53 protein-coding genes, 1 tRNA gene and 1 pseudogene (1 of these 55 cut by a window edge) are annotated in these 57,671 nt (G+C 52.1%); 15 read left to right on the top strand and 40 right to left on the bottom strand.

The genetic code is table 11. The annotated features are described in order from the left end of the window. The 9 genes from recC to rppH all read right to left on the bottom strand — a co-directional run. Nucleotides 1–677: the 5' portion of an exodeoxyribonuclease V subunit gamma gene (gene recC, locus ACLJXE_RS18915; protein WP_410751688.1), read on the bottom strand. Its footprint begins 2,692 nt before the window's first position; the window shows 677 of its 3,369 coding nt (coding positions 1–677); its start codon is at nucleotides 675–677; its stop codon lies off the left edge, out of view. Between the two features lie 12 nt (nucleotides 678–689). Next, nucleotides 690–1,013 carry a prepilin-type N-terminal cleavage/methylation domain-containing protein gene (locus ACLJXE_RS18910; protein WP_410751687.1) on the bottom strand — a complete coding sequence of 108 codons (324 nt, stop codon included), beginning with the start codon at nucleotides 1,011–1,013 and terminating at the stop codon, nucleotides 690–692. Next, on the bottom strand, nucleotides 998–1,405 hold the full coding sequence (locus ACLJXE_RS18905) for a DUF2509 family protein (protein WP_410751686.1): 408 nt from the start codon (nucleotides 1,403–1,405) through the stop codon (nucleotides 998–1,000). Before ACLJXE_RS18905 ends, ACLJXE_RS18910 begins: the two co-directional genes overlap by 16 nt. Beyond that, complete coding sequence (locus tag ACLJXE_RS18900; RefSeq protein ID WP_410751685.1) at nucleotides 1,402–1,965, bottom strand: prepilin peptidase-dependent protein; 564 nt, start codon at nucleotides 1,963–1,965, stop codon at nucleotides 1,402–1,404. Before ACLJXE_RS18900 ends, ACLJXE_RS18905 begins: the two co-directional genes overlap by 4 nt. After that, nucleotides 1,956–2,426: a prepilin peptidase-dependent protein gene (locus ACLJXE_RS18895; protein WP_410751684.1), complete on the bottom strand. Its 471-nt coding sequence runs from the start codon at nucleotides 2,424–2,426 to the stop codon at nucleotides 1,956–1,958. Before ACLJXE_RS18895 ends, ACLJXE_RS18900 begins: the two co-directional genes overlap by 10 nt. A gap of 184 nt (nucleotides 2,427–2,610) precedes the next feature. Continuing rightward, complete coding sequence (gene thyA, locus ACLJXE_RS18890; protein WP_005123418.1) at nucleotides 2,611–3,405, bottom strand: thymidylate synthase; 795 nt, start codon at nucleotides 3,403–3,405, stop codon at nucleotides 2,611–2,613. A 6-nt stretch (nucleotides 3,406–3,411) separates the two neighbouring features. Further along, complete coding sequence (gene lgt, locus ACLJXE_RS18885) at nucleotides 3,412–4,287, bottom strand: prolipoprotein diacylglyceryl transferase (protein WP_048213109.1); 876 nt, start codon at nucleotides 4,285–4,287, stop codon at nucleotides 3,412–3,414. A gap of 190 nt (nucleotides 4,288–4,477) precedes the next feature. Then, nucleotides 4,478–6,724, bottom strand: coding sequence for a phosphoenolpyruvate--protein phosphotransferase (ptsP, locus tag ACLJXE_RS18880; RefSeq protein ID WP_410751683.1), 2,247 nt, complete (start codon nucleotides 6,722–6,724; stop codon nucleotides 4,478–4,480). Between the two features lie 12 nt (nucleotides 6,725–6,736). Continuing rightward, a complete protein-coding gene (gene rppH / locus ACLJXE_RS18875; RefSeq protein ID WP_003825602.1) occupies nucleotides 6,737–7,267 on the bottom strand; it encodes an RNA pyrophosphohydrolase in 531 nt (176 codons plus the stop codon). 684 nt (nucleotides 7,268–7,951) lie between these two features. Here rppH and mutH point away from each other — a divergent pair. From mutH to ACLJXE_RS18855, 4 genes are all read left to right on the top strand, one after another. After that, complete coding sequence (gene mutH / locus ACLJXE_RS18870; protein WP_410751682.1) at nucleotides 7,952–8,647, top strand: DNA mismatch repair endonuclease MutH; 696 nt, start codon at nucleotides 7,952–7,954, stop codon at nucleotides 8,645–8,647. Between the two features lie 74 nt (nucleotides 8,648–8,721). Next, nucleotides 8,722–9,435, top strand: coding sequence for a TerC family protein (locus ACLJXE_RS18865; protein WP_040232169.1), 714 nt, complete (start codon nucleotides 8,722–8,724; stop codon nucleotides 9,433–9,435). A 145-nt stretch (nucleotides 9,436–9,580) separates the two neighbouring features. Next, on the top strand, nucleotides 9,581–9,799 hold the full coding sequence (ygdR, locus tag ACLJXE_RS18860) for a lipoprotein YgdR (protein ID WP_005123410.1): 219 nt from the start codon (nucleotides 9,581–9,583) through the stop codon (nucleotides 9,797–9,799). Nucleotides 9,800–9,906: 107 nt separating this feature from the next. Beyond that, nucleotides 9,907–10,947 carry an NADP(H)-dependent aldo-keto reductase gene (locus ACLJXE_RS18855; RefSeq protein WP_410751681.1) on the top strand — a complete coding sequence of 347 codons (1,041 nt, stop codon included), beginning with the start codon at nucleotides 9,907–9,909 and terminating at the stop codon, nucleotides 10,945–10,947. Nucleotides 10,948–11,038: 91 nt separating this feature from the next. Here ACLJXE_RS18855 and lplT read toward each other — a convergent pair whose 3' ends face one another. Further along, nucleotides 11,039–12,232, bottom strand: coding sequence for a lysophospholipid transporter LplT (lplT, locus tag ACLJXE_RS18850; RefSeq protein WP_410751680.1), 1,194 nt, complete (start codon nucleotides 12,230–12,232; stop codon nucleotides 11,039–11,041). Then, nucleotides 12,225–14,384, bottom strand: a complete 2,160-nt coding sequence (gene aas, locus ACLJXE_RS18845) for a bifunctional acyl-ACP--phospholipid O-acyltransferase/long-chain-fatty-acid--ACP ligase (RefSeq protein WP_410751679.1) — start codon at nucleotides 14,382–14,384, stop codon at nucleotides 12,225–12,227. The genes lplT and aas overlap by 8 nt, the downstream gene beginning before the upstream one ends. Before the next feature lie 597 nt (nucleotides 14,385–14,981). Here aas and galR point away from each other — a divergent pair. Together galR and ACLJXE_RS18835 are read left to right on the top strand one after the other, a co-directional pair. Continuing rightward, nucleotides 14,982–16,010, top strand: coding sequence for an HTH-type transcriptional regulator GalR (gene galR / locus ACLJXE_RS18840; protein WP_410751678.1), 1,029 nt, complete (start codon nucleotides 14,982–14,984; stop codon nucleotides 16,008–16,010). Between the two features lie 22 nt (nucleotides 16,011–16,032). Then, a complete protein-coding gene (locus ACLJXE_RS18835; protein WP_410751717.1) occupies nucleotides 16,033–17,034 on the top strand; it encodes a LacI family DNA-binding transcriptional regulator in 1,002 nt (333 codons plus the stop codon). Between the two features lie 91 nt (nucleotides 17,035–17,125). Here ACLJXE_RS18835 and lysA read toward each other — a convergent pair whose 3' ends face one another. Continuing rightward, nucleotides 17,126–18,382 carry a diaminopimelate decarboxylase gene (gene lysA / locus ACLJXE_RS18830; protein WP_410751677.1) on the bottom strand — a complete coding sequence of 419 codons (1,257 nt, stop codon included), beginning with the start codon at nucleotides 18,380–18,382 and terminating at the stop codon, nucleotides 17,126–17,128. A 117-nt stretch (nucleotides 18,383–18,499) separates the two neighbouring features. On the opposite strand from lysA, the gene ACLJXE_RS18825 reads away from it, so the two are divergent. Then, nucleotides 18,500–19,435, top strand: coding sequence for a LysR family transcriptional regulator (locus ACLJXE_RS18825; protein WP_410751676.1), 936 nt, complete (start codon nucleotides 18,500–18,502; stop codon nucleotides 19,433–19,435). On the opposite strand, the gene ACLJXE_RS18820 is transcribed toward ACLJXE_RS18825, so the two are convergent. Continuing rightward, the gene (locus ACLJXE_RS18820) at nucleotides 19,407–20,114 is read right to left on the bottom strand and encodes an aspartate/glutamate racemase (protein WP_410751675.1); all 708 of its coding nucleotides are present in this window, start codon (nucleotides 20,112–20,114) and stop codon (nucleotides 19,407–19,409) included. The genes ACLJXE_RS18825 and ACLJXE_RS18820 overlap by 29 nt on opposite strands. A gap of 141 nt (nucleotides 20,115–20,255) precedes the next feature. Between ACLJXE_RS18820 and ACLJXE_RS18815 the strand changes: the two genes are divergently transcribed. Further along, nucleotides 20,256–20,582, top strand: a complete 327-nt coding sequence (locus ACLJXE_RS18815; protein ID WP_286629590.1) for a cupin domain-containing protein — start codon at nucleotides 20,256–20,258, stop codon at nucleotides 20,580–20,582. Between the two features lie 96 nt (nucleotides 20,583–20,678). Here the strand turns inward: ACLJXE_RS18815 and araE are convergent, their stop codons facing one another. From araE to ACLJXE_RS18790, 5 genes are all read right to left on the bottom strand, one after another. Beyond that, a complete protein-coding gene (gene araE, locus ACLJXE_RS18810) occupies nucleotides 20,679–22,097 on the bottom strand; it encodes an arabinose-proton symporter AraE (RefSeq protein ID WP_286629589.1) in 1,419 nt (472 codons plus the stop codon). A 316-nt stretch (nucleotides 22,098–22,413) separates the two neighbouring features. Further along, nucleotides 22,414–23,175, bottom strand: coding sequence for a 2-dehydro-3-deoxy-D-gluconate 5-dehydrogenase KduD (gene kduD / locus ACLJXE_RS18805; RefSeq protein ID WP_286629588.1), 762 nt, complete (start codon nucleotides 23,173–23,175; stop codon nucleotides 22,414–22,416). 57 nt (nucleotides 23,176–23,232) lie between these two features. Continuing rightward, entirely contained in the window at nucleotides 23,233–24,069 is an 837-nt protein-coding gene (gene kduI, locus ACLJXE_RS18800) for a 5-dehydro-4-deoxy-D-glucuronate isomerase (RefSeq protein WP_286629731.1), read from the bottom strand. Nucleotides 24,070–24,560: 491 nt separating this feature from the next. After that, nucleotides 24,561–25,739 (bottom strand): acetyl-CoA C-acetyltransferase, encoded by a 1,179-nt coding sequence (locus ACLJXE_RS18795; RefSeq protein ID WP_410751716.1) that lies wholly within the window; start codon nucleotides 25,737–25,739, stop codon nucleotides 24,561–24,563. Nucleotides 25,740–25,842: 103 nt separating this feature from the next. Then, nucleotides 25,843–26,727 (bottom strand): LysR family transcriptional regulator, encoded by an 885-nt coding sequence (locus ACLJXE_RS18790; protein ID WP_286629587.1) that lies wholly within the window; start codon nucleotides 26,725–26,727, stop codon nucleotides 25,843–25,845. 101 nt (nucleotides 26,728–26,828) lie between these two features. Between ACLJXE_RS18790 and ACLJXE_RS18785 the strand changes: the two genes are divergently transcribed. Beyond that, a complete protein-coding gene (locus tag ACLJXE_RS18785; protein ID WP_410751674.1) occupies nucleotides 26,829–27,284 on the top strand; it encodes a multidrug/biocide efflux PACE transporter in 456 nt (151 codons plus the stop codon). A 142-nt stretch (nucleotides 27,285–27,426) separates the two neighbouring features. After that, nucleotides 27,427–28,656: an amino acid permease gene (locus ACLJXE_RS18780; RefSeq protein WP_410751673.1), complete on the top strand. Its 1,230-nt coding sequence runs from the start codon at nucleotides 27,427–27,429 to the stop codon at nucleotides 28,654–28,656. A gap of 52 nt (nucleotides 28,657–28,708) precedes the next feature. On the opposite strand, the gene rcnR is transcribed toward ACLJXE_RS18780, so the two are convergent. Next, on the bottom strand, nucleotides 28,709–28,981 hold the full coding sequence (rcnR, locus tag ACLJXE_RS18775) for a Ni(II)/Co(II)-binding transcriptional repressor RcnR (RefSeq protein WP_005123385.1): 273 nt from the start codon (nucleotides 28,979–28,981) through the stop codon (nucleotides 28,709–28,711). A 121-nt stretch (nucleotides 28,982–29,102) separates the two neighbouring features. Between rcnR and ACLJXE_RS18770 the strand changes: the two genes are divergently transcribed. Beyond that, nucleotides 29,103–29,969, top strand: a complete 867-nt coding sequence (locus ACLJXE_RS18770; RefSeq protein WP_410751672.1) for a nickel/cobalt efflux protein RcnA — start codon at nucleotides 29,103–29,105, stop codon at nucleotides 29,967–29,969. A gap of 42 nt (nucleotides 29,970–30,011) precedes the next feature. Here ACLJXE_RS18770 and ACLJXE_RS18765 read toward each other — a convergent pair whose 3' ends face one another. The 7 genes from ACLJXE_RS18765 to ACLJXE_RS18735 all read right to left on the bottom strand — a co-directional run bounded on the left by ACLJXE_RS18765 (nucleotide 30,012) and on the right by ACLJXE_RS18735 (nucleotide 38,515). Continuing rightward, entirely contained in the window at nucleotides 30,012–31,394 is a 1,383-nt protein-coding gene (locus tag ACLJXE_RS18765; protein ID WP_410751671.1) for an amidohydrolase family protein, read from the bottom strand. Nucleotides 31,395–31,406: 12 nt separating this feature from the next. Next, a complete protein-coding gene (locus ACLJXE_RS18760; protein ID WP_410751670.1) occupies nucleotides 31,407–32,357 on the bottom strand; it encodes a carbamate kinase family protein in 951 nt (316 codons plus the stop codon). 26 nt (nucleotides 32,358–32,383) lie between these two features. Further along, a complete protein-coding gene (locus ACLJXE_RS18755) occupies nucleotides 32,384–33,934 on the bottom strand; it encodes a xanthine permease (RefSeq protein ID WP_410751669.1) in 1,551 nt (516 codons plus the stop codon). A 120-nt stretch (nucleotides 33,935–34,054) separates the two neighbouring features. Beyond that, the gene (locus tag ACLJXE_RS18750; protein ID WP_410751668.1) at nucleotides 34,055–35,470 is read right to left on the bottom strand and encodes a DUF1116 domain-containing protein; all 1,416 of its coding nucleotides are present in this window, start codon (nucleotides 35,468–35,470) and stop codon (nucleotides 34,055–34,057) included. Continuing rightward, on the bottom strand, nucleotides 35,470–37,017 hold the full coding sequence (gene fdrA, locus ACLJXE_RS18745) for an acyl-CoA synthetase FdrA (RefSeq protein ID WP_410751667.1): 1,548 nt from the start codon (nucleotides 37,015–37,017) through the stop codon (nucleotides 35,470–35,472). Before fdrA ends, ACLJXE_RS18750 begins: the two co-directional genes overlap by 1 nt. After that, a complete protein-coding gene (locus ACLJXE_RS18740) occupies nucleotides 36,995–37,792 on the bottom strand; it encodes a DUF2877 domain-containing protein (RefSeq protein ID WP_286629578.1) in 798 nt (265 codons plus the stop codon). Before ACLJXE_RS18740 ends, fdrA begins: the two co-directional genes overlap by 23 nt. Nucleotides 37,793–37,909: 117 nt before the next feature. Next, entirely contained in the window at nucleotides 37,910–38,515 is a 606-nt protein-coding gene (locus tag ACLJXE_RS18735) for an ankyrin repeat domain-containing protein (RefSeq protein WP_410751666.1), read from the bottom strand. Nucleotides 38,516–38,907: 392 nt separating this feature from the next. On the opposite strand from ACLJXE_RS18735, the gene ACLJXE_RS18730 reads away from it, so the two are divergent. Continuing rightward, the gene (locus ACLJXE_RS18730; protein WP_410751665.1) at nucleotides 38,908–39,837 is read left to right on the top strand and encodes a LysR substrate-binding domain-containing protein; all 930 of its coding nucleotides are present in this window, start codon (nucleotides 38,908–38,910) and stop codon (nucleotides 39,835–39,837) included. 35 nt (nucleotides 39,838–39,872) lie between these two features. Here ACLJXE_RS18730 and ACLJXE_RS18725 read toward each other — a convergent pair whose 3' ends face one another. The 6 genes from ACLJXE_RS18725 to pgaA form a co-directional block, all read right to left on the bottom strand. Beyond that, the gene (locus ACLJXE_RS18725; protein WP_101741591.1) at nucleotides 39,873–40,145 is read right to left on the bottom strand and encodes a GNAT family N-acetyltransferase; all 273 of its coding nucleotides are present in this window, start codon (nucleotides 40,143–40,145) and stop codon (nucleotides 39,873–39,875) included. Nucleotides 40,146–40,156: 11 nt separating this feature from the next. Further along, nucleotides 40,157–40,387, bottom strand: coding sequence for a 4Fe-4S mono-cluster protein YjdI (gene yjdI, locus ACLJXE_RS18720; RefSeq protein ID WP_286629576.1), 231 nt, complete (start codon nucleotides 40,385–40,387; stop codon nucleotides 40,157–40,159). Between the two features lie 82 nt (nucleotides 40,388–40,469). Continuing rightward, a complete protein-coding gene (gene pgaD / locus ACLJXE_RS18715) occupies nucleotides 40,470–40,976 on the bottom strand; it encodes a poly-beta-1,6-N-acetyl-D-glucosamine biosynthesis protein PgaD (RefSeq protein ID WP_410751664.1) in 507 nt (168 codons plus the stop codon). Continuing rightward, the gene (pgaC, locus tag ACLJXE_RS18710) at nucleotides 40,973–42,307 is read right to left on the bottom strand and encodes a poly-beta-1,6-N-acetyl-D-glucosamine synthase (protein WP_410751663.1); all 1,335 of its coding nucleotides are present in this window, start codon (nucleotides 42,305–42,307) and stop codon (nucleotides 40,973–40,975) included. Before pgaC ends, pgaD begins: the two co-directional genes overlap by 4 nt. Then, a complete protein-coding gene (pgaB, locus tag ACLJXE_RS18705; protein ID WP_410751662.1) occupies nucleotides 42,304–44,325 on the bottom strand; it encodes a poly-beta-1,6-N-acetyl-D-glucosamine N-deacetylase PgaB in 2,022 nt (673 codons plus the stop codon). Before pgaB ends, pgaC begins: the two co-directional genes overlap by 4 nt. Nucleotides 44,326–44,334: 9 nt before the next feature. Then, entirely contained in the window at nucleotides 44,335–46,797 is a 2,463-nt protein-coding gene (gene pgaA / locus ACLJXE_RS18700) for a poly-beta-1,6 N-acetyl-D-glucosamine export porin PgaA (protein ID WP_410751661.1), read from the bottom strand. A gap of 843 nt (nucleotides 46,798–47,640) precedes the next feature. Between pgaA and ACLJXE_RS18695 the strand changes: the two genes are divergently transcribed. Continuing rightward, a complete protein-coding gene (locus ACLJXE_RS18695) occupies nucleotides 47,641–48,177 on the top strand; it encodes a GNAT family N-acetyltransferase (RefSeq protein ID WP_410751660.1) in 537 nt (178 codons plus the stop codon). A 240-nt stretch (nucleotides 48,178–48,417) separates the two neighbouring features. Here ACLJXE_RS18695 and ACLJXE_RS18690 read toward each other — a convergent pair whose 3' ends face one another. The 6 genes from ACLJXE_RS18690 to ACLJXE_RS18665 form a co-directional block, all read right to left on the bottom strand. Beyond that, entirely contained in the window at nucleotides 48,418–49,311 is an 894-nt protein-coding gene (locus ACLJXE_RS18690) for a dihydrodipicolinate synthase family protein (RefSeq protein ID WP_410751659.1), read from the bottom strand. 410 nt (nucleotides 49,312–49,721) lie between these two features. Continuing rightward, nucleotides 49,722–52,118 (bottom strand): autotransporter outer membrane beta-barrel domain-containing protein, encoded by a 2,397-nt coding sequence (locus ACLJXE_RS18685; protein WP_410751658.1) that lies wholly within the window; start codon nucleotides 52,116–52,118, stop codon nucleotides 49,722–49,724. Between the two features lie 566 nt (nucleotides 52,119–52,684). Next, nucleotides 52,685–53,026, bottom strand: coding sequence for an EAL domain-containing protein (locus ACLJXE_RS18680; RefSeq protein WP_286629568.1), 342 nt, complete (start codon nucleotides 53,024–53,026; stop codon nucleotides 52,685–52,687). Nucleotides 53,027–53,135: 109 nt separating this feature from the next. Then, nucleotides 53,136–53,209 (bottom strand) — tRNA-Gly (locus ACLJXE_RS18675). Nucleotides 53,210–53,289: 80 nt separating this feature from the next. Then, nucleotides 53,290–54,012 (bottom strand): amidase activator ActS, encoded by a 723-nt coding sequence (gene actS, locus ACLJXE_RS18670; RefSeq protein WP_286629567.1) that lies wholly within the window; start codon nucleotides 54,010–54,012, stop codon nucleotides 53,290–53,292. A gap of 89 nt (nucleotides 54,013–54,101) precedes the next feature. Further along, nucleotides 54,102–54,230, bottom strand: coding sequence for a hypothetical protein (locus ACLJXE_RS18665; RefSeq protein ID WP_410751719.1), 129 nt, complete (start codon nucleotides 54,228–54,230; stop codon nucleotides 54,102–54,104). Between ACLJXE_RS18665 and ACLJXE_RS18660 the strand changes: the two are divergent. Beyond that, nucleotides 54,178–54,318: pseudogene (locus tag ACLJXE_RS18660) on the top strand (DUF554 family protein); the annotation flags it as partial. The gene ACLJXE_RS18665 and the pseudogene ACLJXE_RS18660 sit on opposite strands and share 53 nt — an antisense overlap. Before the next feature lie 53 nt (nucleotides 54,319–54,371). Next, nucleotides 54,372–54,920: an isopentenyl-diphosphate Delta-isomerase gene (idi, locus tag ACLJXE_RS18655; RefSeq protein WP_410751657.1), complete on the top strand. Its 549-nt coding sequence runs from the start codon at nucleotides 54,372–54,374 to the stop codon at nucleotides 54,918–54,920. A gap of 95 nt (nucleotides 54,921–55,015) precedes the next feature. On the opposite strand, the gene lysS is transcribed toward idi, so the two are convergent. Both lysS and prfB read right to left on the bottom strand, forming a co-directional pair. After that, nucleotides 55,016–56,533: a lysine--tRNA ligase gene (gene lysS / locus ACLJXE_RS18650; RefSeq protein ID WP_115642921.1), complete on the bottom strand. Its 1,518-nt coding sequence runs from the start codon at nucleotides 56,531–56,533 to the stop codon at nucleotides 55,016–55,018. 9 nt (nucleotides 56,534–56,542) lie between these two features. After that, nucleotides 56,543–57,641 (bottom strand): peptide chain release factor 2 gene (gene prfB, locus ACLJXE_RS18645; RefSeq protein WP_096878465.1). Its coding sequence is split into 2 segments (ribosomal slippage): nucleotides 56,543–57,565 and nucleotides 57,567–57,641, totalling 1,098 coding nucleotides; the frame shifts between segments, so codons are not numbered across the junction. Nucleotides 57,642–57,671: the final 30 nt, after the last annotated feature.

The raw sequence follows: 57,671 nt of genomic DNA, 5'->3' as shown, positions 1-57,671 counted from the left end.
GCCTGCAGATACACGGGCGGTAGCGCGGAGATACCACAAATAAAGACGCGCGAAGGCAGCCCCTGCGGGCAGTCAGACATACTTTCCAGGGTCTTAATGAACCGCTGATATAAATTGGCACGATGCCAGCGTGGCTGTCCCAGTTCTGCCGTGTATTCCACCAGTGCTTTCCACAATGGCGCTTGCCAGGCCTGAGCGTCCCCTAACCCTTCCACCTGCTGCCCAGCCTCCCACTGCGTCAGCCATTCCGGACGGTAGACTAAATACTGGTCGAACAAATCCGCGGCGCGTGATGAAAGCTGAAACAGCTTACGTTTGTCTGTGTCGTCGGTGAGATAGTGGCGTAGCAGTGCGAAATCATCGTTATCCAGCAATTGGGGTAGCAGTGTCATCAGCTTCCAGCTCATGCTCTGTTTGCTGAATGCGCTCTCTTTTGGGATGTCCGGCAATACGCGGACAAACATATCCCAGATAAAACTCGCTGGCAGCGGGAAATCAATGTTAGCGGCAATACCAAACTTCTGTGCCAGAGTCATTTGCAACCACTGCGCCATACCGGTGCTTTGAACCAGGATCATCTCGGGCTCAAAGGGGTCGTCCAGCCGCTCGCGCTCAACGATATATTCCATCAACGCTTCCAGCACATCCAGACGATTGGAGTGGTAGACCCTTAACATAGCAACTCCTGACTACTGACGATTTGGGCAGTGCAGTCGTGTCATCTGACCCTGCCTGCCCAGAGGGGAAGTAATTTTAACATCGATGCTGACACATCCCGCTACCGTTGTCTGCATTCGGTTAATTTGCCAGTTTAAAGGTGGTGAAAACACATGCAACTGTGTTTGTTGCCATGCGTGATGCCACAATTGTTGGTACTGGCTTCGGACTAAAAAACTGTTCATTAGCGCCCGCTGATACCCAGATAGTGCTGTCACGATCATAATCATCAGCACCATTGCCAACATCACTTCCGGCAGGCTAAAACCACGCTGTCTGTTCAGGGGATCAGACATAACGCCTGCACCTTTAACGGACAGAAATCGCTCCAGCCATGCGCTGAGAATTCGAGAGTACCCTCGATAATCATCCCCTGACGCCATAGCGATATACCTTCATATTGCGCAATAAGCAGGACAAGATCGTCGTCGATCACACGCAGGCAGACTGTCGCGCCCTGCGTGGAATAGCGTCGACACTGTGTTGCCATCTGCAAGTTCCAGGACTGCATACGTGCCCATTCCATGGCGGATTGCACCATTGCCTGATGTTGTAGCGACTGGCTTTCCGTTGCCACCCGCGACGCAAAACTCGCCTCCTGTCGTCTCACGCCTTGCAGCAACAGACTGCCGAGTACCAGGAGTAAAAGTACCATTGCAAGCGATGAAACACCTCGCTCGCGGTTCACAGGTTGAATCCTGTGACGTCATAGACTACATCAATGACCTTTTGAGGCCTGGCGTTGCTTCTCCCGCGCAGGTGCAACGAAAGCACTGGCGCAAATCCGCTGATATTCAGGCGCTCCACCTGAAATACCTCAATCTGAATCGAATCCGGGTCGGTCATTTTATCCCAACCTTTTCCCACGCAGGTTGTTGCGCCACGCAAGGTTTCCAGCACCTTATCTTGAACACGAAATCCAACGACATCGGCCTCCTTTGCCGGAATATCTTCCCAGACACCGTTGCTGTTGGCATCCCAGCGTGCAATCACACAGTCTCCCGCGGCTGATATCATCAGCCCTTCTCCGATACAGTTTCCCCGACAATAACCAGCCCGCTGGAGATGCTTCGCCACGGTATAGATCCGCTGCCAGAGCTCATCTTCAAGCACTAGCTGACGAGTGTTATGCAAAATCTCTCGCTGCAGCGCAGGTAAAAATCGCGCAGCGCTGAGGAGTAAAATGCTGCTTATCACCATAGCGATAAGCACCTCAAGCAGTGAAAAGCCACGTTCACTTACCGACATTGATCTGCCTCACCGCGTTCGCAAAGCCTGATTCGTCCCCAACCAGACACCACCACACGCCATTCACCTGCAGCATTCTTCAGGTAGATATGCCCGGCCCACGCTGTATTACGTAGGCCAAAAAAAGCCAGTGACGGTGTTATCTCTGCCATCTCGACATCAACCCAGAGTGGCGTAAATATCAACGGTGAATCAGGCTGACACGAAGTTTGTGACGTCGCTGAGCTTGCCAGGCACCATGCTCCCCCTTCACGGAGCACGTTGATGACATGGTCGCGATTATGCCAGTTGGCATCTTCACGCAGTTGCAGCAAATAGTCCCGCACCTGACTGGCTGTTTGCCATAACCGTTGCTGTTGTTGCCAGTGCTGCCAACCGTACAACCCCGATGCGCCAAGCGCCGCGACAATCAGCATCGCAATCAGAGTTTCGAGAAGCGTGTAGCCTTGTTGTTTTTTCATGTCGCCAGTATGGCGTGAGAGAAATTAATAACGAGGGGGAAATTCAGCTTCTTCGGCAAGCTACGGAGAATATTTATCGCATTGCATCACGTTGCAAAATTTCAGGAATCAGCGCCACAGAATGGAATGTAAGGCAAAAAAAAACCGACGCGTAAGGCGCCGGTTGTGACAGGATTAGCCCCGATCAGATAGCGACCGGTGCTTTAATGCCAGGATGCGGATCGTAACCCTCAATTTCGAAGTCGTCGAAACGATAGTCGAAAATGGAATCTGGCTTACGTTTGATAACCAGCTTCGGCAGTGCGCGTGGCTCACGGCTAAGCTGCAGATGTGTTTGATCCATATGGTTGCTGTACAGGTGCGTGTCGCCGCCTGTCCAGACAAAATCACCGACTTCAAGATCGCACTGCTGCGCCATCATGTGAACCAGTAAGGCGTAGCTGGCGATGTTGAACGGCAGACCGAGGAAGACATCGCATGAACGCTGATACAGTTGGCAAGAGAGTTTGCCATCCGCCACGTAGAACTGGAAAAACGCGTGGCACGGTGCCAGCGCCATCTTATCCAGTTCACCTACGTTCCAGGCGGAAACGATAATACGACGGGAATCCGGGTCGTTTTTCAACTGGTTCAACACTGTCGTGATCTGGTCAATATGACGGCCATCCGGTGTTGGCCATGCACGCCACTGTTTGCCGTACACCGGACCTAAATTACCGTTCTCATCTGCCCATTCATCCCAGATTGAGACGTTGTTTTCATGCAGGTAGGCAACGTTGGTGTCGCCCTGCAAAAACCACAACAGCTCATGAATGATCGAGCGTAAATGGCAGCGTTTAGTCGTAACCAGCGGAAACCCTTCCTGCAGATTAAAACGCATCTGATGACCAAAAATGGAAAGCGTTCCGGTTCCGGTGCGGTCGTTTTTCTGTGTGCCTTCATCCAGCACTTTTTGCATCAGTTCTAAATACTGTTTCATGGTTCCTCAGGAAACGTGTTGCTGCGGGCTGCGACGATACGCCCAGACCATCATAATAATACCTGCGACAATCATCGGGATAGACAGGATCTGCCCCATGCTGATGTACTGGACCCATGTGCCGGTAAACTGTGCATCCGGCTGGCGGAAGAATTCGACGATAATACGAAATGCGCCATAGCCAATCAGGAACAGACCGGAAACCGAGCCCATCGGACGGGGTTTGCGAATAAACAGGTTAAGAATGATAAACAGCACAACCCCTTCCAGCGCCATCTCATAAAGCTGTGAGGCATGGCGCGGCAAAGAGCCGTATGTGTCAAAAATAGACTGCCACTGCGGGTTGGTTTGCAGCAATAAAATATCTTCAGTGCGGGAGCCGGGGAACAACATGGCATACTTGAAGTTCGGGTCAACGCGTCCCCACAGTTCACCGTTAATAAAGTTACCCAGACGGCCTGCGCCCAGACCAAACGGAATCAGTGGAGCAATAAAATCAGAGACCTGGAAGAATGTACGCTTGGTGCGTTTGGCGAAGATAATCATCACCAGGATCACCCCGATAAGCCCGCCATGGAAGGACATGCCCCCGTCCCAGACGCGGAACAGATACAGCGGGTTATCAAGGAACAGCGGGAAGTTATAGAACAGCACGTAGCCAATACGCCCGCCGAGGAAAACCCCGAGGAAGCCTGCATAAAGTAAGTTTTCTACTTCGTTTTTGGTCCAGCCACTGCCCGGGCGATTAGCCCGGCGCGTCGCCAGCCACATCGCGAAAATAAACCCCACCAGGTACATCATGCCGTACCAGTGAAGCGCGACGGGTCCAATTGAGAAAATGACCGGATCGAAATCCGGAAAATGCAGATAGCTACTGGTCATCTGTCACCACAAGTTCTTGTTATTTCGCTGAAGTCAGACAGCAATTGATAAGCGCGCCTGCATAATGCAGGCGCTCCAAAGGTGCGAATGATAGCACAAGGGGATCGCAGCGGATGCCGGGAAGATGTAAAAGATCTGTATAGGTAATCTTTACCCTCCGTATTGCCTGATGGCGCTACGCTTATCAGGCCTACAATCCTCCGCGAATCAATCCCCCCATGCCACGGCGCTCCATAAAGGCCGCCACCTGATGACGTACTTCCGTCGCCAGTTGCGCTTCCAGGCTGCGCTGCGCCAGCGTTTGCGCTTCGTCAAAGTCGATATGGCGCAGCAGGTATTTCACGCGTGCTACAGAACGCCCGTTCATCGATAAATGACGGAAACCAAGTCCAATGAGAATGGTGACACACATCGGGTCCCCCGCCATTTCACCACACAATCGCAAGTCGATGCCGCTTTTCTCCGCCTCCTGGGCAATCATTGCCAGCGCACGTAACATCCCCGGATGCAGGCTGTCATAAATACTGGCAACGCGCGTGTTGTTCCGATCAACAGCCAAAATATACTGGGTCAGGTCGTTGGTCCCAACCGAGATAAAATCGATCCTGTTTGCCAGATGCGGCAGCATAAACACCATCGACGGGACTTCCAGCATGATGCCAATGCGTGGTTTCGGGATCTCGTAGCCGATCATCTCTTCCACTTCGCGTCCGGCACGTTCTATCAGGCGTCGCGCTTCATCCACTTCATCAATACTGGTCACCATCGGCAGTAAAATGCTCAGGTTTCCGGTTGCCGCATTCGCACGCAGCATGGCGCGAACCTGGATCAAAAAGATCTCCGGTTGATCGAGCGTTATGCGGATCCCCCGCCAGCCAAGGCATGGATTCTCTTCACTGATGGGCATGTACGGCAGTTGTTTATCGGCCCCGACATCCAGCGTACGCAAAGTTACGGGCTTATCGTTAAACATCTGTAGCATGCCCTGATACTGCGCAACCTGCTCTTCTTCAGATGGAAAGCCGCTTTGCAGCATAAACGGGATTTCGGTGCGATACAGCCCGATGCCGTCAATTCGGCTACCCAGCTTCTCTTCATGTTCCGGGCTTAGCCCCGCGTTGAGCATCACCTTCACGCGCTCGCCGCTTTTCAACTGTGCCGGTTGATTAACATCATCTTCCGCGAGGCGGCTCAGTTCGATCTCTTCACTGATGAGACGCTGATATTCCTGGATCAATACCGGTTCAGGATCGACCAGCACTTCGCCGCGATAACCATCCACCACCAACGTGCGGCGGTGCAACACAGACGGCTGGATATCGGCCCCCATCACGGTAGGAATGCCCAGCGCACGTACCATAATCGCCGCGTGAGAGTTGGCGGCACCATCCCTGACGACAACCCCTACCAACCTATCCTGGGGAAGTTCCGCCAACGTAGTAGCAGACAGCTCATCCGCCACCAGCACGAAACGTTCCGGCCAGGCGTTCGGTCCCTGGATCGCGTCATCAAGATGGAACAGCAGACGCTGCCCCAACGCACGCAAATCCCCGGCGCGTTCTTTGAGATAGTTATCACTTAGCGCGGCAAACTGTTCGGCAAACTTTTCGATGATCGTTTTAACCGCCCACTCGGCCACCGAGCCGTTATCCACTTCCGCAAACAACTCACGGCGCAGACGGGTATCGGAGAGCAGGTGCGAGTAAAGATCGAAGATCGCCGCCGTTTCTTTCTGTGCTCCCGCAGCGAAGCGCTTGCTGTAGCGGCGAAATTCATTCGCGGCTTCTTCCAGTGCGCCAGTCAGACGTTCACGCTCAAGCACCGGATCCAACGTTGAAGCCTGATACACCTGCTCCATCAGCGGCAGCGTGGCATCCTGCCAGCCTTCAGCGATCGCCACACCGGGTGCTGCAGGCAACGCGCGGATACGCGTTTGCCGGTATTGCCCAAATAGCGCGGTTAACTGCGACTGAGACAGAATAGCGGCCATTTGTGTGGCAAGCGTGACCAGAAAAGATTCTTCGCTTTCGTCGTACTGGCGCAACTCACGTTGCTGTACCACCAGGACGCCTAATAACTGACGCCGCTGGATGATCGGTACGCCTAAGAACGCACGAAAACGTTCTTCTTTCACCGAAGGAATATATTTAAAGCTGGGGTGTTTTTGCGCATCGGCGAGATTGATGGGTTCCGCCAGCCTGCCAACCAGGCCAACGATCCCTTCATCAAACGCCAGTGCAACAGTGCGACCGCGTGGTTTTTTAAGTCCTCGGGTCGCCATCAGGTAATAACAGCGTCGGTCGTGATCGGCCAGGTAGACCGAGCAGACCTCTGTATCCATCGCAAGACAGATGTCAGTAACCAGAATATTCAACGCCTCATTGAGACGTGGGGCACTGGCTACCTTTTCGACTATTTCGCGCAGGCGGGTGAGCATAATTTGCGTAGCTTAACCTCTTTTACGTCTGTACGCAGGTGCGCTTTGCGGCTTAGGAGTGCTCTCCTGAAGCGCCATCACAACACTTGCGAATTCTTTCATCACCCTGCGATAGACATCGCGTTTAAATGACACCACCTGTCGAACCGGATACCAGTAACTCACCCAGCGCCAGCCGTCGAACTCAGGTGTACTGCTGGTTTGCATATTGATTTCAGCATCACTGCTGACCAACTGCAGAAGAAACCATTTTTGTTTCTGGCCGATACAAACCGGCTTTGTGTCCCAACGCACCAAACGTTTCGGTAACTTGTAACGCAACCAGTTACGAGTAGAAGCAAGGATCCGTACATCTTTACGACTCAGACCGACTTCTTCAAAGAGTTCCCGGTACATCGCCTGCTCTGCTGTCTCTCCTGCATTTATCCCGCCTTGCGGGAATTGCCAGGAGTGCTGACCAAATCGCCGGGCCCACATGACCTGCCCCTGGCGGTTACAAATTACTATCCCTACATTCGGGCGGTAGCCATCGTCATCAATCACCGGACTACCTCAACATAAACCTTATATACAAACGATTGTTTCACACTCCAGAGGGGCGGTAAACCACTCTGTTAAGGGCGAGATAATCTAATAACAATTGAATAACTCACAGCAAAGGGCCGAGTTATAAACAGAAGATACGCTACATAGGCGATTTTATTCACCTTTTCTGTGGATATAGTTGTGAAGAAGTACGGAATTACTATGGGAAAACCCGGAACAGTCTGAATAAGACATCCGTCACATAACAAAAATAGTCTTATATATTCATTAAGTTAAAATCAAAAGCTGTAGCTAAACATGCAGAAATGTGATGTACATCACGCATACGATCTTCGGGCTGATGAAAGATCGACCAGCGTTGGTTTTATCCACAGATTATGCCAATAAGTTAGGCACAATTTGTGTGAAAATTCGATTTTCGTCGCACGTCAAGGCTGTAAATTGAAACAGTAGTGGGGGTTTTTCACAGTTATCCCATCTTTCTGTGGATAACATGGTGTAAGATCCTGTTCATTGTCAGTGACCAGAATTGGAAAACCCGGTTTTCTGTTGCGCAACGTTCTACATCAAAATATAAAAACCAATATAAATCATGCAATTGGATAAAGCATGTGGAAAAAGATAAACTCTGTCCACACGGTATAAAATCATTGCTCATTTTTTAACCCAAGGGTAAACCTGATGCCAGAACTCCATCCATTGCTTTCTCCTCCTGAATCCGAAGCCCAGTTGCTGCACCAGGCACGGCAACTTTCGGGCTACACGCTGGGAGAACTGGCGGCGATGGCAGGACTCGTCGCGCCCAAGGATCTGAAGCGGGACAAAGGCTGGATTGGCGTGTTGCTGGAAATTTGGCTTGGGGCCAGTGCGGGGAGTAAACCGGAGCAGGATTTTGCCGCGCTGGGGGTGGAGTTAAAAACAATCCCAGTGGATAGCCTTGGCAGACCGTTGGAAACGACCTTTGTCTGCGTGGCACCATTAACCGGCAATACCGGCGTGACCTGGGAAACCAGCCATGTTCGACACAAGCTTAAACGCGTGTTGTGGGTGCCTGTAGAAGGTGAACGCAGCATCCCTGTGGCTGAACGTCGCGTTGGCTCCCCGCTGTTGTGGAGTCCGAATGAAGAGGAAGATCGACAGTTGCGTCTGGACTGGGAAGAGTTAATGGACATGATTGTGTTAGGGCACGTCGAACGTATCACCGCCCGTCATGGTGAAGTTTTACAACTACGCCCAAAAGCCGCCAACGCCCGGGCGCTTACCGAGGCTATCGGTGCCCATGGTGAACCGATCCTGACTCTGCCACGCGGGTTTTACCTGAAAAAGAACTTCACGCGCGCACTGCTGGAACGGCATTTTCTAATCCAGGCTCAATAACACACCCTGACCTTTCGCCCGTCGCGTTACGCGCCTATAATTACCGCTTCTTTTTTTTGGCAGGACTTTGTTCGATGTTATTTGCATGGATAACCGATCCTAACGCCTGGCTGGCGCTCGGTACGCTGACGCTGCTGGAGATCGTTCTCGGGATCGACAATATTATTTTCCTTTCTCTGGTTGTAGCAAAACTCCCAACAGCACAACGCAATCATGCCCGACGAATCGGGCTGGCGGCGGCGATGGTGATGCGTCTGGCGCTGCTGGCATCCATCGCCTGGGTAACGCGGCTCACTAACCCGTTATTCGAACTGTTTGGCGAGGCAATTTCGGCGCGCGATCTGATCCTTCTGCTCGGCGGGTTGTTCCTGATCTGGAAAGCGAGTAAAGAGATCCACGAATCCATTGAGGGTGAAGAGGAAGGGCTGAAAACCCGGGTCTCCTCTTTTCTCGGCGCGATTGTGCAGATCATGCTGTTGGATATTATCTTCAGTCTGGACTCAGTAATCACCGCAGTAGGTTTGTCCGATCATCTGTTTATTATGATGGCAGCCGTCGTGATTGCCGTGGGTGTAATGATGTTTGCAGCCCGCCCAATCGGTGAATTTGTTGATCGTCACCCTTCGGTAAAAATGCTGGCACTCTCTTTCCTGATACTGGTTGGCTTCACGCTGATTCTGGAAAGCTTCGATGTCCATGTGCCGAAAGGATACATTTACTTCGCTATGTTCTTCTCTATCGCGGTAGAGACCCTGAACCTGTGGCGCAATAAAAAAAATCCGCTCTGACAAACACTATCGCTCCCCGCATGGGGAGCGAATACTCCCCGGCACCTTCCTTCTCTCACAGATTAAGATTTTACTGCTTTCGCCCTGCACAACTTCGCGTTATTACTAAACGAGTGTCAGACGCAGGCCATGTGAGGATAAGCAGATGAAAAAATGGGCAGTTTTAATTTCCGCCGTCGGGCTGGCTTTTGCCGTTTCCGGATGCAGCAGTGATTATGTGATGGCAACAAAAGATGGTCGAATGATCCTGACCGATGGTAAACCAGAAATTGACGATGATACCGGTCTGGTGAGTTATCACGATCAGCAAGGCAATGCGATGCAAATTAACCGCGACGAAGTCTCTCAAATCATTGAGCGTTGATGGTTAAGGTCAGCCACGCTGCTGGCCTTAACAATTTTGCTTCCCTTTTTCCCTTCCCTCAGCCATTTTTATAATCCTTATGTCGTGATTATAAAAAGGAAACGGCTATGCAATATCACCGTATACCCCACAGCTCGCTGGAAGTCAGTACACTGGGGCTGGGCACAATGACGTTTGGTGAACAAAACAGCGAAGCCGACGCACATGCACAGCTCGACTATGCCGTTGCACAAGGCATAAATTTAATCGACGTTGCCGAGATGTATCCGGTACCGCCTCGCCCAGAAACCCAGGGACTCACCGAAACCTACGTGGGCAACTGGCTCGCCAAACACGGCAGCCGCGAAAAACTGATCGTTGCCTCTAAAGTCAGCGGCCCGGCGCGTAACAATGACAGCGGTATTCGACCGAATCAGGCGCTGGATCGTAAAAACATCCGCGAGGCACTGCACGACAGTCTGAAAAGACTGCAGACCGATTATCTCGATCTCTATCAGGTCCACTGGCCGCAGCGTCCGACAAACTGCTTTGGTAAGCTGGGATATAGCTGGACGGACTCTGCCCCGGTCGTTTCCCTGCTGGATACGCTGGATGCGCTGGCAGAGTTTCAGCGTGCAGGTAAGATTCGTTACATCGGTGTTTCCAACGAAACGGCATTTGGCGTAATGCGTTACCTGCACCTGGCAGACAAGCATGACCTGCCGCGTATCGCCACTATCCAGAACCCGTACAGCCTGCTAAACCGCAGCTTTGAAGTTGGACTGGCCGAAGTGAGCCAGTATGAAGGCGTTGAGCTACTGGCCTACTCGTGCCTTGGTTTTGGCACCTTAACCGGTAAATACCTGAACGGTGCGAAACCTGCGGGCGCGCGCAATACGCTGTTTAGCCGTTTTACGCGCTACAGTAGCGAGCAAACGCAAAAAGCGGTAGCGGCCTATGTGGATATCGCCAAACGCCATAACCTCGATCCTGCACAGATGGCGCTGGCCTTTGTTCGTCGTCAGCCGTTTGTCGCCAGCACACTGCTGGGCGCAACGACGATGGAGCAGCTAAAAACCAACGTTGAAAGCCTGTATCTGGAGTTGAGTGAAGAAGTACTGACGGAGATTGAAGCGGTGCATCAGGTGTATACCTATCCTGCACCGTAATTTTTAGTACCTGATGGCGCTGCGCTTATCAGGTCTACAAATTGTTCTTCCTGTAGGCCTGATAAGACGCTTGCGTCGTCATCCGGCAATGTTACCGGCGGCGCTGCCAGATCCACAGCGCCGTAATCGCCAGGGCAAACAGAGCGCCAAATCCAGCGCCAATGGCTACCGCTGGAATACCCACCAACACCGCCAGTGAGTAGATACCGAGCATCAGCAACATCGCGCTGTTTTCACCCAGGTTTTGCACCGCAATAGCGTTGCCAGCCCCCACGCTTTTTTTGCCTCGCTCCTGTAACAACGCATTCAATGGTACGACAAAAAAACCGCCCAACACGCCGATAAGCATCAGTAAGGCATAGGCCGGCAACAGCGCATGCTGGAGCGAGAAGATCAGGACTACCACGCCGATCAGTATCCCCGCGGGCATACAGCGCGACACCGTTTCCAGCGTCACCAGTTTTGCTGCCGCACCGGCACCCACAACAATCCCGATAGCCACCATAGCGTTAAGATAGGTAGGTGTGGCGTTATCGGTAATGCCCAGCGCAACCGGCACCCACAACACCAGAAGAAAACGCAGTGTGACGCCCGCGCCCCAAAACAGGCTGGTTCCTACCAACGAGAAACGTGTTTCGCCGTTGCGCCACAGCGAAGACGCTGCGCAGAAAAAGCGCCGTGTCATTTTCCCCAGATGCCACGACTGACCGGGGCGAGCCGCGGCAAGTTTAGGGATAAACAGGTTAGCCACCACAGCCCCCGCATAGGCCAGTGCGCAAGCGGAAAGCGCAGCAATGACATGCCAGTCGGCCAGCACACCGCCTGCAACAGAACCCAGCAAAATAGCGGCAATGGTTGACGCCTCCATCAGACCATTCGCTTTCACCAGTTTGTCGCCGGTCGTCAGCTCCCCCAGGATGCCATACTTGGCCGGAGAATAAGCTGCTGCGCCAATACCCACCAGCGTATACCCCAGAAACGGGTTCAAGCCGAAACAGATACTCGCCGCCCCCAGTAGCTTGAGACCGTTGGCAAACATCATCACTCTGCCTTTCGCAAAGCTGTCCGCGACCTGCCCGACAAAAGGAGCAAACAGAATGTAAGCACCCACAAACACCATTTGCAGGATTGGCTGGCTCCAGTCCGGGTAGAACTGCGCCTTGAGCAAAGCCAGGGTAGCAAACAACAACGCGTTATCGCCAAACGCTGACAAAAACTGCGCGGCGATAACGGACATCATCCCTTTTGACCAGATTGAAGTGCTAGTGTGTGCTGACTCACGCATGTTGTTTTTCCGGTTCATCGACCCAACTTTTCAGTGTGACAAAATCTGGCTTACCGCTGCCGAGCAGAGGGAGTTGTTTCAGGTGGCGGATATCACGCGGTACGGCAAGCTCTGGAATGCCGTGGATGCGCGCATACTGGAGTAATTTTTCACGGGTCAGCTCGCTGTCGGTAGTAAACAGCACCAGCGCTTCCCCTTTATTGGCATCGCTCTTGATAGCTGTGGCATGCATTTTGTCAGCAGATACCGCCAGCGCCAGCTGTTCAACCATTTCCAGTGACACCATCTCACCGGCGATTTTGGCAAAGCGCTTGGCACGCCCCTGAATCTGTACAAAGCCATTTTCATCAAAGCGCACAACATCGCCGGTGTCGTACCAGCCGTGTTCTATCTGACCCTGCGCATTTTCTGCGGTTGGGACTTCCAGTACCCCCGGCTTTTCGACACGCAGATAGCCGCTCATAATATTAGGGCCTTTCAGCTGTAAACGCCCACCATCTTCAATACCAGGAACCGCTAGCAGTCGGGCATCCATACCAGGCAAAATGCGCCCTACCGTTCCCGATTTCGCCGCCATTGGTACATTAATCGACACCACAGGTGCGCACTCCGTCACCCCATAGCCTTCAAGCACGCGGAGACCGAATTTTTCCTGCCACAACTGCTTCGTGCTGTCTTGCAGTTTTTCAGCACCCGCCACTACATAGCGCAGACGGTGGAAATCATAGGGATGAGCAAACCGCGCATAATTGCCGAGGAACGTTGAGGTGCCAAACAGCACGGTGCAATTACGGTCGTAAACCAGTTCCGGCACGATGCGATAATGCAGCGGGCTGGGATAGAGAAAAACTTCTGCACCAGTCAGCAACGGCGTGAACAGCCCCACCGTCAGGCCAAAAGAGTGGAACAGCGGCAGCGCTGACATAAAGCGATCGTCAGCAGTAAAGTCGGCAATAGTTTTAATTTGCTCGACGTTCGCCAGAATACTTTTGTGGCTGTGCACCACGCCTTTCGGGTGGCCTTCCGAGCCGGAGGTAAAGAGGATCACCGCCGCTTCTTCAGGCTGCTGTTTCACCTGTGCCAGGTGCGGAGCCAGCAGATGTGAAAAAATCCACAGCTTATCGCCAAAGGTCACATCGGCCTTCAGGTCTTCCAGGTACACCCAGCGCACCTGGGTGAGTTGTTCCGGCAGATGCCAGAGCTTACCTTTGTCGAGAAACTGGCGGGAGGTAAAAATAGTTTTGATTTCGGAGGCGGTAATGGCGCTGGTTAATCCTTTCACGCCCGCCGTGTAGTTCATCATCGCCGGAATACGTCGACGGGCAATGGCACCAAAAATCACGGCGGCGCTGATCCCCGCGTTCGGCAGCATCAGGCCAATCTTCTCGCCTTCTACGCTGTACTTTTCCAAAATGCGTGCGACAAACAGCGTTTTGGTCAGCAGCTTACGGTAGCTGTCCGGGATAAAATTAACGTCTTCAATGCAGTTTTTGCCGGCGCCAAAACGGTATTTCGCCGCCAGCAAAGATTCATATAACGTTTCACGCGGTCGCACGGCCATGCGCGCTTCCATCATAATCTGGTGCAGCATTTCACCGGCGATCTTACGACGCTCGCGTGCACGCGGCGCTTCCGGCATCGGTAGCCTGGTAGGAGGCAGGATGTGCAACTGAATGCGCGGGAAGAAGCGCCGTTTAACCAGACCTTTCAGGCGGCTGAAATAGCTCAGTTCCGCTCCCTCAATGCGTACAGGCACCACCGTCGCGCCCGATTTCGCAGCGACAAATCCGGCACCGTCATAGATTTTCATCAACGAACCGGTGGTCGAAATACGCCCTTCGGGGAAGATAACCACCGGACGGCCCTGCTCAACCAGACGTACCAGATGTTTAATTGACATTGGTTTGGTTGGGTCTAACGGTACGAAATCAATCAGCGGAGTGAGCCAGCGCATGTACCATTGCTGGCTGATCGAGGTGTAAACCGCAAAAACCGGGCGAATAGGTAAGAACAGCGCCAGCAGCATACCATCGATAAAAGAGACATGATTGGGAGTGATTAAGACGCGTTCTCCCCGTAGCGCACTGACATCACCCGTAAGGCGAACGCGGAAAAGCACGCGAAACAAATTACGAAAAAACCCGAATAGCATCTCAACTCCCTGTACCATCGATTATCTAAAGATGAATGGTGGCAGATTATACGAGTTGGGGGGTGGGCGCGACAGGTAAGTGGTGAGTAAACTCCGAAAAAAAACCTGCGCATCCGCGCAGGTCGGTGCAAGAGACAGGTACGAAGTGCGTACCGAATAATCTCACCAATCAATACCTCTGGGATCTTGATTGTGGTCGTCACCGCGCCGTTCCGCCAGTTGGAAAACGCAAAGGAATGAACCCAAGTGCAACGAGTTGTGTAAATTATCGGTTACTGTTACAGATACGCTGAACGCAAAAAAAAACCTGCGCATCTGCGCAGGCTGGTGTAAATCATGTGATCAACCCGAAAGTTGATTTCACCTATCAATACCTCTGGGATCTCAACTCTATCAATCCGCTCTCTCCCCTCACCAGCGAACAATCGCAACAGCACATCGCAAAGTGTAAGCAAAGGTTTTCATTTTCACTTTTCTGTCTTACTTCGCTCGTGTCCGCTCACATTTGCGACCTCCTGACGGGCAATCTGCTTGAACAGACAGCCGTTTTCCGTAACACTGGCGGGATGTAAGCGTTTACCCACAACAGGTACTATCATGGCGACCATAAAGGATGTAGCCCGACTAGCTGGTGTATCAGTCGCCACCGTTTCTCGAGTGATCAATGACTCCCCCAAAGCCAGCGAAGCATCGCGTCTGGCCGTAACGAGTGCAATGGAATCACTCAGCTACCACCCCAACGCCAACGCACGTGCGCTGGCACAACAATCTACTGAAACCGTCGGTCTGGTCGTAGGTGATGTGTCCGATCCATTCTTTGGGGCAATGGTTAAAGCTGTCGAGCAGGTGGCCTATAACACCGGTAATTTTTTACTGATTGGCAACGGCTACCACAACGAGCAAAAGGAACGTCAGGCGATTGAGCAGCTTATTCGCCACCGCTGCGCGGCCCTCGTGGTTCACGCTAAAATTATCCCGGATGCTGAGCTGGCATCATTGATGAAACAAATCCCCGGTATGGTACTGATCAACCGAATCTTACCGGGATTCGAACAACGCTGCGTTGCGCTGGACGATCGTTACGGTGCCTGGCTGGCAACCCGTCATCTTATTCAGCAGGGCCATACGCGCATCGGTTATCTGTGTTCCAACCACAGCATTTCAGATGCGGAAGACCGTTTGCAAGGCTATTACGACGCGCTGGCGGAAAGCAATATTCCGGTCAACGATCGACTGGTCACGTTTGGCGAGCCCGATGAAAGCGGCGGCGAGCAGGCAATGACTGAGCTGCTTGGGCGCGGCAAAAACTTCACGGCTATCGCCTGTTATAACGACTCAATGGCGGCGGGCGCGATGGGTGTGTTAAACGATAATAGCATTGATGTACCGGGCGAAATCTCGCTAATTGGTTTCGATGATGTACTGGTTTCACGCTACGTGCGTCCACGGCTGACGACGGTACGCTACCCGATCGTGACGATGGCAACCCAGGCCGCCGAGCTGGCGCTGGCGCTGGCCGAAAAACGCCCGATCCCGGATATCACTCACGTCTTTAACCCAACGCTGGTACGTCGGCATTCCGTTTCGGCGCTGACAGAGCCGGGAAATTCTTCGTCAAACGATTAATCAGGATTACGTCATGACAACGATGTTAGACGTTTCACGACATGCTGGCGTATCGAAAGCGACCGTTTCACGCGTACTTAATGGTACGGGGCAGGTTAAAGAAAGCACGCGCCAGAAAGTCTTCAAAGCCATGCAGGCATTAGATTATCGGCCTAATTTTTTAGCGCGCTCACTGGCAAACCGCACCAGCAACAGCATTGGTTTAGTGGTGTCTACATTTGATGGATTCTACTTTGGTCGTTTGCTGCAACAGGCATCGCGCCAGACGGAGTCTCACGGCAAACAGCTGATTGTCACCGACGGCCATGACACACCAGAGCGTGAGCAGGAAGCCGTTCAAATGTTGGCCGACCGACAGTGCGACGCCATTATTCTCTACACCCGCTACATGAGCGAAAAAGCGATTATGTCGCTGATGACCCGCATTGATATGCCATTGCTGGTCATTAACCGCGACGTCAGCCAGGCTCGCGACCGCGCGATTTTCTTTGAACAGGAAGACGCGGCGTTTCAGGCAGTCGATTACCTCATCTCGCAAGGACATCGTGATATTGCCTGCATCACTGTACCCGGCCATACGCCAACCGGTAAATCTCGGTTGATGGGATATCGTAAAGCGCTGGAAAAAAACGGTATTCCCTGGGAACCCACCAGGGTCAAATACGGCGATTCAACGATGACCAGGGGCTATGAAGCCTGTCGTGAACTGTTGGATGAAGGGGTAATATTCAGTGCGCTGTTCGCCTGTAACGATGACATGGCGTTAGGTGCATCAAAAGCATTACATCAGGCTGGACTCAAGATCCCCGAGGACGTTTCGTTGTTTGGTTTTGATGATGCGCCCAGCGCGAAATGGCTGGAGCCAGGACTCTCTACTGTCTATCTGCCGATTGATACCATGATAACCACGGCAATCGATCAGGCTATTCGTCTGGCTAATGACGAAAATGTAGACCCCATTCCACCGTTTACGGGCACGCTGGTGTTGCGGGAATCGGTGACGGCAGGGCCGTATTATAAGTAATTCGTAATCAGATGCCGGATGGCGGCGCAAGCGCCTTATCCGGCCTACTGACTCCACAGGCCCAATACGTGCAGCGCCATCAGGCCTGCAATCAGATAAGCTCCAGCGCTAACAGCTCTTCAATGGTCTGACGACGACGAATCAATCGCGCCACGCCGTTATCAAACAGCACTTCCGGTAGCAGCGGGCGACTATTGTAGTTCGATGACATCGACGCGCCATACGCACCGGTATCATGCAATACCAGATAATCTCCCGGCACTACCGCAGGTAATAGACGGGTTTCGACTTTGCCACCTTCCTGTTGGGTAAAAACATCGCCCGATTCGCAGAGCGGACCGGCAACCACCGTCTCAATCTGCGCCGCATTTTCCAGCGAGCGGCCATCCCCGGCCAGTGCGGAGATATGGTGATAGCTGCCGTACATTGCTGGCCGCATCAGATCGTTAAAGCCAGCGTCGATCAACACGAAGTGACGACTGCCCATCTCTTTCACACTGCGCACTTGCGCCACCAGAACACCCGCTTCCGCTACCAGAAAGCGTCCTGGCTCGATCTCAAGCTTCACCGGATGCCCCAAATGTTTGGCGATTTGATCGCGTGCCGCGCTCCACAAACCAAAGTAGTGATCGGTGTTGATCGCCTCTTCTCCTTCGCGATACGGGATCGACAAACCTCCGCCCGCAGATATAGCGTCCAGATCCTGACCTAATTCAACAACCTGACGCACCATCGCGCCACACACTTGCTCCAGATGGCCGTAGTCCACACCGGAACCTATATGCATGTGAATGCCCACCAGTTTCAGCTGATAACGCTGAATAACCTCCAGCGCCGCCGGAAGTGAGGTGTACCAGATACCGTGCTTGCTGTTCTCGCCGCCGGTATTGGTTTTCTGGCTGTGCCCGTGACCAAAACCTGGGTTGACGCGCAGCCATACACGATGCCCTGGCGAAACCTGACCCAGCTGTTCCAGCATATCAACCGACCCGGCATTTACTGGAATACGTAGCTCATGCACCCGGGCCAGTGTCGCCTGGTCAATCATATCGGCGGTAAAGACGATCTCATCGTTCCCCGGCTCGAAACCTGCCACCAGCGCACGTTCAATCTCACCAAGCGAGACTGAATCCACCTTCACGCCCTGCTCACGCATCAGACGCAAAATATGAATATTCGAGCAGGCCTTTTGGGCAAAACGCACCACATCAAACTGACTCAGTTTGGCTATCTGCGCGCGGATAATCTGCGCATCGTAAACCCATACCGGACAGCCGAATTCGGCGGGTAGACGCAGCAGGTTATCCGCGGTCAGGTCAGTATCAGTGCTGTTGAGTGGACGTGGCATGGTGTGCTCCGGTATTGACTTTTTTATGATTACGCCACAGCACGAAGAGAATAAAAAATATCGTTTTATCGCGAGTCTATGCAAAAATGATATGGGATGTTTATTTGAGGATCGCCAATGCCCGCCGTTAACTTACGCCACATTGAAATTTTTCACGCCATTATGACAGCAGGCAATCTGACGGAAGCCGCACGGATGCTGCATACGTCGCAGCCTACCGTCAGTCGCGAACTGGCAAGATTTGAAAAAGTTTTGGGGTTAACACTGTTCGAACGTACGCGAGGCCGGCTGCATCCTACAGTGCAAGGTCTACGCCTGTTTGAAGAGGTGCAGCGATCCTGGTATGGCCTGGACCGGATCGTCAGCGCCGCCGAAAGCCTGCGTGAATTTCGTCAGGGTGAGTTGTCGATTGTCTGCCTGCCAGTGTTCTCACAGTCCTTTTTACCCCCGTTGCTGCAACCCTTCCTCACCCGCTACCCACAGGTTAACATTCAGATTGTGCCGCAGGAGTCACCGTTGCTGGAGGAGTGGCTATCAGCACAACGTCATGATCTCGGGTTAACAGAGACCCTGCATACCCCCGCCGGGACTAAACGCACTGAATTACTGTCGCTGGATGAAGTTTGCGTACTGCCGCAGGGACATCCGCTAACCGGGAAAGCCGTATTAACACCGCAAGATTTCCAGGGGGAAAACTATATCAGCCTGTCGCGCACCGACAGCTATCGCCAGTTGCTGGATACCCTGTTTAATGATCATCAGGTCAAGCGCCGAATGGTAATAGAAACGCACAGTGCCGCATCAATTTGTGCGATGGTACGTGCCGGCGTGGGGATCTCAGTAGTGAACCCGCTGACCGCCCTGGATTACGCAGGCAGCGGGATTGCAATCCGCCGTTTTAGTGTTTCGGTGCCTTTTACCGTCAGCCTCATTCATCCATTGCATCGCCCGGCATCCGCGCTGGTTGATGCTTTTACGGCACATTTACAGGCCCATCTCCACCGGCTTACCGATCCGCTGGATGCTATTTTGCAGTCTCAGGTGAAAGCATAAACGTCACGGCATCCTGCGCATGGATCGCCGCGGTATCGAACACCGGCAACGGGCTCATTTCGGTGGGAACCAGCAGGCCAATTTCGGTGCAGCCGAAGATCACCCCTTGTGCCCCCTGACGAGCCAGTCGCTCAATCACCTTCAGGTAATACTCGCGGGAAGTTTCGCTAAATTCACCAAGGCACAGTTCTTCGAAAATAATCTGGTTTATTTTCTGTCGGTCGTTAGCGTCAGGGATTAGCGTGCTAATGCCAAATTCGGTCTGTAAACGCCCACGATAGAAATCCTGTTCCATAGTGTAACGCGTGCCCAACAGCGCGACGTTACTCATCTTCTGCTGTTGTATGGCCCGCCCTGTTGCATCGGCAATGTGCAAAAACGGGACATCGCAGGCCGTTTCAATGGCCTCGGCCACTTTATGCATGGTGTTGGTACACAGCACAATCCCCTCAGCACCCGCTTGCTGTAACCCCACCGCAGCCTGCGCCAGGATCTCCCCTGCCCGCAGCCAGTCACCGTTCGACTGACAAGCTTCAATCTCATGGAAATCGACGCTGTGCAGCAGAATTTTCGCAGAATGCAGACCGCCCAGACTCTGCTTAACCCCTTCATTAATCAGACGATAATAGGGAATAGTGGATTCCCAGCTCATTCCGCCTAACAGACCGATCGTTTTCATTATTTGTCCTTATTCGTGGTTGTCCTCCCAGTGAATCAAAGATGTGATCAACTTTCCACATCTGTCGGCGCACATTTCCTTTTTTTATTTTCTGATATAAATTTAATGAAATAATGTTTCATTAAATTACGAGAATACCGAATGTTTATTTTTCATAAAGAAACCACGCTTGAAGATCTGGGTAACGGCGTTACCCGGCGTATTCTGGCTCACGATGGCAAAATGATGGCCGTGGAAGTTAATTTCGAGCAGGGCGCAGTAGGCCCGATGCACAACCACCCGCATGAACAACTCACGTACGTTTTATCGGGTGAGTTTGAATTTACGATTGGAGAAGAAAAGCATATCGTCAGTGCAGGAGACACCCTGTACAAGCAACCCAATATCATGCACGGCTGCGTCTGTTTAAAGCCAGGGACATTACTTGATACCTTCACCCCGGTGCGCGAAGACTTCCTGCAGGCGTAATCTCTCTATTCTCAAACCCTGTTATACAAAAACGCCGGGTATCGCTTACGCTTACCCGGCCTGCACGAGACGTCATCCGACACTGCGTCTCAATATTTACACCCCAATATCTCTTAACTTCTCGCCAGCCATCAGCTTACGTTCGATATGCTCAAGCGTAACGTTTTTGGTTTCGGGAATAAGCCAGAAAGTAATACCAATAAATACGACGTTCAGTGCGGTATAAAGCCAGAACGTACCCGCAGCGCCAATACTGTCGAGCAATGTCAGGAAGGTTGCGCCGATAATCATGTTCGACACCCAGTTAGTGGTGGTGGAACAGGTGATGCCAAAATCGCGACATTTCAGCGGCTGAATCTCAGAACACAGGATCCACACCACCGGTGCGGCGCTCATTGCATAACCGGCGATACACATCATAGTCATGCCGACTGACAGCCAGGAAAGTCCACTGGATGCAGTGCCGTTATCAAACTGCATCAGGCAATAGCCGAGGACCAGGGTCCCAATAGCCATCACGCTGAAACCAATTTTCAGTGCCGGTTTGCGTCCGGCTTTATCTACTGTAAAAACAGCAATAAAAGTCGCGAACATAAAGGTTAAGCCAACGACTAACGTCGCAATCATCTGCTGTTCAGTCGTGGTAAAACCGGCCATTTTAAAAATACGTGGAGCGTAGTACATAATGATGTTCATCCCGGTGAACTGCTGCATTGCCTGCAACAACATTCCGAGGAAAACCGCGCGCCGTACGTTACGGTTAATTTTAAACAGCGCCCAACCGCCCTGCTTCAGCTTCAGACTTTCACGAATTTCGTTCAGCTCATCACGGGCCTTTTCTGACGTATCACGCAACATGCGTAATACTTCTTCTGCTTCAATATGGCGGCCTTTCTCTGCCAGCCAGCGCGGGCTGTTAGGCAGGAAAACGACCAGAACAATCAGCAACACCGCCGGGAGCGCCAATACACCAAGCATAGCGCGCCAGTTACCGCTGTAGCTAAACGCGGTATCGGATAAAAAGGCCAGCACAATGCCCAACGTTACCATCAGTTGATACATACTGATCATCTTGCCACGCACATTCTCACTGGCCATTTCGGACAAATAGAGTGGCGCAGTGTAGGAGGCGATACCTACGGCAACGCCCAGTACCACGCGGGCAAAAATGAGCATTTCCACGCTGGAAGCAAATGCTGATCCCAGAGAACCGACGACAAACAGGATCGCCCCGGCCATCAGGCTGTATTTGCGCCCCAGTCGGAATGACAACCAGCCGTTAAACAGCGCACCAATTGCCGCCCCCAGCATCATACTGCTCACCACCCACTCCTGCAGACGGCTGGTCAATACAAAGTGATCGGTGATAAAAGGTAACGCACCGGCAATTACGCCGATATCGAGGCCAAATAACAACCCTGCGACAGCCGCAGAAATAGAGACAAACAAATTCATACGTCGCGTATCGCGCTGCGTACGCGGTGTTAAAGCAGCTTCATGATTAATTGAGACCATTTTTTCCTGCCAGATACAGAGTAAGCCATGTCGATGAAAGTAAGGGATCCCTTGCAGGAAGCGTCAGGCGGGAAACGGCAAAAACATGGATGAAATTGCTGCACCACATCGTTATGTGATGGATATTCCAATTTTAAAATTTACCGCTAATTACTCAATTAAATTTAATGCACTGATATTAAAGAGTTTTAATTATTATCAATCCATACATATAAAATTATGTATGGATTAATTTATGAACAGAATATGGATTAAAATAATTTAAAACCAAAAAAAACCCTGCCATGGGCAGGGTTTGTTGATGCTGGACGGTAAATTAACGCGCCAGCCAACCACCGTCGACCGCAACGGTATAACCGTTAATGTAGTCAGATGCGCTGGACGCCAGGAACACAACAGGCCCCATCAGATCGCCTGGCAGCCCCCAACGGCCCGCCGGAATACGATCGAGAATTTCGGCGCTACGCTGCTCATCAGCACGCAGCTGCTGCGTGTTATTAGTTGCCATGTAACCCGGCGCGATCGCATTCACGTTGATGTTATGTTTCGCCCACTCGTTGGCCATCAGACGCGTCACGCCCATTACGCCGCTTTTTGACGCGGTGTAAGACGGAACACGGATGCCGCCCTGGAAGGAGAGCATAGAGGCAATATTAATAATTTTACCGCCGTTACCCTGGGCAATGAAGTGCTTCGCCGCCGCCTGAGACATGAAGAACACGCTCTTAATGTTCAGGTTCATCACGTCGTCCCAGTCTTTTTCGCTGAAGTCGATAGCATCTTCACGACGGATAAGACCGGCGTTGTTCACCAGAATGTCGATATGACCGAATTCTGCAACCGCACGCTCCAGCAGTGCCGGGATGCCGTCAATCTGACGCAGGTCGGCGGTCAGGCTTAAAAAACGGCGGCCCAGTGCGGTAACACGTTCGATGGTTTCAGTCGGCTCAACAATGTTGATACCCACGATATCACAACCTGCTTCCGCCAGCCCCAGCGCCATCCCCTGACCCAAACCGGTGTCACACCCCGTCACAACGGCGACTTTACCTTCAAGAGAGAATGCATTCAAAATCATTGTAAATCCTTATTTTTTATAATGCCCGTCACAGACAGGCTGAGTAGCCGCCCGCGACTAGCGCAGATCTTTGACTGCAACGTGGTCCATATCATCAAAGACCTGATTTTCGCCAACCATACCCCAAATGAAGGTATAGGCTTTCGTACCAACGCCAGAGTGGATAGACCAGCTAGGGGAAATTACCGCCTGCTCATTGTGCATCACGATATGACGCGTTTCCTGAGGCTGCCCCATCATGTGGAAGACACAGGTGTCTTCTTCCATATTGAAGTAGAAATAGACTTCCATACGGCGTTCATGGGTATGGCACGGCATGGTGTTCCACAGGTTGCCTGGTGCCAGTTCGGTCAGGCCCATGCTCAGTTGGCAGGTTTCCAGTACATCCGGCACAAAATACTTGTTGATGGTACGGCGGTTACTCGTGAGATCATCACCCAACGTCACTGGCGCAACGTCGGCAGGGGTCACTTTTTTGGTTGGATACGTCATGTGTGCCGGCGCGCAGTTATAATAGAACTTAGCTGGTTTTGCCGGGTCAATGCTTGCAAAAACAACTTCTTTTGCCCCTTTACCAACATACAGCGCATCGCGATGACCAATTTCATAGCACTGCCCGTCAACAGTAATAGTGCCCGGTCCACCGATGTTGATCACGCCTAGCTCACGACGCTCCAGGAAGTAGGTTACGCCCAGTTGCTTACCCACTTCGCCACCCACAGAGACGGTTTTGGCCACGGGCATAATGCCGCCAACAATGATGCGGTCGATGTGGCTGTAAACCATGGTGTATTCGTCAGCAACAAACACGTCTTCTACCAAAAACTCATTACGCAGCGCCTGGGTATCCAGGGTTTTGGCATGCGCACTATGGATGCTTTGTCTTACGTCCACATTTACCTCCAGTGATAAATTGACCGTGAATTCTTGAGCGATAGCAAAACGCCGTTCCGTTTTACCTAATGCGTTCATGATATCCCTCCCGGAACGGGTTTTCAATTATAACTAAAACGATGTTTCACTTTTTCCGCATCTTATTATCAAAAGTGTAATTGCGATCACGCTAACCTGGATAATCTGGCAAATTCGCGCCAAAGAAAATAAATAAAAACCAAATAAAACAATTTATTATAAAAAACCAGTAGCGCGTAGCTGATAAAAGGTAAACGTAGCGTTGTGAAAAAACAGCCCTGCTGAAGAGGAATTCACACACCTTTTCTTACAAAGTGCGTTGTCAATCACACGAAATGAAACGGTGTTTTGATAAGTTAGCATTGTTGTAGAGTGGATGTTTCTGTAACTGGCCTTGCCCTCCTTGTGGAGGGCTTTTTTACATGAACAGGGACTGCGCGGTTGTGGTGTATCTGACGGGGGATTTTAAAGACTTAATCACGTTCGATGGCAAGTGCGACGCCCTGGCCACCACCGATGCACAGCGTTGCCAGGCCTTTGTGCGCCCGACGTTTAACCATTTCGTGAACCAGCGAAACCAGAATACGACAGCCGGACGCCCCAATTGGGTGGCCGAGCGCAATGGCTCCACCGTTCACATTCACCCGACGCTCATCCCATTCCAGCATTTTTCCAACGGATAATGCCTGTGCGGCGAAGGCTTCGTTAGCTTCGATAAGATCAACATCCGCCAGTTGCCAGCCGACGCGTTCAAGGCAGCGACGCGTCGCGTAAACCGGCGCAATGCCCATTAGTGCGGGGTCAACGCCGACACTGGCAAAAGCGCGAATACGGGCCAGCACGGGTAAATTCAGCGCCTGCGCCTTGGCTTCACTCATCATCATCACGGCAGCGGCGCCATCGTTGATCGATGATGCATTACCCGCCGTTACGGAACCAAACCTGTCAAAGGTAGGGTCCAGACGCGCCAGCCCTTCGGCGCTGGCATCGGTACGCGGCTGCTCATCGGTATCCACCACGAACGATTGCCCGTTACGCTGCGTCACCACCGGCACGATCTCATCTTTAAAGCGCCCGGCATCGATTGCCATCCGTGCTTTATGCTGCGAGTGAAGCGCGTAGGCATCCTGTAATTCACGGCTGATACCGTATTCCCGCGCCAGGTTTTCTGCGGTGACGCCCATATGATAATCGTTGAAGGCATCCCACAGCCCGTCATGCACCAGACTGTCCACCAGTTGGCTATTTCCCAGTTGCGCCCCGGTACGGCTGTCAGTCAGGACATGCGGCGCGCGGCTCATATTCTCTTGCCCACCAGCAATCACAATGTCGGCTTCGCCACACTGGATCGCCTGCGTCGCCAGATGCAGCGCTTTCAGGCCCGAGCCACACACATCATTAATGGTAATAGCGGAAACGGTGTTGGGTAATCCACCATTGATAGCAGACTGGCGCGCCGGGTTCTGTCCGGCCCCCGCAGTGAGAACCTGACCAAGGATCACTTCATCAACAGCGTGAACATCCACGCCAGTGCGTTCCATTAACGCCCTGACCACCATACTGCCGAGTTCAACGGCAGAGTGACGCGCCAGCGTTCCCTGGAAACAGCCAATCGGTGTCCTCAACGCCCCCACTATCACAACCTCTTTCATCGCCACCTCAGCGCAAAATAACAGCGTCATAGTAGATGATTGTTAAGAATAGTTATCTGAGTTGTTTAAAAAATGGTGATTTTTATCACAAAGGAAATGGGTATCATTTATCTGCCATCGTGATGCCACCTTGCTGTAAATGATCGCGTAGCCAGCTTCCCGCCACCCCTGGCGGTGATTTCTTATTCCACAGCAGGTCGATCGAGATAGCCTTTGGCCAGCCGGGGACCTTCAGTTGCACCAGCGGTTTTTCCGCGGCAAATTCTTCCACCAGCGCGCAAGGCAGCGCACACCAGCCAAATCCCTGTACCGCCATACTCAGCAATAGTAAATAGTTGGGAGCAGACCATACGGGACCGCGCGCCACGTTGGTGCCGCTTTCCAGATAAGTATTCAGACGCAGTTCACGCCAGGTGTGCAGTTGCTCCCACTGCATTTTTTCCTGCGCCGCCAGCGGATGCGAAGCCGCAACGTACAATCCCATCCAGGTTTGCATCGGCAGGCGCGTTACCCCCATATCCGTGGGGTAATCCTCTCGTGCTTCAATCAAACCAACCTGCGCGCGCCCCTTTTGCAGCAGATCGATCACATCCTCATCTTCGCCTATCAGACATTCAAATTCGGTATGTGGGAACAATCGGTCAAACTGCACCATCAATTCTTCCAGCACATCCGGGTGTAGGGTGTCTGAAAGCACAAAGGTCAGACGCGCTTCCGTTTCACCCGACAGCGAAATCGCCGCTTCGTCCAGCCGATCGCTCGCCGACAGAATCGCCTGCACATAACCGAGCACCCGCTTACCTTGTTCAGTGAGCGTTGGCTGACGTGAAGTGCGGTCAAACAGTGCAAAACCGAGATCGGCTTCCAGGTTGGCTATCGCCGTACTGATGGTGGACTGACTTTTACGTAACCGCCGCGCCGCCGCAGAAAAAGAGCCGCAGGACACGGTCTCAACAAATGCCATTAATGCCTCAGGAGAGTAGCGCATAAAGTATCTACTTTATCGATGGATTCTATCTTTTAGATATCACATAAAACGATAAAATTGCCACCATTCCGTTATCCGGGCATCAAAGAAGGTTTTACGTTATGCAACACGATACAATCCAGCGCCGCTCGTTAGTGGAGCGCATTTTTCATGCTGTCTGTTTTGAGGGCATTGCGACTGCTATTCTCGCACCAACCACCGCATGGTTGATGCAGCGCTCGGTACTGGAAATGGGCGGGCTGACCATTCTGCTGGCAACGACAGCAATGATCTGGAATATCATTTATAACGCCCTGTTTGACCGCTTTTGGCCGTCGCATCAGGTCAAACGTACGGCTAAAGTCCGCGCATTTCACGCCTTAGGTTTCGAGAGTGGTTTTATCGTCATCGGGGTAAGCATCGTGGCGTATGTACTGAACGTTAGCCTGCTTCAGGCATTCACGCTGGAAATAGGTTTCTTCCTGTTCTTCCTGCCATACACCATGTTCTATAACTGGACTTATGACACATTGCGCGAGCGCGTAATGAAGCGTCGTCAGCAGCGCGTTACTGCCTGATAATTCAAAGAATAGTCGGAATTTTCTCAATTCCGGCTATTCATCCATTCACCAGCCCACTTGTTCACACCTCCCCCAGCCCCTCTCATTTGTGGTAAATTGCGCTTCTTTTTGTTTATTTTATAGTTGATACGTTCAAATAATGTCGAAATTTTGGTCAAAAGAAGAGACTCTCTGGAGCTTCGCACTATATGGGACTGCCGTCGGCGCAGGAACCCTTTTCCTCCCCATCCAGCTGGGTTCTGCGGGTGCGGTGGTGCTGTTTATCACCGCGCTCGTCGCCTGGCCTTTAACCTACTGGCCGCACAAGGCGCTGTGCCAGTTTATCCTGTCATCAAAAACCTCCGCAGGTGAAGGAATCACCGGTGCAGTCACCCACTATTACGGCAAGAAGATAGGCAGCCTGATTACCACCCTCTATTTTGTTGCCTTCTTTGTGGTGGTGCTGATCTACGCTGTCGCGATCACCAATTCACTCACCGAGCAGCTGGCAAAACATATCGAGATAGATCTTCGCGTGCGTATGCTGGTCAGTCTGGGCGTGGTGCTGGTACTGAATTTAATTTTCCTGATGGGTCGCCAGGCTACCATCCGGGTGATGGGCTTTCTGGTATTCCCACTGATCGCGTACTTTCTGTTTCTCTCGCTGTACCTGACCGGCAGTTGGCAGCCGACGTTACTCACCGGCCAGATGTCTTTCGATCAGCACACGCTGCATCAGGTATGGATCTCTATCCCCGTGATGGTTTTCGCTTTTAGCCATACGCCCATTATCTCCACGTTTGCCATCGACAGACGCGAGAAATACGGCGAGCAGGCCATGGGTAAATGCAAAAAAATCATGAAGGTCGCCTACGTCATCATCTGCCTGAGCGTACTGTTTTTCGTCTTCAGCTGTCTGCTTTCTATTCCGGCGAACTACATTGAAGATGCCAAACATGAGGGCGTAACCATCCTTTCGGCGCTGTCGATGATGCCCAACGCACCAGCGTGGTTGTCGATTTCCGGGATTATCGTTGCCGTGGTGGCGATGTCAAAATCGTTCCTCGGCACCTACTTTGGCGTAATTGAAGGGGCGACAGAAGTCGTAAAAACGTCGCTGCATCAGGTCGGCGTGAAGAAAAGCCGGGCCTTTAACCGCGCCCTGTCCATCATGTTGGTCTCGGCTATCACGTTTATCATTTGCTGCATTAACCCTAATGCAATTTCAATGATTTACGCGATCAGTGGTCCGCTCATCGCCATGATTCTTTTCATCATGCCGACACTGTCTACTTATTTGCTTCCTGCGCTGAAGCCGTACCGTTCAGTGGGTAATTTGATCACCCTGATTGTCGGTCTGTTGTGCGTATCCGTGATGTTTTTTGGCTAAATGACGTTATCAACGGCTCATTCATCAGTGCGTGGATGAGCCGCACTCCGCCTTACTTGATGTAAGAATCCAGTACCTTCAGGACAACGTCCAAATCCTCTTCACGTTTAATTTCATCTCCCTGATGCACAATATGCTCGGTCAGATGGCCTTTAATCACCTCACGCATTAATCCGTTTACCGCACCGCGGATCGCCGCAATTTGCTGCAATACAGCCGCGCATTCATGCGGTTCATCCAGCATGGTTTTCAACGCCACTACCTGTCCCTGAATCTTACTGGCACGGGCTTTGAGCTTTTGTTTGTCGCGGATCGTATGTGACATAACATTACCTTAATTAACGTAAATCTGTAGCGACAATACCATCGACATTCTACTGGGGGGTAGTATTTGATACTGGGGGGGAGTAGAATCAGGCAAAATTAGACAACTAAGAATCATTCTCATGGGTGAATTTTCTACGCTTCTTCTGCAAGGCAACGCCTGGTTCTTCATTCCCAGTGCAATTTTATTGGGGGTGTTACACGGCCTGGAACCGGGACATTCCAAGACAATGATGGCGGCGTTTATTATCGCCATAAAGGGGACTATCAAGCAGGCGGTGATGCTGGGGCTGGCGGCGACCCTGTCGCATACGGCCATAGTATGGTTGATTGCACTCGGCGGAATGTATATCAGCAAAGCGTTCACAGCCCAGGCTGTCGAACCCTGGCTACAGTTTGTCTCTGCGATCATTATCTTGGGCACTGCATTCTGGATGTTCTGGCGGACATGGCAAGGCGAGCAGAACTGGCTGACCCAGACACATCACGACCATCATCATGATCACGACCATGACCACGATCACGATCACCACCATCATCACGAACATGACCACGACCATGATCATCACCATGCTGCGCTGGCCGGGCTTAGCGAAGATTCGAAAGAGTATCAGGACGCGCATGAACGCGCACATGCCAACGATATCCAGCGCCGTTTTCAGGGTAAAGAGGTGACCAATGGGCAAATTTTACTGTTTGGCCTGACCGGTGGACTGATCCCGTGCCCGGCCGCCATTACGGTATTGCTGATCTGCATCCAGCTCAAAGCCTTTACGCTGGGGGCAACGATGGTACTGTGCTTTAGCCTCGGACTGGCGATAACGCTGGTAACGGTAGGGGTTGGCGCGGCTATCAGCGTACAACAGGCTGCGAAACGCTGGAGCGGATTTAACACACTGGCGCGCAAAGCCCCCTATTTTTCCAGCGTACTCATCGGCATGGTCGGCGTATATATGGGGATTCACGGCTATATGGGGATCGTAGGGTAAAGACAGTGCGCAGCGACGTTTGTCGCTGCGCGTGTAACAAGACTAGCTTGCGACGCTTCCCCACACTAATTGCCCTTTGTGGAAGGTCGCAGTGCGAGGGGAAATCCTCGCGACCGCTTCCGCAGAGCAGGACGCATCGACCAGCACAAAACTTGCATCATCCTGTGCTTTCGGCCAGACGCGTTCGCCTTTATCGTTGAGCGGCAGCACATCGCCAGTGGCGAGGAACAGCGCCCGCGACAGGTTGAGTTCGTTCGGGCGAATATACAGCTGAGCATACAGATTGGCTTTCTCCAGCATGTCCCCCAGCCCATACGGCGACCAGTGGTCAATCACGCTGTCGGTGCCGGTAATCACCTCCACGCCTTTATCACGCAGCTGTTTCAACGGCATGTGCATCGCGCCAATCGGCACCGTCGAGGCAATGGTAATCTGCTGCGCCGCCATACGGGTTGCCAACGCATCAACCTGCTGTTCGTTCAGCGTTGCCAATGCGAAAGCATGGCTGATGGTCAGTTTGCCTTTCAGTTGCGGGGTTTTCTCTACCGTTTCCACCATGTAATTTACCGCCGCCACGCCTGCCGGGCTGGTTTCATGCAGATGGATATCCACGCCTTTGTTGTAATCCAGCGCAATCTGGAACATGGTGTCGAGGGATTTCTCCATCGCGCCGTCCACGCTGGTCGGATCCAGCCCCCCCACATAATGTGCGCCAGCCTGCATTGCTTCACGCATCAACGGCTCGGATTTCGATAACAACAATCCATGCTGGGGAAACGCCACAATTTCACAGGCAAACCCCGGCTGACGACGCGCCAGTACCGCCTGCAGATTCTCCAGATTTTTCAACCCGGAAACCGGCTCAATATTGCAGTGGCTGCGGGCAATCGATGTCCCTTTTGATTGCAGCAGGTCGATAAGCTTTTCCGCACGCTCTTGCGTATACGGCTGCAGTTCAGGCAGCAGCTTTTGCTCCAGGCGGATCATATCCTGAATGGTGGTACCCGCCGGACGATTCAGTGAACGCCACGGGCCGCCATAAAACGTTTTATCCAGATGGATGTGCATGTCGCGCATGGCAGGCAGCATCAACTTTCCTCCCGCATCGTAGTGCGGCAGCGTCGCATCCGGATGCTGCTTATTCTCGTGCAGCGCAACAATCTTCCCGTCCTGAATTTCGACGGTCTGCAGTGCAGTACGGGTATGTACCACCACGGCATTTTCGTAATCAAATCCCGCTTCCAGCAGAACGTTATCGAGGTAGTAGTGTTTATCGTTAATCGTCATGGTGTTCTTCGCCCCGCAGGCTGTCCCGACAGGATTAGCAGCATACGCGACTGGTGCCACTGCGCCAAACAGCGCAGCAGCAGTGACCATTTTTCCGCTCTGACTTAAAAATTCGCGGCGGCTGTTACTTTCCTTCATTCGCATCTCCTCTCAGGAATGGACAATGTGGGTACCCGTTTCACCGCGCAGTGCGGCAGGCAGGCATTCCGGCGTGGTGATGATCACCCGCTTACCGCCACGTGCCAGGAACGTCAGGCTGGCGATAATTTTGGGTAACATGCTGCCTGGCGGGAAGTGCCCTTCCTGCATGTAGCGGGTCATTGTCGCCATATCCACTGTATCCAGCGCCTGCTGGTTGGGCTTGCCGAAGTGAATACACACTTTCTCTACGCCAGTGGTGATCACCAGGATGTCGGCGCGGATCTCCTGCGCCAGCAGCGCAGTAGAGAGATCTTTATCAATCACCGCGTCCACACTCTGGTAATCTCCCTGATCGCTACGCACCACCGGGATCCCGCCGCCACCTGCACCTATCACCACAAAACCTTGCTGAGTCAGCGTTTTGATGGCCTCTGCTTCAACAATACGTTTTGGCTCAGGGGAGGCAACAACCCGCCGGTAGCCGCGCCCGGAATCCTCAACAAACCGCCAGCCAGGATTAACCCGCAGCAGCTCGTCACGCTGCGCTTCACTGAAGAATGCGCCGATAGGCTTGGTTGGATTCGCAAACCCTGGATCGTTCTTATCGACTTCTACCTGCGTAACCACCGTCACTGCTTTCTGCTCACCGCGTCGCGCCAGACGGTTATTCAGCGCCTGTTGGATCAGGTAGCCAATACCGCCCTGAGTATCAGCGACGCAGTTTGCCAGCGGAGTGAGCGGCAAACCTTCGCGTTCGTGCGCGATTTCAGCACGCCGTAGATCCAGCCCCACCTGCGGCCCGTTACCGTGTGTCAGCACAATGTTGTAGTCCGATGCCAACATCTCCAGCACCGTGTCCGCCACCGCTTTTACCGCTTCAGCCTGGTGCTCAATAGACTGGCTGGCGTTATCTTTGATAATGCTGTTGCCGCCAATGGCAACGACCACAAGTTCTTTCATCGTATTTTCTTCCGCTTGCAGGCGATTCAGGTCGTTTTCGTCGGTTCCTGCTCAGGTGCAGTAGCCGCTTCACGACTGTCGAGAATATGTTTGACGACAAACATGCCGCTCATCATCAGGTAGGCCACAACAAACATCATCGAGCTGCCTTCTGCAAAACCCACTGCCGGGGAGTGAATCACACCAAACAGCGACAGCAGTGCACCGAAGGCGGCGGCAATCGCCCCACGTAACGGCTTGTTCATGATGGCGAAGATAGCGACACAGCCCCACAGCATACTGGCCAGCGGCGCACCGCTTCCCAGATGCACCAGCCCGTCGTAGTACACGCCTTTACTGTGCAGCAGATCACTGCCCAGTTTCCCCGCAGAGGTTCCGGCGGCCCCCATCACGCTGTTAACGATGGTCAACGCCCAGTTGGCAATCCACGGGAACAGACAGATGAAGATGACGGGAACCTCGACTTTGGGCGTTTCTCGCACCACCTGGTTGGCAGTCACCACGCCGATAAATACCAGAATCGGCACTATCGCGGTCATCGGAATAATGGCGAGCATAAACGCGCCCAGCCCAAACAGCGGTACCAGAAACATGGTGATACCAGATGCCAGGGTATAACCGATGCTGGCGCCCATGGCTTTCCAGCCCGCATGCCCGACATACACGGTGACCGGGAACGGGTTGCCCAACATGCAGCCAAGCATGGAGGCAAAACCGTTCGCCATCATAACTTTACGCGTGTTGTACTCATCACCCGCGGCGTGCGCACTTTCAATGTTCTCAAGGTCAAAAATATAGTTCGCCAGACCCAGCGGAACCGCAGAAGCCAGGTACGGCAGCGCATGCGGTAATCCTTGCAGGAAGCTGTCGACGTGAATTTCCGGCGGGTTGAAGCCAAAAGAGGACATCGATGCTTTGATCGCTTCCGGGCTTTGCAAACCGGAGATCCATGCCAGGGCTGTACCGGCAATCAGCAACAGCAAACCGGTCGGAATGCGGGAAAAAATCGGTTTCTTACCGAACCAGTTGATGAAAATCAGCAACAGGACGATGAAAGAAACGGTCGGCGCTTCAAACGCCTGCAGCATCGGGTTCATCGCCAGCAGCAGCAGACCCAGACCGGATAAACAGGAGAGCAGTACCGTGCGCGGGATCATTTTGCGAATGGTCTCACCAAGGAAAGAACCGCCCACCAGGATCAACGCTTCGACAAAACACCACACCAGCGCTATCTGGATGGCGAAGTTAGCATCTTTGGTTTGCTGATAAACCGGCATCAGCACCAGGAACGTCACGGTAAAGATTGACGGTGCGCTGGGACCGGACGGTAACGCCGTCACATCATTACGGCCGGTGTGTTTTGCCATCTGCAAACCAAACCAGGCGTAGCAGATACTGGCCACCAGCACCGCCAGACCAAAGGCAGGCGCAATGCGGCCATAGACAATTTCAGTCGGGATGCCAACAACAAAAATGAGCAGTCCCATCATTGTCAGCAGGTTAGTCAGGTTGTTGGTCATCAGCCCAAAGTAAGCCGCCCAGTCACCCCGTTTCCATTCTAGTTTTATGCTGTTCATGGAATATCCTTTACAGGTTAAGCATCGTTTGCGATCGCGGAGATCGCCCAGCCCTGCAGGTAAGCAACGTTTTTCGCTTCGCTACCGTGGGGCTAACGGTGTTAGCCCCGGTTATTGTTATCAGCAGTAGCGGTCACGCCAGTTGAGGATCGCCTTTTCAAAACAGGCGAACGGCGGATGTACGATCCCGGCGCCGATCATGCCGATCCCCGCATCTTTATGCGCAATAGCGGTGTTGATGACCGGCAAAATGCCGGTACTTCCCACGCGCGTAATGTCGATAGCGGTCGGTACGCCCATAAAACCGAGCAGCGGAATGGTGACGTTCGGGTTTTCACCCAGCGTGATTTCACGCATCTGGCGAGAGAAGTCGACGGCTTCTTCAACCGTCCCCCCCACCAGCGCCACGATGGCCGGTGCCGTCGCCATCGCGAAACCGCCAATACCGTAGGTTTCGGTAATCGCGCTATCGCCGATATCGCGTCCTGAGTCTTCTGGCTTATAGCCCGCAAACATCGGGCCAATCACCTGCTGCGCCGGACCGGTAAACCATTGACCCGGTAAACCACTGATGCGCAGACCGAACTCAACACCGTTACGCGCCATCGTTGTCACCACGGTGCTGTATTCAATCCCGTGTGCGGCGTCCATCGCCGCTTTACACATCGCCATCCATGTTGGGCCGGAGAAGTAATCGCTGCTGAGGACAAACTCGAACACTTCACGCTGTTGCTCAACCGGATAACCGGCCTGAATGATCCACGGCGTCAGCGCCTGAATCAGCAGCGCCGTCCCGGCGTTGTTGCGGTTATGACACTCATCGCCCATGTGCAGCGCCTGCGCCAGCATCAGACGCAAGTCGATTTCACCTGCCAGTTTCATCGCATCACGCAGCATCGGCCCCATCACATCGCGCATCCAGTTCAGACGATCGATAACGCTCTGATCGTTCGCCCCCATGCGCAGGATCTTCGCCATCTGCTCGCTCATATTGGTATATGCGCGGTTGCCGTAGGTTTTGTTCTCCACGATGTGCATGAACATTGAGGCAGAGGTGACGCCCGCCATCGATCCCACACAGTCATGTTCGTGGCATGGGGAGAAGATGATTTCGCCAGAAGCCGCCAGTTCTGCGGCTTCATCCAGATCCTTTGCCAGTCCTTCAAATACCAGCGCCCCGGTGACCGCCCCTTTCATCGCACCGCACATTTTTTCCCAACGGATTGGCGGCCCGGCGTGCAGGATGGTGTTACGGGTCATACCCGGCACCACGTTAATGGCCTGGTCATACCCCACCAGCACCGGATGTGACTGGATAATGCGTTCCAGCGCCAACTGATTAGCAGCAGCAATTTTGTCTGCCAGCGAAGAATCGGCAATCTGATCCAGCGCCGCTACCACCTGCATGTTGCCCTGTCCTGGCGGCGTCCAGTCGAGTTGGGTCACAGGTACGTTCTGTTTTTTCAGGTCATCGCTGAACATCGCGATGCCAACGTTAATCACATTCAGCGGCTGGTTAAACAGTGTCTGGCTCATCAGGCTTCCTCCCCTTTACAGATAAATTCACGCGCCAGCAATCCGGTGTTGGTGCTACTGCTCGCCCAGATAACCCCGGCATCGGTCAGCATCTGGCACTGTTTTTCCAGTGACGGCGTATCCTGATCGGTTCCCAGCACATAGCCGAGAATCTCAAGCGGACGCCCCTCTGCAGCGGCGATCGCTTTGGCTTCAACGATCGCCTCAAGCATCACGCCAACCGGATCTTCATGCGATCCAAAGCCGAGGACGAAATCCATCACGATCACGCCAACGTCAGGATCGCGCGCTTCCTGCAACAGGCGACTAATACGGTTGGTCGGATCGATCATCGGGTGCGGTTTACCGTTGGTGAAATCATCATCACCGAAATCAAGGAAGGTATGTGCAATACTGCGGTTGAGATCCTGTAGACGGAATGCCGGGTCCGGATGAATGTTGCTGTACACTTCAGCATGTTTTTCCATGGCGGCAAACATCGCTTCATCACACAGCGTGCCACCACAGAACAGCCCACGAATGTACTTTTGCTGTGGCGTCAGACGGGCGCGGACCTCTTCAATCAGCGGCCAGTTCAGCGGATGCAGGTCCAGAGTCTCTTTTTTCACCCCCGTCAGCAGTACCGCTTTCAGCGCAGCTTCTTTTGTGCCACGTGCGAACTGCAGCCCCGCTTCATCCGCAGGCGCGGCATCACGTCCGAGGAAACAGACCACGACCGGTTTGCGGCAGGCACGTGCGCGTTCCAGTACCTTGTGGGCCACCGCTGGTGCAGGCGGTTTGGAGATCAGCGCAATGATTTCGGTTTGCGGATCGGCTTCCAACATGCCAATCGCATCAAGCATCATCAGACCACCAATTTTCTCGCTCAGATCGCGCCCACCCGTGCCGATCAGTTGGGAAATACCGCCGCCAAACTCATGAATACGCACGCTCAGTTCCTGGCTACCGGTACCGGATGCCCCCACAATACCAATGTTGCCGCGACGTACCGCATTACCAAAACACAGCGCCGCGCCGTTAATAATGGCGGTCCCGCAGTCTGGCCCCATCATCAACAGCCCTTTTTCGTGTGCCAGTTGCTTAAGCGCCAGTTCGTCCTCAAGAGAAACGTTGTCCGAAAACAGCATCACGTTGAGGTTATTTTGCAGTGCCTGACGTGCCTCACGGGCGGCGAACAGGCCGTTGACGGAAATCACCGCCAGGTTGCTGTCAGGTACGTGCTTTTTAGCGCTGGCAAGCGTGGCGTAGCGCGCTTCATGCTGACCGCCCTGCTCTTTATGCGTGAACAGCTCCTCAATTGCCACCAGCGTCTGCTCGTTCGCTGCTTCACTCGCGCCTTTAATGACAATCATCAGATCGCCACTCTTCGCTTCTTCCAGCTCAGGCGTGAGCAAGCCAAGATTCTTCAGCACGCCCTTGTTCATTTCCGTTGCCATTGCCACGAACGCCTGCTCCACACCATCGAGCTTATTTGCGCGTGTTGAAATAGACATCAGTGAAACAGAATCAAAATACGTATTCTTTTTAACAACTATCCTGATCGACATAATTCCCTCCGGACCTGTGGCTCAGGGCGCAGGCATCCGCCATGCCGTACAGCATGTCGCAGCCAGAACTTGAGCCGATATTTTTAATATCAGTTATATATTGCGTAGAAACGTGTTGTTGCTCATTAATAATATGGTTCAGCAGTCGCGCGACACTTTCCCGATAGCGCTGGTGAAAAGCCTCCTCCAGCGTAATTTTACTGAGTAATGTCGTATTATTTCCGTCACGCTGCAAGGCGGCTAAAAACTCTCCCCGATATTTTCCCAGCGGGTGTCCTGGAATAAATAAAATGGTACTTAGACCAACTAAATAATCATCGGATGATGGCGTCAACCCAATACCCAGACCAATTAAACGGCTGACGGCAGCAGAGATATTTTCTCCTGTGTTCAGCGCCGTCATTAATGTCTGACGACGCTTTAGTAATTCGCGGGTGATTTCCTGATAAAACGGGTTGTCACCCTGGTACAGAAATAATGTGTCGTCGTTTTTAAGCTGCTGGCGGATATCCTCTTCCCAGCGATGCCACCGAATAGCGGAGAACGCTGTTGCATCTGGCGTCCACTGTGGCATTCGCCACGGCAGGCACCCGGAAGTCTCTATCCACTTATCCTTACCAACGACAATCCCTGATTCGGTAAAACTGACCGGCTCACCGGGATGAAACAGGTCTTCACAATGCGTCAGCGCCAGCCGACAGCTATTTGGCGCGTTATCACAGCCTTCACTCAGTAACGTCAATAATCGCTGCTGCTCGGGTATGAACAGATTCACCGCACGGGAAAAAACCTGTTCTACTCGCCCGGTTCCCCGGAATGAAAGAAACGCACCGTCTGCGGTTAGCGCCCGAACGCATCGCCGTGATGGCGTGGCGATAGCGGCGCTCCTCCGTCAGGCTCCGGCGGCAATCAGCAGCTCGGCAATTTCGTGATACCCCTTTTCCCTCGCCAGCTCTAACGGGGTTTTACCGTATTTATCCGTCATGTGCGGGTTCGCGCCATGGTCGAGCAGCAGCTTGACGATCTCCTGCTGCTTCGCGCCACCGTCATTAAGTACGATAGCTTCCAGCAGCGGCGTCCAGCCAACGAAATTGGTGTGGTTGACGTTGATTTCGGTACGCAGTAGCAGCTCACGCACGATCTCAACATGACCTTTCTCACTGGCAGGCGTAATGCCGACCCCGCCAAAACGGCTCAGGCGCTCAAGATCGGGGTTAGCCGGTAATACCAAACGCAGCAGCGTTAAATCATTGGTCAGGCAGCTAATCAGGAATGGATTAAAGCAGGTTTGATCTTGTTTATTAATATCAGCACCGGCAGCAATCAATAAAGAAACGCAGTCATAATGTTTATTCAGGCTGGCAATAATAATGGCAGTACGGCCCTGACGGTTGGTGGCATTAATATCCACATTTTTTTCCAGACAGGATTTTAAACCTTCGGCGTTACCCTGTTCTGCCGCCAGCAGAAATTCAGTAATAAGTTCTTTCTCTGACATAATCACTCTCCTGCAGTTTTTTAGACTCTTCATATTTCCGATAACCTGAGAATAGCAACAGAGTTTAGAGAATAACATCCGCTTAAATTTCATTCATCGTAAGTGTGTCGATTGTTGAATCAAATTTAACAATGAGAGTAAAACGTGCTGTAGTGCAATCTTTCCCTTATGACTGAAGCCGTTTTAGCGGTGAATCAGAGTCTGGGGAAATCAGGCGGTATGCAGCACGGATAGCGGGCCGCAACTAAAATACAGAAGTGTGATTGCCTTCAAATCAAATGTAACTCTAGTGTTAAATTCTGTTCAAAACTGATTGCTCTCGATAAGGATTACAAATACATTCAACAATCATCGTATCGTGAACATCGCAGCCTGGCCTGAGGGGAGAACGGATGAATTCAATTTTTACCGAGGAAAACCTGCTGGCCTTTACGATGGCAGCGCGCTATAGCAGTTTCAGCAAGGCCGCTGAGGAGCTTGGCTTAACAACGTCGGCCATCAGCTACACCATCAAACGCATGGAGATGGGACTTGATGTGGTGCTGTTTACCCGCAGTACCCGCAGTATTGAGCTCACCGAGTCCGGTCGCTACTTCTTTCGCAAAGCAACCGACCTGTTGAATGACTTCCACGCCATCAAGCGCAGCATCGATACCATCGCCCAGGGTATTGAAGCCAGGGTCCGCATTTGCATTAACCAGCTGTTGTATACCCCACAGCACACTGCACGGCTGTTACAGGTGCTCAAAAAGCAGTTTCCGACCTGCCAGATAACCGTGACCACCGAGGTCTATAACGGCGTCTGGGACTCTATCATCAATAACCTGGCCAATATCGCTATTGGCGCGCCCGATACCCTGCTGGACGGCGGCGGGATTGATTACACCGAAATCGGCGCGATCCGCTGGTCGTTCGCTATCGCCCCGGATCACCCGCTGGCCTTTATGCCCGAGCCGATCTCAGAGAGTCAGCTGCGGCTGTACCCGAATATCATGGTGGAAGACACCGCGCACACCATCAACAAGAAGGTCGGCTGGTTGCTGCACGGGCAGGAGTCGATTCTGGTTCCTGATTTTAATACCAAGTGTCAGTGCCAGATTCTGGGTGAAGGCATCGGTTTTTTACCAGACTATATGGTACACGAAGCGATGGAAAAGTCGCTGCTGGTCACGCGACAGATCCATAACCCTCGTCAGGATTCACGCATGCTGTTGGCAACCCAGCACGCGGCAACCGGTCGCGTAACGCAGTGGATAAAAAAAGAGTTTGGCCCACAAGGGGTACTGACGGGGATTTATCAGGATCTGCTGCATCGGCAGTGATGTGCCGGATAAGACTATCCGGCGGAAATCCGTCTTCAGGCGCGAATATCGTCGTACTCGCGCGTTTTATCAAACTCATGTTTGGCAAACGGACACAGCGGGATCACTTTGCGGTTTTCGGCGCGCATTTTCTCCACCACCTTCGCCACCAGCAGCTTACCCACGCCCTGACCTTTCAGACTGGGGTCAACATCGGTATGCTCAATGATGCTCAGATGCTCGCCCGTCGGCACAAAAACGATCTCGGCGACCTGCTTGCCTTCAGCATCGTTAACATAAAACTTGTTATGGCCTGCAAGAATTTCCATGGTTCCCTCACTTATTTCTGGCGATATTTCAGTGCACCACTCGGACAGGTATCAATAACCCTGATAACCGTCGCAACATCGACTTCATCCGGGATGATCCACGGTTTACGCTTCAGGTTGAAAAGTTTTGCGCTTCCCCGAACGCAATTGCCCGAATGTCGGCACATCCCCGTGTTGAAATAGACATCGATCTTCTCGCCGGTATAGGCCCGGTAACCTGCATCCAGTAGTTCCTTATCCACGACATTGCCTCGCATTTTTTTATTGTCAGGGTCTAATCATAGACCCATGCGAGGCTGAAAGAAGCGGCTGAAAGCAGAAATATCACTCGGCCCTTTTGTGCAACGACGGCTGCGGCTCCATCGGCAAATACTCCAGCATCGCCGGTGTTGGCGGCGGCAGGCGATTATCGGCAATATCTCTGTCCACATCGATATGGCTGATCTCGCCATTCTCATGATGGTGAACCGTCAGCACCCTCGCTTTGTTCAGTTCTGTAACCAACTCGCGGGTAATGCGTAAACTTTCGGCCAGCTCATGCTCTTCCAGACCCGGCCTGCGGCTGCGTCGCTCCACCCGGAAACGATACTGGTTGTACTTAGCCCAGCCTATTAGCACCAGCCCGTTGACCAGCGCGATAAGGATGTAAAACGTCACCGTATCCAGAGTCGTGAAAAACGGGCGAACCCCCATATACGGCGAATGCGCCAGTGCGACGATCAACCCTTTATAAATCAGGTATAAGAACCCAATCCAGGCAATAAGCGTCAACACGACGTCGATGAGGCGCGGCAGCAGACGCCGTTCGGTAAAAATCAGCGGTTGGTTCATGATTCAATCCTCCCGATACCGCGGTCAGGACTGACCCAGCGCGCCCTGCCGCGTTTGCGTTTGAGCATCACTTTGGGGAACGCCACCAGCGTGGTGAACAGACTCAGCATCCAGTACACCACCGGGAACCAGATGATCCAGAACAACGAGGCTCCAATCCCTTTTTCATAGCGCCGTTCAATCATCAGGCTCACCGCGAACTGCAGCAGGCAGACCACGCCGAGGATAAGTCCAGTGAAGGCTGGCGGGAACAGATGCTGAACATACAGCGTGTCTGGCATCGGGAATAGCAGCCCTAACAGGAACAGCACGATACTAACCGCATAAGCAAATGCCCAGGCGGTAGAGAAACAGAACTCAAGGAACAGTGGCCACATACGGCGGAATTCCCACGACCACAGGCGGCGCATGTTAACGATAAACACCTCCGCACCACCTTGTGCCCAGCGCAGGCGCTGCTTCCACAGACCTTTCAATGTTTCAGGCATCAGGATCCAGCACAGCGCGCGCGGCTCAAAGAATACCGACCAGTGGCGCAATTGCAGCTTCCAACTGATGTCGATATCTTCGGTGATCATGTCCGGGCTCCAGTAACCCACTTCAGCCAACGCCCGGCGACGAAACGCGGCAACGACACCTGAAACAGTAAATATCTGCCCGTAAACTCGCTGGGTACGCTTAATTAAGCCGATAATCGACGAGAACTCGCCGACCTGTACGCGGCCAATTAACGTCGAGCGGGTACGAATACGCGGGTTACCGGTCACCGCACCAACGCGCGGGAACTGGATCAACGGGGCCACAATATAGGCGACAGCATCACGATCCAGTAGCGCATCACCATCGATGCAGACCAGGTAATCACTGCGCGCTGCCGCTGCACCGGTCTTAAGAGCCAGGGCTTTCCCCTGGTTTTCCGCTAAATGAATCACTCGCAGGCCTGGGTACTCTGTTGCCAGCTGTTCCAGAACATCGTGCGTGTCATCTGTCGAACCATCATTGATGGCAATAACTTCAATATTCTTGTATCGCTGAGCGAGTGCGGCCTCGATCGTCTCGCGCGCGTTGATCCCTTCGTTAAAACACGGGATCAAAATCGAGACCAGCGGATTTCCCTCCAAAGTAGGCGGCGGCGTTTCATCTCCCCATTTCCAGTGACGCTCACGGTAAAACCAGAAATAGACCCCGCCGCTTATCCACAATGCAGACATGAACAAGGGCCAGAAGAAGACAAAGTTCAACATAACTTCACCCGTGAAGACGACAGCCACGCCAAACGGCAGGCTGAACATCAGGCAAAGTATCAGGAAAGCAATTATGCGATCGGTCATTTTTGCGGGTACCAGTATGAGGAGAACGTCGAACGAATCTCTGACATCTCAGGTTTATCGCTGATGAAATCATCCGGGTAATAGCCGTAGTTGCCTGCGCCGCTTAACTTAAGCTGACGCATCCATTCGGCGAGTTGTTTACCACTGATTTCGGCCTGTTCCCCGGATTTACGCCAGTCGCGTGCCTGCAGTTCAAACACGGTTTTATCCAGCGCGCCGGGAGTCTGTGCAACAGCATTCACCAGTCGGTCGAGCCAGGCGTTAGCATCATTAGCCGGAATTTTTTCCATGAATGGCATCGCCATGGGCGCTGTCCAGTCATAGGTATTCAGGAAGTCATTCAGGTTTTGCGCAAACCAGGCTTCACTTTCAGGTTCCAGTACCGGCATAGCATAGATATTACGGGCGGTTTGCACCTGCGGACCGCGAATATTGCGTACCGATTGCGTCAACTGCTTAGTGAAGTCGATCAGCATCTTACTTTTCAGGCGAGTCCAGCGCTCAAACGCCTGAGGGTTATTACGGATTTGCTCGATGCTTCCCGGAAGTCCTGCGGCACGGTAGGCGGCTAACGCCTCCGGCGACGCATCTTCAAAATCCGTCAGGAAGGCATCATCATGGAACAAGATGCCTTTGAAGCTGGCGTGCTTCGCCAGGTCTTCATAGATCTCGGTAATGCGTTTACGCGCTTCGCTGCTCCACGGAGAAAGACGCACATACTGTTCACGATCGATAGCCGTACGTCCGGTTTTCGGATCCCATGCCGTTACACGCGGAATTGAGGCATCCAGATCGAAAGCCAGCACCGGCATCCAGGCGTACACAGTAACCCCTGCCCGGGTTTGTAACTGCCAGGAAATATAGTTAAACAGATCGGCACGCATCGGCAGCCAGCGGTTAGGGAAATAGACCTCACGAATATTCCCGTCGCCCTGCGGATCGGCATATGCCTGCAGGAAGACATGAGAGATACGCATGTCATAAACACGCTGAATCAGCTTATCGATGTTTCTCTTCTGCTGGGCGGGATCTTTGTCATAGACGTAATCCAGGTCGACATGCATCACGCGCATCGTCTGCGGTTCACGCACCTGAGCAACCTGGCTGGCAAAACGCTTGAGCGAGGGGTTATCAGAGATCAGCACACGCGGGATATCATCCAGGAATGCCGCATTCGCCAGCCCTTCATTGAGCGTAAACGCCATCTTATAACCCTGCTCTTTGGCCAGACTTAAGGTCGTGCCATTCGCGGCGCCGTATGGCCAAACCCATGCGCGCGGTGATTTCCCCGTTACCGCTTTAATTTTATTGGTGATCAAAGAGATATCGGTATTAATACGGCGATAGTATTGCTCGTCCGTTTCGTAAGTACCTGTTTTCTTATCGTAAAGACGGTTTGCCACAGCAGGTTCTTTACTTCCCTGCGGGTTCGCCTCTGCCCCGAAGTGCGAGTTCCAGGTATGCGCGCCGATTTCCACCAGCGGCGATTTGCCCATTTCCTCGACCATCTTCCAGGTGGCGAATTTGTCGCGCGCCGTCATCAGGCCACCAAAATCGACTTTTTTATCCGCAGGGGCATCCACCCAGCTTCCAACAGGTGCCCAAAGGGCTGGCCAGTTGTAGGCTTTCAGCAGCGGCCAGACGCGGGTATAGAAACTGCTATACCCATCATCAAAGGTGAGCAAAACCGCTTTTTCCGGCAACACGATTTTACCGTCATGAGCATCCAGAATTTGCTGAACGCTAATCGGGTTATAGCCATTATCACGGAGCCAGGCTATTTGATCGCTCAGTGCGCTGGTACGCACAGAGAGGTAGCGCTGATCGGCTGCGCCATCCTCTACATCGTGATAACCCAGAACCAGAAAACTATTTTTCGGCCACGGGTGATCGGCCGTCAGCGGCGTTCTCTCATCAGGAGGAACATACCGAGGTGTCGTATTGTGCGCACTGCTGCACGCGGTAATCATCAACCAGCCTGCGATGAGTGCGCTAAGCCATAGGCATCTTTTCAGCATGAACAATCCTTAAAACCTGACATTCAAATCGAAAGCGAGGGAGATATTCCGCTCACGTTTACCGTCGTAGGGGCGTTTATCCCACACCAGCATCACCCCGCCATCTACGACGTTGTTCCATTTAAGCCGTTGACCGTAACCCAACTGGACGATGGCCCCTGCGTCTTCACCTTGTTGCCAGTAGCCACCCACGCCAGCCACTCCCTGCTGTGTCCACACGGTGTCATAGTGTCGGTAAAGAACCTGCTCCGCGGTCAAGCCGGGTACCACGGAGAAATCACTTTTGGGGTTGTAATACGGCACATTCTCTTTGGTGTTGGTGCTACCGCCGATACCCGGGGTAAAGTCCAGCGTGAAACGCGGTGTTGTCCACATACGCTCTTTTCCGCTAAGCCCGTATTCGATACGATCGTTACCATCCGAGAAATGTGAGGCTGCAAACGATAATTGATACTCTCGCCGCTCATTTTGGTACCAGCGAACATACATATCGCCGCCGTTTGCATATACGCCGCTACGCAGCGCACGCAGTGGTGTATTGCGGGAAAGACGCTCTGCTGACCCACCGACACGCCAGTTATCATTGAAGTCATGCCAGGCTGAAAGACGGCCCCCCATTTTCTGCCCGTCGCCATAATTACGGCCAGACAGTTCCATTTCGGCCCAGTAATCACGTGAAGTCCATTCCGCACCAGCTGCCAGATCGCGGCTGATGCCTTTCCCTTCTTCAAACTCACCGGTGGCAAAGTTGAAACCGGTAAACAGCCGCCAATTGTCATTAATCGGCGGGCTGTAAATCGCAGTATTGATGTTGAAGTCATTCTTACCGCTGACCGGACTATCGGAGGAAATCCCCTGCGTACCGCTGATACGCACTTCCGACATTTTGTGCACATCACGGATCCGCGCCAGGCGCAGCGTCGCTTCGTCATCCGGGCTACGGGCGATGACATCATCGGTCAGCTCGTCGGCCTGTTTCCACTCCTGAAGATCCAGCGCCACATAGGCCTGCTGACGCTCCAGCTCAAGGTTGCTGGGCTCGATCACTTCCGCAAGCTTTAGCTCCTTTTCCGCCGCATGTGGCAATCCACGGGCTTCCAAAACGGAGGCATAGGTTATGCGCAGCCCCTGGTTACCTGAACCCGTTCGTGCCAGATGTTCTGAGAGTTTTTCTGCCTCTGGCAGTTCATTGGCAGCAAGATGATATTGCGTCAGCAGCGTCTGCCCGAGCAGCCAGTTATCGTTAGGCTGTGGCGTTGGCGAGCCATAGATCCGACGCAGATACGGGCTCTCTTTGATCACGTCATCGACTTGTTTTTTAGCGGCATCAAAGTTTTCATTATCAATATGCGCATAGAACAGATCCTGTTGATCTTCAGGACTGAGCGGCGTCACAGGGATAGGCCCGTTCGGGTAATAGATGCTCGTCAGCATTGCTTCCGCCTTTTCCGGCTGACGTTCGCTGAGCCACGCCGAAGCCACCCAACGTTTGGCATAATTGGGCACTTCACCGTCCGCGGAGAGAGATTCGTATTCCTGAATCACGTCGGCAGTACGCTTACGCACCAGCAGGGCGCCCATGCGGTCAATTCTCGCCCGGCGCACATCCCCCTGGGCTGCGGGATCATCTTTCCAGGCTGCCAGCAACTGGTCATAGCGGGCAAGCGCTTTATCCGCCACGATAAAACGCTCATCTTCATTTCGTGCAGAGGTATAAGAAGCGCGCACCTTTTCGGCTGCAGCATCAAGCTCCAGACGCCGCTTAACGGGGTCAGATGTCGGAACCACTTCCGTCAGTCCCAACGCCGGTTCAGCTACACGGTTGGCTGACAGCGCTGACAACAGCGTGGATTGTGCATTTCTGTTACCCGGATCGACCTCGCCCGCCTGGCTGGCGACAAATAACGCATCCCAGTTTTTCCCCTGTGAATGATACACATAGGCAAGCAGTGCATCAGAGTCAGCCCCTGGATGCGCACGTGCCCATTTGTTCGCTTCAGTCAGGGCCTGTTGATTGTAACGTGCATCCGCCAGCGTCATGATCCAGCCAGTACGTACATCGGCGTTCTCAGGCTCTTCCTGTACAACGCTCTCCCAGAGCGCTAATGATTCATTCCAGCTCTTCTGATTGCGATACGCGCGCGCAGCAGCCACTTTACCACGTGCAGGCACATCCATCTGCCCACGATACCTCTGCCAGATATCGATGGTTGCTTTATCGTTGTTATCAACCCAACTGGATACTTGCAGCCAGTCAGCCACCTGATTGGGCGTTAACGCACTTTTCTTTCCCTGCTCTTCAAGGTAGCGCAATAACGGTGTGCTATTACCACCTCGCGCTTCAATAACCAACGCATCATAATCTGATACTGCTGCAGAGGCTTGCAATGGGAAAAGAACGCTTGCCGTAAATAAACAGGTTGCTGACTTAAAGCGTTTAATAAAGTTGGCATGTCGACGCATACTGAACATATCTGCCCTTATATCTTACATCACAGTAAAAATAAGCGTTTTCAATAAGTTATAGTCATTTCTTGACGATTGCCGACCATGTAAAGTGCACTGCCGCTTATTTCGTAATATGGCTAAAAATCATTTAATTCTTTCGTCTTATTGACTCCCTATGACTCTTCCACTCGTCGTTGAGAGGCTGGCGAAAGCTCAGGAATTTTATCACTCAGTGTGGGGTCTTGCTATGTTATAAGAAAACTCTTAGGCAAAAAAAGTATTTTAAACCAAATTATCCTAATACTCTTGGGATCGAATACTGGATTTAGATTAAATTTCCGTGACGAAACCACGTAACGATGATAACTATTATCAGCAAATATAGAAACGCCAGGTAACTGTTTGCCTGATAAGCATTTTGAAAATTGGCAGGAAAAACCTGATAATTAACAGTAACTGATAACATCATAAATAACATCCGTTAATTTTAAACGGCTAAGTTTCAGGGTAAACCGGGCAACATAAAACCAGGTAAAAAGAATTAGATAAATTTATAACAACTTGAAATTAAAGTATTTTATTAAAAGCAACTTTATCACCTACCAAAAATGGCATTGTGGCCCTCCCCCCAATGAACCACCACAGGTAATTGTTAATTCCACTACGCCCAGGTGTATTTATCATTCCGAAAAACTGTACTTATCTATTTGTTAAATTATTGGCGATATCAATGACAATCAATTTTTACCCTTACAAAATACAAGTCTAATACTATTGAATGATGTCCATTGAGCCATAAGCTTTTTCGCTTACCCTTTCCGCATTCTTTCAGGTAATCTGGCAAAAGACGCCAACGGGAACTGGTCAATGAAAATCGTTAACGCAGAAGAAAAGCACATCCCCGCGATCCATACTATCTACGCACATCATGTTCTTCACGGGACTGCCAGCTTTGAGACCGACCCGCCAGATACCCGAGAGATGCTTGTTCGCCTGACTAAGATCCGCGAACTGGGGTTGCCGTGGGTTGTGGCCCTGCAGGACGAAAAAGTCATCGGTTACTGTTATCTCACCCGCTACCGTGAACGCTACGCCTACCGTTATACGCTCGAAGATTCGATTTATATTGATCCAACAGCACAACGTCAGGGCGTGGGCAAAGCGCTACTACACCATGTCATTACATGGGCAGAAACACACGGCTACCGACAGATGATTGCCATCGTCGGCGACAGCAATAATCAAGGATCGCTGAAAGTCCACCAGCAGGTCGGATTTACGGAGGTTGGCACGCTAAAGAATATTGGCTTCAAGCATGGTCGCTGGCTCGATACCGTATTGCTACAACGTCATCTGGGTGAAGGCAACAGCACACTGCCGCCCGATGCTGGCGTGATTCTCTGAGGGAAAACGGAGGGGGCAGACCCCCTTAATACTTATTTCATCCATTTGCCTGCTTTATATCGCGTTCTGACTTCAGTTCTTCTGTACGTACATTAACCTCAGCAGAAGCCATATCCAGTCGTTTCTGCAGCTCTTCGCACATGGTTTTAGCTGGGCTTGCTCCGCATTCTGTGCATCCTGCAGGGCTGTTTTCTACTCCTGTTTGGTACCCGGTCTTCCTGTACCAAACAGGCTTTAAGGTCACTCGAGGAAAGAGAGTTGTTTTAGTGTCGCTTCCAGTGCCCGCATTTCGCTTCCGTTGAGAGTCTGAAGCGGGAACGGCAGGCAGGGGGACTGAACCGTTCCCTGGATCTCTGCGACGCTTGCAATAACCCGCAGGCTCCCGTGACGTCGATAAAACCCCCATAATGGCTCAACGGCACTATTCAGTTGCCTGGTTTTAGTGACATCCCCGGACAATGCCACCTGGGTCAGATTCAGTGCATACTGAGGGAATAACCCCCCCAGCACCGAATACCAGATCTCACAACCCGCCAGCAGACCTGCGGCCGCCTGAGCATCGCCACTGATCCCCAGCGATACCTCCTGCGGTATCTGATTTTTCAGCGTTTCAACCCGCCGTTTTGCCATATCCTGTTCGGCCGGGAATTCCCCGAGTTTGATTGAGCCGATGTTAGGCAAGTGAGACAACGAGACCAGTAGTTCATCGCTGAATTCGAATTTCGTGGTGGCTGCATTGTCATAAATGCAAAGTGGCACGGATAACTCTGCCGTGACCCGTTCATATAACTGGTAGACCTCCTGTGCCGTGAGCGGCTGGTAGGAAACGGGGGCCAGTAACACACCACTGACTCCAGCCTTCTGCGCATCTTCCGCCAGTTTCAGTACCTCGTCTGTCCGAACAGCACCAATACTGGTTATCACCGGTATACCGGCTGCCGCGCTGACTGCCAGTTTTGTCGCGCAGTATCGTTGTTCCCGCGTCAGATAGGCATAGCTGCCGGTAGAGCCCAGAGCACCGATGGAGTCCACTCCGGCCTCAGCCAGATTCTGAATCAAAGAGGTGAATCCGGTCGTATCGATTTTCCCGTTGATGAGGGGGGTCAGCGGAAAGGCACTCATACCTGTAAACATGATGTTTCCTTATTGAAAAGAGAACGACAGATTTGTATCGACAAGCCCGAAAGAGGATCTGAGTGCTCCCTTAAAAGCCAGTCAGAAAGGCTGGCCACCATTTTTTTAGCCAATTGATCCTGAATTCTTAACCACAATGAATTCAATCAGTTAACAAATATTCTTCGGCAAAAAGCCATAATATTGCCGGAATCTGGCGATAAATATTGAGCCAGAAAGAGATCCACAACGTGACGCAATTTCATCGATGGGTGACGTACACATTTTCCGAAATCCAAACAAACCCCAAGTTGTACCCAAGAAGTTTTTCCTTGCCATCGATACCATCCCTGTTTTTTTGCAGCTCCTTACGATTTTTTACCTGTAAAAAAGCGGCCTTTCGGCCGCCGTAACTGAATCATAACGAGGAATTAAAAGTTATAGCGTACACCGATATTGCCGTGCAGCGGTGATTCTGTTTTGTCGCCTTTGCGGTAATCGATTTCCGCATACGCCTGAATCTGCTGCGTGAAACGGACGGTTAACCCGCCACCGACTTTCAGGCTGTCGCCGGAGAAATCCGTATCAAAGGTATTGCGCTGGTTAATCGTCACATCATTATTGCTGATAAATTCATGCTGCCAGGCCAGTGTCGCATAAGGGGTGATGCTCACCTGATTGTTCAGAGCGAAATCTTTTCCCACATGCAAGCCGAGCTCTGATTGCAGGGATTGCTGTACATCCAGTTTTGCCTGCATATTATTATTCAGGTGAACAGATTTACCGTCGGCACGCATATAGCTTAGGCGGGCATACGGTTCTGTCCAGAAGGCTTTCGGCAGGTCAAACGAGTAACCGGCTTCAGCGGATCCCCCGTAAGCATTCTGTGAATAATCGCTGCGGATGCTGCTGCTGTTAGTGGAAACTGCACGTAACTCATTGTTGAAATGGTTATATTTCAGCACACCATCAAGATACCAGCCGTTGTCCGAAAGCCAGGTGGCGTAACTACCGGCAGTAACACTGTCGATGCTGCTTTCGCCGCCGCGCTGATGATCCAGTTTGACGTCGTTATAGCCGGTAAAGACGCCGAGCCACAATTTTCCGTTTTCCAGCGGAACGGATTTATCCGCACCCAGCTCAAAACCGGCCTGGTTCAGTTGGAAGTGTGTGTGTCCGGTACCTGCACGGGTTCTGTCACCGGTCAGACGTATCCAGACCCCCTCATCGCCCGGATTATCCCGTAATTCACCACGGCGGAACCGGAGGTTGTCGAGTTCTTGATTAAAAATCAGCTGCGGCGCGGCCGCCATAGATAACACCGCATCGGTGGATGGTGTGGTTTTATCGTCGGGTAAGACCGGCGGAACCGGTTTTCCAGATTCGCCCGGTTCATCTTTCTGAGCGGCCAGATACCAGATTTTACCGTCCTGCTCATCACGTTGATAGAGCGAGTACATATAGGTCCCGCCGTCTACTGCATTGATATTGGTGCCATCGAGAGCATTCAGGTGGAACCGTGCATTGCTGCTCTCGTCTGTGATCAGGTCAAGGCGTGATTCATCCGGACGGGTAATTTCAGCCCCGGAATCCTGTATATTTAGCGCATGGTCACCACTGCCGTTATGGATGGTAAGGTAATCCCCCTGTTGTTCCGCAATCGCCGTATTCATATGGAATGTCTGGCTGCCGGAGAGATTATCAATGGTCAGATGGCTGTATCCGGCGTTGCTCGGTGCGACAAACCACACCTGCCCCTGGCCGCTGAGCGAACCGGCAAATACAGCATTCCCGGCATCACCGGTGATCACCTGCAGGGAGCTGTCCGGGCCGGATAAGATAACATTTTCAGCGTAAGCTCCGGCATCTGCGGCCAGTCTATCTTCCGAACCGGCGGTGAGTTGCACCTGAGACTGCTGATTAACCGTGGTTACGCCGAGGAGCTGAGCCCCTGCCGCCAGCCGACTTTTGGCACTATCATTCAGTGTGGTGTCAGTGGCGGAGGAGCCGCTGTAAATACTTTGCATTGAGGTGTCATACAATTCGTTATTAATGGCTTGTCCGCCGCCACTGATTATCTGGGCGCCGCCATTTTTTATCTGGTTGAATTCCGCAATACCTGCAGTGGCTGCTGCATCCTGACTGAAAATGTATTGCTGGCCACCGTCAACGATTGTATTGGTGGCTTTGGAATCATCAGCCACATATTGCCGTGCTCCAGCATTCACGAGAGTGTTATCCGCAAAACCTTTGTCGTTTAATTGTTGTAATCCGCCGTTATTCACGACCGTATTCAGGGATTTCCCGTCCTGCTGAACATATTCATAGCCGCCGTCATTGACCTGTGTACCGGTCGATTCCCCACCCAGGTAAATAAATAATTTCCCGCCGCTGTTGACGATATTATTTTCAGACCGACCTGGGTCATCTGCTTCACCGGTATTACTGACATAGACGGTTCCGCCATTGAGTACAGAATCTTTTAACATACCGCCATCCAGAACACGGATTAATCCGCCGCTCTGAATATCAATGCGACTACCAGTGGCCGGGTTACTGGTGTTATATCCGTTCGAAGAAATATGCGTTGTTTTACCAATCCAGACCTCAGCACCGCCCTGAACCTGGGAATCCTCAAACAGGCCGAGTACATTGAGTTTACTACCGCTCAGCAGTGTCATATTTTTGGCAATGCCGATATAGTCGGTGGGAGCACCGATAACCGATGCACCAACTTCATAGCACTGGTCTGCGTTGAGCTCTCCGGTCAGTGTATTGCCTCCGCCGTAAACGACATCGCCTCTGTCACCACAGAATGTTTCAGCCATAGCCAATGAAGGTGTTACAGTGAAAATTATGGAAAGAATAGCGAGATATAATATTTTGTTTTTTGTTTTCATTAGTTGCTCTTTTGTGTAGATATATATGAAAGCCATTTCATCAAGCGGAAAAAATAATTTAAAGAAAGGTGATTTATATTAATTAGAAAATACGCAAATAAATGCATCAGTATATGTGCTGGCGCAAATTAATAAGATAACTTTTATTTCTAAATATGCTTACACCCCGTATAAGCAAATAAACTTTATATATAACCCTTCGCCTCATTGATAATACGATGTAATATATCATACAAATTAGCAGTATAAATAGCCTTAATTATCAAGATTTATCCTATTTTCATCCTATGAAAAACTAGAATTCAAGTTTGTTTTTTGTGTTGTATTTCAAAGTATTGTATTGATTTAAAGATGATTTTGATGAAATGCTTTACTAAAAGCAGGAATGGCTAAATCAAGTTGTCGCGGAGTAAATCTTAATGCCCTATAAGAATGAACATAAGAAAGAGAACGACTAGCGAGCGCGAGTCGATGTGATGTTTAGGTACAGCCACTCATGGGACATGGTAAGCGATCTGCTCTGGTGTTTCGACGCCTTCAGCAATGGTGTTGATACCCAGCTTAGCGGCCAACCCAGTCACACAGTCCAGCAGCTCTGTATGCCCGGTCTGCATGTGACTGACAAACAGTTTATCTATCTTGAGGTAGTCAGGCTTTAGCGAGCTAACCCAGGCCAGATTGGAATACCCGGTGCCAAAATCATCCAGTGCAACAGCGGCACCGGCACGTCGCAGCCAGGCTAATCGTTTTTCTGTTTCCGGGGTCAGTGCCAGTTGTTCACGTTCGGTGATTTCCACCGCCAGCGTGATGATATGTTCCCTTGTACCACAAACCAATCACGCGACAGATGCGGGCGTAGAACAATGGGGAGTGTAAGTTGTACCTGCTAAAGTGGGGGCAACGTAGCTGACTGATAAATCATAATTTGTTGATTTGTCAGGAGGCTGGAGCGGGCGAAGGGAATCGAACCCTCGTATAGAGCTTGGGAAGCTCTCGTTCTACCATTGAACTACGCCCGCGAAGAGGTGCGTGGGCCATTATAGACTTTACGCACCCTCTGACAAGCCCAAACGATGCTAACTGCTGATAAAATAGCCTTTTAGCACTTAGGTTTACTCCCCTGCGGCGGTAAATAACGCAGCGGATCAATCGCCGTTGCGCGATAGCGAATCTGGAAATGCAGGCGTACAGATGCCGCATCAGTGCTACCCATGGTGGCAATTTTCTGCCCGGCCTTCACGCTCTGCCCGTTGTTCACCAGTAGCGTATCATTATGCGCATAAGCGGTAATGTAATCCTCACTGTGCTTGATCATGATGAGGTTGCCATAGCCCCGCAACTGGTTGCCGACATAAACTACCTTCCCTGCCCCCGCCGCATAAACCGGTGTACCGCGCGCAGCTGAGATATCAATACCCTTGTTGCCGCCATCCGCCGTTGAATAAGGCAGGATCACTTTTCCGCTGGCTGGCCACAACCAGCAGCGTTGTCCCACCGGCGGCCAGGATGACTGCGGTACGGAGGAGGACGGTCTGACTGCCGCTGTTTTTGTGGAAGATTTTGTGGTGGTCTTGCCGGAAGTCGGCCTGGTTTTCGTGCTACCGCTAAGCTTCAGCTTTTGCCCTACTTCGATGGTATAGGGAGGAGATATGTTGTTGAGACGGGCGAGATCCCTGACGCTGGTACCGGTAGAGCGTGAAATCGCGTACAGCGTATCGCCACGCTTCACGGTATACGTAGAACCGGAATCAGATGAACTGGAACATCCTGCAACGATCAGGCTGCCCACCAACATTATCAAGATATAAAAGCGTTTACTCATCAGACATTCTGCACTAAACACGAACGTTCACCTCCAAACCAGAGGCAATTATCATACCAGCCAGCCGGACGATCCCCAATCGCTTCGGCTCAACCTGATGTATTAAACGGATATCCCTGCGCAATAATATCCATCAGCACGGGTAAATAAGGCATGGAAGGTAATTTCACCAGCGCTGGCGGATTGCTAATGACCGCGACCGGATTGCGCATCTGCACTATTAAACTATTTCCGGTCGCCAACATGCTGCCAGGGCTTGTTTTGGTAATGCCTTTGTCCCATTTATGGGCTACCCTAGTGGCCTGAGTACATGACCCGGCGGGTTTGTGCCGGGTTATTTTTTCTTTTCAGGAGTTGTCATGGCCGGGGAACATGTCGTTTTGCTGGATGAGCAAGATATACCTTCAGGTATACTCGAGAAGTATGCCGCCCACACTCACAATACCCCTCTACATCTCGCGTTTTCCTGTTGGATTTTTAACGATCAGGGCCAACTGTTAGTTACCCGTCGTTCACTGCACAAAAAAGCCTGGCCAGGTGTCTGGACAAATTCGGTGTGCGGTCATCCACAATCAGGGGAAACAACTGAAGACGCCATTATCCGTCGCGCCCGCTTCGAGTTAGGCGCTGGCATTCGCGCACTCACGTCCGTCTACGCTGATTTTCGCTATTGCGCCGCAGATCCCAGTGGAATTGTGGAAAATGAAGTTTGCCCGGTATATGCCGCACAGCTAATCAGCACGCTACAGCCGAATGCGGAGGAAGTGATGGATTATCGATGGAGCAATCTTGAGGATGTGTTATGCGGGATTGACGCGACACCGTGGGCCTTCAGCCCGTGGATGGTAATGCAGGTTTCAGACGATAAGGCGCGAAAATTGTTGCGCGCATTTTCCAACGGTCATTAATTGCCGGATGACAACGCAAAAGCGTTCTATCCGGCCTACGAATCGTCTCCCCGTAGGCCGGATAAGGCATCAGCCACCATCCGGCAGTTCACATCTTACTTAACCGGACGCATTGCCGGGAACAGAATCACGTCGCGGATGGTGTGGCTGTTAGTGAACAGCATAACCATACGGTCGATACCAATACCCAGACCAGCAGTCGGCGGCAGACCATGTTCCAGAGCGGTGACGTAGTCTTCGTCGTAGAACATCGCTTCGTCATCGCCTGCATCTTTAGCATTAACCTGATCCTGGAAACGCTGCGCCTGATCTTCTGCATCGTTCAGCTCGCTGAAACCGTTACCGATTTCGCGGCCGCCAATGAAGAATTCAAAGCGATCGGTGATTTCCGGGTTTTCATCATTACGACGCGCCAGCGGAGAAACCTCTGCCGGATATTCGGTGATGAAGGTCGGCTGAATCAGGTGCGCTTCCGCCACTTCTTCAAAGATCTCCGTCACGATACGGCCCAGACCCCAGCTCTTCTCAACCTTGATGCCGATAGATTCAGCAATCGCTTTCGCTGAGTCGAAGTTGTCCAGATCCGCCATATTGGTTTCCGGACGGTATTTCTGAATCGCTTCGCGCATGGTCAGTTTTTCGAACGGTTTGCCAAAGTCGAAGACTTCTTCACCGTAGGGCACTTCGGTCGTCCCAAGAACATTCTGTGCCAGGGTACGGAACAACGATTCGGTCAGTTCGATCAGATCTTTGTAGTCCGCATACGCCATGTAGAGTTCCATCATGGTGAACTCAGGGTTATGGCGAACAGAGATGCCTTCATTACGGAAGTTGCGGTTAATTTCGAATACGCGTTCGAAACCGCCAACCACCAGACGCTTGAGGTACAGTTCCGGCGCAATACGCAGGTACATGTCCAGATCCAGCGCGTTATGGTGGGTGATAAACGGACGTGCTGCCGCACCGCCGGGGATCACCTGCATCATCGGGGTTTCAACTTCCATAAAGCCGCGGCCCACCATGAACTGACGGATACCCGCCATGATCTGTGAACGCACTTTAAAGGTGTTGCGGGATTCATCGTTAGAGATGAGATCCAGGTAACGCTGGCGGTAGCGCGCTTCCTGATCCTGCAGACCATGGAATTTATCCGGCAGTGGGCGCAGGGCTTTGGTCAACAGACGCAGCTCAGTGCAATGGATAGACAGTTCGCCGGTTTTGGTCTTAAACAACTTACCTTTCGCGCCGAGGATATCGCCCAGATCCCATTTTTTGAACTGCTCGTTGTAGACGCCTTCCGGCAGATCGTCGCGCGCAACGTACAACTGAATGCGTCCACCAACATCCTGCAGCGTCACGAATGATGCTTTACCCATAATACGACGGGTCATCATACGGCCAGCAACGGATACCTCAATGTTCAGCGCTTCCAGCTCTTCGTTTTCTTTCGCGTCGAAGTCAGCGTGCAGTTGGTCTGAGGTATGATCGCGACGGAAATCGTTCGGGAACGGGATCCCCTGCTCGCGCAGGCTAGCCAGCTTCTCACGACGCGTTTTCAGTTCATTGTTAAGGTCGGCTACCGCGTCAGCGCCCTGTGCGTGTTGTTCAGACATGTTGGTTCCTCATAACCCTGCTTTCAAACTTGCTTCGATAAATTGATCCAGGCTGCCATCCAGCACTGCCTGCGTGTTGCGGGTTTCAACCCCGGTACGCAGATCTTTAATGCGGGAGTCATCAAGGACATAAGAACGAATCTGGCTACCCCAGCCGATGTCAGACTTGGTGTCTTCCATCGCCTGTTTCTCGGCATTCTTCTTCTGCATTTCCAGTTCATAAAGCTTCGCTTTCATCTGCTTCATGGCCTGGTCTTTGTTCTTGTGCTGGGAACGGTCGTTCTGGCACTGCGTTACAATCCCGGTCGGGATGTGAGTGATACGCACCGCAGATTCCGTACGGTTAACGTGCTGACCGCCCGCACCCGAGGCGCGGTAAACGTCGATACGCAGGTCTGCCGGGTTGATATCGATATCGATATCATCGTCAACTTCCGGATAAACAAACGCAGAACTAAACGACGTATGGCGACGGCCACCGGAATCGAACGGACTCTTACGTACCAGACGATGTACACCGGTTTCCGTGCGCAGCCAACCGTAAGCATATTCTCCAGCGATTCTGATGGTCACGGATTTAATACCCGCCACTTCACCTTCAGACTCTTCAATAATTTCCGTCTTAAAGCCGCGAGCTTCAGCCCAACGCAGATACATACGCATCAGCATGCTGGCCCAATCCTGCGCTTCGGTACCGCCGGAGCCAGCCTGAATATCAAGATAGCAATCTGCGCTGTCATATTCACCGGAGAACATGCGACGGAATTCCAGCTGTGCCAGTTTATCTTCCAGCGTATCAAGTTCTGCTACGGCTTCGTTAAAGGTTTCTTCGTCGTCGGCTTCTACAGCCAGTTCCAGCAGGCCGGAGACATCTTCCAGGCCCTGGCTCATCTGGTCGAGCGTGTCGACAATGGCCTCAAGGGAAGAACGTTCTTTACCCAACGCCTGTGCGCGTTCGGGTTCGTTCCAGACGTCAGGCTGTTCCAGCTCGGCGTTTACTTCTTCCAGACGCTCTTTCTTAGCATCATAGTCAAAGATACCCCCTAAGAACGTCAGAGCGTTCCGTGAGGTCCTGAATGCGGTTATTTACCGGATTAATTTCAAACATGGTCTGATTTCTTTTATTGAACGAGTCAAA

It is taken from the genome of Citrobacter sp. U14242, from assembly GCF_046555775.1.
Taxonomy (GTDB): Bacteria; Pseudomonadota; Gammaproteobacteria; order Enterobacterales; family Enterobacteriaceae; genus Citrobacter.
The sequence above is the reverse complement of the archived record's forward strand: the minus strand, read 5'-3'. Positions and strand labels throughout refer to the sequence as shown.

Bases quoted from the DNA above. Each gene is read 5' to 3' on its own strand.
- ACLJXE_RS18735 (WP_410751666.1), bottom strand. From the start codon at position 38,515: ATGTCAGAGAAAGAACTTATTACTGAATTTCTGCTGGCGGCAGAACAG.
- ACLJXE_RS18910 (WP_410751687.1), bottom strand. From the start codon at position 1,013: ATGTCTGATCCCCTGAACAGACAGCGTGGTTTTAGCCTGCCGGAAGTG.
- ACLJXE_RS18790 (WP_286629587.1), bottom strand. From the start codon at position 26,727: ATGCGCTACTCTCCTGAGGCATTAATGGCATTTGTTGAGACCGTGTCC.
- ACLJXE_RS18815 (WP_286629590.1), top strand. From the start codon at position 20,256: ATGTTTATTTTTCATAAAGAAACCACGCTTGAAGATCTGGGTAACGGC.
- ACLJXE_RS18725 (WP_101741591.1), bottom strand. From the start codon at position 40,145: ATGGAAATTCTTGCAGGCCATAACAAGTTTTATGTTAACGATGCTGAA.
- ACLJXE_RS18770 (WP_410751672.1), top strand. From the start codon at position 29,103: ATGGGTGAATTTTCTACGCTTCTTCTGCAAGGCAACGCCTGGTTCTTC.
- ACLJXE_RS18755 (WP_410751669.1), bottom strand. From the start codon at position 33,934: ATGAACAGCATAAAACTAGAATGGAAACGGGGTGACTGGGCGGCTTAC.
- pgaA (WP_410751661.1), bottom strand. From the start codon at position 46,797: ATGTTCAGTATGCGTCGACATGCCAACTTTATTAAACGCTTTAAGTCA.
- lplT (WP_410751680.1), bottom strand. From the start codon at position 12,232: ATGCGTGAGTCAGCACACACTAGCACTTCAATCTGGTCAAAAGGGATG.
- idi (WP_410751657.1), top strand. From the start codon at position 54,372: ATGGCCGGGGAACATGTCGTTTTGCTGGATGAGCAAGATATACCTTCA.
- ACLJXE_RS18835 (WP_410751717.1), top strand. From the start codon at position 16,033: ATGTTAGACGTTTCACGACATGCTGGCGTATCGAAAGCGACCGTTTCA.
- ACLJXE_RS18900 (WP_410751685.1), bottom strand. From the start codon at position 1,965: ATGTCGGTAAGTGAACGTGGCTTTTCACTGCTTGAGGTGCTTATCGCT.
- ACLJXE_RS18730 (WP_410751665.1), top strand. From the start codon at position 38,908: ATGAATTCAATTTTTACCGAGGAAAACCTGCTGGCCTTTACGATGGCA.
- pgaC (WP_410751663.1), bottom strand. From the start codon at position 42,307: ATGACCGATCGCATAATTGCTTTCCTGATACTTTGCCTGATGTTCAGC.
- mutH (WP_410751682.1), top strand. From the start codon at position 7,952: ATGCCAGAACTCCATCCATTGCTTTCTCCTCCTGAATCCGAAGCCCAG.
- ACLJXE_RS18820 (WP_410751675.1), bottom strand. From the start codon at position 20,114: ATGAAAACGATCGGTCTGTTAGGCGGAATGAGCTGGGAATCCACTATT.
- fdrA (WP_410751667.1), bottom strand. From the start codon at position 37,017: ATGTCGATCAGGATAGTTGTTAAAAAGAATACGTATTTTGATTCTGTT.
- ACLJXE_RS18685 (WP_410751658.1), bottom strand. From the start codon at position 52,118: ATGGCTGAAACATTCTGTGGTGACAGAGGCGATGTCGTTTACGGCGGA.
- rcnR (WP_005123385.1), bottom strand. From the start codon at position 28,981: ATGTCACATACGATCCGCGACAAACAAAAGCTCAAAGCCCGTGCCAGT.
- pgaB (WP_410751662.1), bottom strand. From the start codon at position 44,325: ATGCTGAAAAGATGCCTATGGCTTAGCGCACTCATCGCAGGCTGGTTG.
- ACLJXE_RS18795 (WP_410751716.1), bottom strand. From the start codon at position 25,739: ATGAAAGAGGTTGTGATAGTGGGGGCGTTGAGGACACCGATTGGCTGT.
- lysS (WP_115642921.1), bottom strand. From the start codon at position 56,533: ATGTCTGAACAACACGCACAGGGCGCTGACGCGGTAGCCGACCTTAAC.
- ACLJXE_RS18855 (WP_410751681.1), top strand. From the start codon at position 9,907: ATGCAATATCACCGTATACCCCACAGCTCGCTGGAAGTCAGTACACTG.
- ygdR (WP_005123410.1), top strand. From the start codon at position 9,581: ATGAAAAAATGGGCAGTTTTAATTTCCGCCGTCGGGCTGGCTTTTGCC.
- ACLJXE_RS18765 (WP_410751671.1), bottom strand. From the start codon at position 31,394: ATGAAGGAAAGTAACAGCCGCCGCGAATTTTTAAGTCAGAGCGGAAAA.
- araE (WP_286629589.1), bottom strand. From the start codon at position 22,097: ATGGTCTCAATTAATCATGAAGCTGCTTTAACACCGCGTACGCAGCGC.
- actS (WP_286629567.1), bottom strand. From the start codon at position 54,012: ATGAGTAAACGCTTTTATATCTTGATAATGTTGGTGGGCAGCCTGATC.
- aas (WP_410751679.1), bottom strand. From the start codon at position 14,384: ATGCTATTCGGGTTTTTTCGTAATTTGTTTCGCGTGCTTTTCCGCGTT.
- kduD (WP_286629588.1), bottom strand. From the start codon at position 23,175: ATGATTTTGAATGCATTCTCTCTTGAAGGTAAAGTCGCCGTTGTGACG.
- ACLJXE_RS18750 (WP_410751668.1), bottom strand. From the start codon at position 35,470: ATGAGCCAGACACTGTTTAACCAGCCGCTGAATGTGATTAACGTTGGC.
- ACLJXE_RS18785 (WP_410751674.1), top strand. From the start codon at position 26,829: ATGCAACACGATACAATCCAGCGCCGCTCGTTAGTGGAGCGCATTTTT.
- ACLJXE_RS18865 (WP_040232169.1), top strand. From the start codon at position 8,722: ATGTTATTTGCATGGATAACCGATCCTAACGCCTGGCTGGCGCTCGGT.
- ACLJXE_RS18690 (WP_410751659.1), bottom strand. From the start codon at position 49,311: ATGTTTACAGGTATGAGTGCCTTTCCGCTGACCCCCCTCATCAACGGG.
- ACLJXE_RS18895 (WP_410751684.1), bottom strand. From the start codon at position 2,426: ATGAAAAAACAACAAGGCTACACGCTTCTCGAAACTCTGATTGCGATG.
- ACLJXE_RS18760 (WP_410751670.1), bottom strand. From the start codon at position 32,357: ATGAAAGAACTTGTGGTCGTTGCCATTGGCGGCAACAGCATTATCAAA.
- ACLJXE_RS18695 (WP_410751660.1), top strand. From the start codon at position 47,641: ATGAAAATCGTTAACGCAGAAGAAAAGCACATCCCCGCGATCCATACT.
- lysA (WP_410751677.1), bottom strand. From the start codon at position 18,382: ATGCCACGTCCACTCAACAGCACTGATACTGACCTGACCGCGGATAAC.
- thyA (WP_005123418.1), bottom strand. From the start codon at position 3,405: ATGAAACAGTATTTAGAACTGATGCAAAAAGTGCTGGATGAAGGCACA.
- ACLJXE_RS18825 (WP_410751676.1), top strand. From the start codon at position 18,500: ATGCCCGCCGTTAACTTACGCCACATTGAAATTTTTCACGCCATTATG.
- ptsP (WP_410751683.1), bottom strand. From the start codon at position 6,724: ATGCTCACCCGCCTGCGCGAAATAGTCGAAAAGGTAGCCAGTGCCCCA.
- pgaD (WP_410751664.1), bottom strand. From the start codon at position 40,976: ATGAACCAACCGCTGATTTTTACCGAACGGCGTCTGCTGCCGCGCCTC.
- galR (WP_410751678.1), top strand. From the start codon at position 14,982: ATGGCGACCATAAAGGATGTAGCCCGACTAGCTGGTGTATCAGTCGCC.
- ACLJXE_RS18780 (WP_410751673.1), top strand. From the start codon at position 27,427: ATGTCGAAATTTTGGTCAAAAGAAGAGACTCTCTGGAGCTTCGCACTA.
- lgt (WP_048213109.1), bottom strand. From the start codon at position 4,287: ATGACCAGTAGCTATCTGCATTTTCCGGATTTCGATCCGGTCATTTTC.